General features: G+C 71.3%; 54 protein-coding genes and 5 pseudogenes (1 of these 59 cut by a window edge). 28 read left to right on the top strand and 31 right to left on the bottom strand.

Going from position 1 to position 55,064, the window contains the following annotated elements:
- A protein-coding gene (locus ACZ4YL_RS33730; RefSeq protein ID WP_468121605.1) for a DUF6243 family protein crosses the window boundary here: on the bottom strand, positions 1-128 show its 5' portion. It extends 88 nt beyond the left edge of the window; 128 of the gene's 216 nt are visible here — the first part of the coding sequence; the start codon lies at positions 126-128; its stop codon lies beyond the left edge, outside the window.
- A 1,178-nt stretch (positions 129-1,306) separates the two neighbouring features.
- On the opposite strand from ACZ4YL_RS33730, the gene ACZ4YL_RS33725 reads away from it, so the two are divergent.
- Complete coding sequence (locus ACZ4YL_RS33725; protein ID WP_468121604.1) at positions 1,307-3,067, top strand: GAF domain-containing SpoIIE family protein phosphatase; 1,761 nt, start codon at positions 1,307-1,309, stop codon at positions 3,065-3,067.
- 94 nt (positions 3,068-3,161) lie between these two features.
- Here the strand turns inward: ACZ4YL_RS33725 and ACZ4YL_RS33720 are convergent, their stop codons facing one another.
- The 6 genes from ACZ4YL_RS33720 to ACZ4YL_RS33695 form a co-directional block, all read right to left on the bottom strand.
- On the bottom strand, positions 3,162-4,202 hold the full coding sequence (locus tag ACZ4YL_RS33720) for an iron-containing redox enzyme family protein (protein ID WP_468121603.1): 1,041 nt from the start codon (positions 4,200-4,202) through the stop codon (positions 3,162-3,164).
- Positions 4,199-4,465: a CDGSH iron-sulfur domain-containing protein gene (locus tag ACZ4YL_RS33715; RefSeq protein ID WP_468121602.1), complete on the bottom strand. Its 267-nt coding sequence runs from the start codon at positions 4,463-4,465 to the stop codon at positions 4,199-4,201. Before ACZ4YL_RS33715 ends, ACZ4YL_RS33720 begins: the two co-directional genes overlap by 4 nt.
- Positions 4,449-5,090, bottom strand: coding sequence for a HemK2/MTQ2 family protein methyltransferase (locus ACZ4YL_RS33710; RefSeq protein ID WP_468121609.1), 642 nt, complete (start codon positions 5,088-5,090; stop codon positions 4,449-4,451). Before ACZ4YL_RS33710 ends, ACZ4YL_RS33715 begins: the two co-directional genes overlap by 17 nt.
- 609 nt (positions 5,091-5,699) lie before the next feature.
- On the bottom strand, positions 5,700-5,966 hold the full coding sequence (locus ACZ4YL_RS33705) for a DUF4235 domain-containing protein (protein WP_468121601.1): 267 nt from the start codon (positions 5,964-5,966) through the stop codon (positions 5,700-5,702).
- The gene (locus ACZ4YL_RS33700; RefSeq protein WP_468121600.1) at positions 5,963-6,337 is read right to left on the bottom strand and encodes a DUF3618 domain-containing protein; all 375 of its coding nucleotides are present in this window, start codon (positions 6,335-6,337) and stop codon (positions 5,963-5,965) included. The genes ACZ4YL_RS33705 and ACZ4YL_RS33700 overlap by 4 nt, the downstream gene beginning before the upstream one ends.
- 112 nt (positions 6,338-6,449) lie before the next feature.
- Positions 6,450-6,884 carry a hypothetical protein gene (locus tag ACZ4YL_RS33695; protein ID WP_468121610.1) on the bottom strand — a complete coding sequence of 145 codons (435 nt, stop codon included), beginning with the start codon at positions 6,882-6,884 and terminating at the stop codon, positions 6,450-6,452.
- On the opposite strand from ACZ4YL_RS33695, the pseudogene ACZ4YL_RS33690 reads away from it, so the two are divergent.
- The 4 genes and pseudogenes from ACZ4YL_RS33690 to ACZ4YL_RS33675 form a co-directional block, all read left to right on the top strand.
- A pseudogene (locus ACZ4YL_RS33690) lies at positions 6,835-7,143 on the top strand (hypothetical protein); the annotation flags it as partial. The gene ACZ4YL_RS33695 and the pseudogene ACZ4YL_RS33690 overlap by 50 nt on opposite strands.
- 255 nt (positions 7,144-7,398) lie before the next feature.
- Positions 7,399-7,866, top strand: coding sequence for a hemerythrin domain-containing protein (locus ACZ4YL_RS33685; RefSeq protein ID WP_389795446.1), 468 nt, complete (start codon positions 7,399-7,401; stop codon positions 7,864-7,866).
- Positions 7,867-8,002: 136 nt separating this feature from the next.
- Positions 8,003-8,584 (top strand): DUF2231 domain-containing protein, encoded by a 582-nt coding sequence (locus ACZ4YL_RS33680; RefSeq protein WP_468121599.1) that lies wholly within the window; start codon positions 8,003-8,005, stop codon positions 8,582-8,584.
- A 349-nt stretch (positions 8,585-8,933) separates the two neighbouring features.
- Positions 8,934-9,302 (top strand): PRC-barrel domain-containing protein, encoded by a 369-nt coding sequence (locus tag ACZ4YL_RS33675; RefSeq protein WP_468121598.1) that lies wholly within the window; start codon positions 8,934-8,936, stop codon positions 9,300-9,302.
- Between the two features lie 136 nt (positions 9,303-9,438).
- Here ACZ4YL_RS33675 and ACZ4YL_RS33670 read toward each other — a convergent pair whose 3' ends face one another.
- Positions 9,439-10,317: a helix-turn-helix domain-containing protein gene (locus tag ACZ4YL_RS33670; RefSeq protein WP_468121597.1), complete on the bottom strand. Its 879-nt coding sequence runs from the start codon at positions 10,315-10,317 to the stop codon at positions 9,439-9,441.
- Between the two features lie 381 nt (positions 10,318-10,698).
- Here ACZ4YL_RS33670 and ACZ4YL_RS33665 point away from each other — a divergent pair, with 381 nt between their 5' ends.
- From ACZ4YL_RS33665 to ACZ4YL_RS33645, 5 genes are all read left to right on the top strand, one after another.
- The gene (locus ACZ4YL_RS33665; protein ID WP_468121596.1) at positions 10,699-11,055 is read left to right on the top strand and encodes a PRC-barrel domain-containing protein; all 357 of its coding nucleotides are present in this window, start codon (positions 10,699-10,701) and stop codon (positions 11,053-11,055) included.
- A gap of 28 nt (positions 11,056-11,083) precedes the next feature.
- Entirely contained in the window at positions 11,084-11,257 is a 174-nt protein-coding gene (locus ACZ4YL_RS33660; protein ID WP_314250792.1) for a hypothetical protein, read from the top strand.
- Between the two features lie 642 nt (positions 11,258-11,899).
- The gene (locus ACZ4YL_RS33655) at positions 11,900-13,201 is read left to right on the top strand and encodes an ice-binding family protein (protein ID WP_468121595.1); all 1,302 of its coding nucleotides are present in this window, start codon (positions 11,900-11,902) and stop codon (positions 13,199-13,201) included.
- A 163-nt stretch (positions 13,202-13,364) separates the two neighbouring features.
- Entirely contained in the window at positions 13,365-14,057 is a 693-nt protein-coding gene (locus ACZ4YL_RS33650; protein ID WP_468121594.1) for a DUF5819 family protein, read from the top strand.
- A complete protein-coding gene (locus tag ACZ4YL_RS33645) occupies positions 14,047-15,225 on the top strand; it encodes an HTTM domain-containing protein (RefSeq protein WP_468121593.1) in 1,179 nt (392 codons plus the stop codon). Before ACZ4YL_RS33650 ends, ACZ4YL_RS33645 begins: the two co-directional genes overlap by 11 nt.
- A gap of 67 nt (positions 15,226-15,292) precedes the next feature.
- On the opposite strand, the gene ACZ4YL_RS33640 is transcribed toward ACZ4YL_RS33645, so the two are convergent.
- The 4 genes and pseudogenes from ACZ4YL_RS33640 to ACZ4YL_RS33625 all read right to left on the bottom strand — a co-directional run.
- On the bottom strand, positions 15,293-16,024 hold the full coding sequence (locus ACZ4YL_RS33640) for a hypothetical protein (protein ID WP_468121592.1): 732 nt from the start codon (positions 16,022-16,024) through the stop codon (positions 15,293-15,295).
- A complete protein-coding gene (locus ACZ4YL_RS33635; RefSeq protein ID WP_468121591.1) occupies positions 16,021-16,548 on the bottom strand; it encodes a SigE family RNA polymerase sigma factor in 528 nt (175 codons plus the stop codon). The genes ACZ4YL_RS33640 and ACZ4YL_RS33635 overlap by 4 nt, the downstream gene beginning before the upstream one ends.
- Positions 16,549-16,673: 125 nt before the next feature.
- Positions 16,674-17,606: pseudogene (locus ACZ4YL_RS33630) on the bottom strand (pectinesterase family protein); the annotation flags it as partial.
- A 120-nt stretch (positions 17,607-17,726) separates the two neighbouring features.
- A pseudogene (locus ACZ4YL_RS33625) lies at positions 17,727-19,052 on the bottom strand (pectate lyase family protein); the annotation flags it as partial.
- A 157-nt stretch (positions 19,053-19,209) separates the two neighbouring features.
- On the opposite strand from ACZ4YL_RS33625, the pseudogene ACZ4YL_RS33620 reads away from it, so the two are divergent.
- The 5 genes and pseudogenes from ACZ4YL_RS33620 to ACZ4YL_RS33600 all read left to right on the top strand — a co-directional run.
- Positions 19,210-19,554: pseudogene (locus ACZ4YL_RS33620) on the top strand (phospholipase D-like domain-containing protein); the annotation flags it as partial.
- Between the two features lie 97 nt (positions 19,555-19,651).
- Positions 19,652-20,632 carry a GlxA family transcriptional regulator gene (locus tag ACZ4YL_RS33615; RefSeq protein WP_468121590.1) on the top strand — a complete coding sequence of 327 codons (981 nt, stop codon included), beginning with the start codon at positions 19,652-19,654 and terminating at the stop codon, positions 20,630-20,632.
- A gap of 104 nt (positions 20,633-20,736) precedes the next feature.
- On the top strand, positions 20,737-21,486 hold the full coding sequence (locus ACZ4YL_RS33610; RefSeq protein ID WP_468121589.1) for an MBL fold metallo-hydrolase: 750 nt from the start codon (positions 20,737-20,739) through the stop codon (positions 21,484-21,486).
- Between the two features lie 218 nt (positions 21,487-21,704).
- A complete protein-coding gene (locus ACZ4YL_RS33605; RefSeq protein WP_468121588.1) occupies positions 21,705-21,968 on the top strand; it encodes a hypothetical protein in 264 nt (87 codons plus the stop codon).
- 16 nt (positions 21,969-21,984) lie between these two features.
- Positions 21,985-22,737, top strand: coding sequence for a class I SAM-dependent methyltransferase (locus ACZ4YL_RS33600; protein WP_468121587.1), 753 nt, complete (start codon positions 21,985-21,987; stop codon positions 22,735-22,737).
- A 66-nt stretch (positions 22,738-22,803) separates the two neighbouring features.
- Here ACZ4YL_RS33600 and ACZ4YL_RS33595 read toward each other — a convergent pair whose 3' ends face one another.
- The 3 genes from ACZ4YL_RS33595 to ACZ4YL_RS33585 form a co-directional block, all read right to left on the bottom strand.
- Positions 22,804-23,538, bottom strand: coding sequence for a translation initiation factor IF-2 (locus tag ACZ4YL_RS33595; protein WP_468121586.1), 735 nt, complete (start codon positions 23,536-23,538; stop codon positions 22,804-22,806).
- 286 nt (positions 23,539-23,824) lie between these two features.
- On the bottom strand, positions 23,825-25,552 hold the full coding sequence (locus ACZ4YL_RS33590) for a thiamine pyrophosphate-dependent enzyme (RefSeq protein ID WP_468121585.1): 1,728 nt from the start codon (positions 25,550-25,552) through the stop codon (positions 23,825-23,827).
- A 35-nt stretch (positions 25,553-25,587) separates the two neighbouring features.
- Positions 25,588-27,225 (bottom strand): FMN-binding glutamate synthase family protein, encoded by a 1,638-nt coding sequence (locus tag ACZ4YL_RS33585; protein ID WP_468121584.1) that lies wholly within the window; start codon positions 27,223-27,225, stop codon positions 25,588-25,590.
- A gap of 194 nt (positions 27,226-27,419) precedes the next feature.
- Here ACZ4YL_RS33585 and ACZ4YL_RS33580 point away from each other — a divergent pair, with 194 nt between their 5' ends.
- The gene (locus ACZ4YL_RS33580) at positions 27,420-27,614 is read left to right on the top strand and encodes a hypothetical protein (RefSeq protein ID WP_468121583.1); all 195 of its coding nucleotides are present in this window, start codon (positions 27,420-27,422) and stop codon (positions 27,612-27,614) included.
- A gap of 258 nt (positions 27,615-27,872) precedes the next feature.
- Here ACZ4YL_RS33580 and ACZ4YL_RS33575 read toward each other — a convergent pair whose 3' ends face one another.
- Complete coding sequence (locus ACZ4YL_RS33575; protein ID WP_468121582.1) at positions 27,873-29,573, bottom strand: SulP family inorganic anion transporter; 1,701 nt, start codon at positions 29,571-29,573, stop codon at positions 27,873-27,875.
- A 54-nt stretch (positions 29,574-29,627) separates the two neighbouring features.
- Complete coding sequence (gene ppk2 / locus ACZ4YL_RS33570; RefSeq protein ID WP_468121581.1) at positions 29,628-30,422, bottom strand: polyphosphate kinase 2; 795 nt, start codon at positions 30,420-30,422, stop codon at positions 29,628-29,630.
- A 150-nt stretch (positions 30,423-30,572) separates the two neighbouring features.
- On the opposite strand from ppk2, the gene ACZ4YL_RS33565 reads away from it, so the two are divergent.
- Positions 30,573-32,285, top strand: a complete 1,713-nt coding sequence (locus ACZ4YL_RS33565) for a sensor histidine kinase (RefSeq protein WP_468121580.1) — start codon at positions 30,573-30,575, stop codon at positions 32,283-32,285.
- Positions 32,286-32,302: 17 nt separating this feature from the next.
- On the opposite strand, the gene ACZ4YL_RS33560 is transcribed toward ACZ4YL_RS33565, so the two are convergent.
- The gene (locus tag ACZ4YL_RS33560) at positions 32,303-32,797 is read right to left on the bottom strand and encodes a pyridoxamine 5'-phosphate oxidase family protein (protein ID WP_468121579.1); all 495 of its coding nucleotides are present in this window, start codon (positions 32,795-32,797) and stop codon (positions 32,303-32,305) included.
- A gap of 10 nt (positions 32,798-32,807) precedes the next feature.
- Positions 32,808-33,134, bottom strand: coding sequence for an STAS domain-containing protein (locus tag ACZ4YL_RS33555; RefSeq protein WP_468121578.1), 327 nt, complete (start codon positions 33,132-33,134; stop codon positions 32,808-32,810).
- A 279-nt stretch (positions 33,135-33,413) separates the two neighbouring features.
- Here ACZ4YL_RS33555 and ACZ4YL_RS33550 point away from each other — a divergent pair, with 279 nt between their 5' ends.
- A complete protein-coding gene (locus tag ACZ4YL_RS33550; RefSeq protein WP_468121577.1) occupies positions 33,414-34,121 on the top strand; it encodes a response regulator in 708 nt (235 codons plus the stop codon).
- Between the two features lie 79 nt (positions 34,122-34,200).
- Here the strand turns inward: ACZ4YL_RS33550 and ACZ4YL_RS33545 are convergent, their stop codons facing one another.
- Complete coding sequence (locus ACZ4YL_RS33545; protein WP_468121576.1) at positions 34,201-35,076, bottom strand: universal stress protein; 876 nt, start codon at positions 35,074-35,076, stop codon at positions 34,201-34,203.
- Positions 35,077-35,273: 197 nt separating this feature from the next.
- Between ACZ4YL_RS33545 and ACZ4YL_RS33540 the strand changes: the two genes are divergently transcribed.
- The 3 genes from ACZ4YL_RS33540 (at position 35,274) to ACZ4YL_RS33530 (ending at position 39,172) form a co-directional block, all read left to right on the top strand.
- Positions 35,274-37,691 (top strand): phosphoketolase family protein, encoded by a 2,418-nt coding sequence (locus tag ACZ4YL_RS33540; protein WP_468121608.1) that lies wholly within the window; start codon positions 35,274-35,276, stop codon positions 37,689-37,691.
- 303 nt (positions 37,692-37,994) lie between these two features.
- Positions 37,995-38,387, top strand: a complete 393-nt coding sequence (locus ACZ4YL_RS33535) for a CBS domain-containing protein (protein WP_468121575.1) — start codon at positions 37,995-37,997, stop codon at positions 38,385-38,387.
- 74 nt (positions 38,388-38,461) lie between these two features.
- Positions 38,462-39,172 carry a response regulator gene (locus ACZ4YL_RS33530; RefSeq protein ID WP_468121574.1) on the top strand — a complete coding sequence of 237 codons (711 nt, stop codon included), beginning with the start codon at positions 38,462-38,464 and terminating at the stop codon, positions 39,170-39,172.
- A 205-nt stretch (positions 39,173-39,377) separates the two neighbouring features.
- Here ACZ4YL_RS33530 and ACZ4YL_RS33525 read toward each other — a convergent pair whose 3' ends face one another.
- From ACZ4YL_RS33525 to ACZ4YL_RS33515, 3 genes are all read right to left on the bottom strand, one after another.
- Complete coding sequence (locus tag ACZ4YL_RS33525) at positions 39,378-41,108, bottom strand: sensor histidine kinase (protein WP_468121573.1); 1,731 nt, start codon at positions 41,106-41,108, stop codon at positions 39,378-39,380.
- A gap of 426 nt (positions 41,109-41,534) precedes the next feature.
- Positions 41,535-42,392 carry a universal stress protein gene (locus tag ACZ4YL_RS33520; RefSeq protein WP_468121572.1) on the bottom strand — a complete coding sequence of 286 codons (858 nt, stop codon included), beginning with the start codon at positions 42,390-42,392 and terminating at the stop codon, positions 41,535-41,537.
- On the bottom strand, positions 42,389-43,297 hold the full coding sequence (locus ACZ4YL_RS33515; protein WP_468121571.1) for a universal stress protein: 909 nt from the start codon (positions 43,295-43,297) through the stop codon (positions 42,389-42,391). The genes ACZ4YL_RS33520 and ACZ4YL_RS33515 overlap by 4 nt, the downstream gene beginning before the upstream one ends.
- 282 nt (positions 43,298-43,579) lie before the next feature.
- On the opposite strand from ACZ4YL_RS33515, the gene ACZ4YL_RS33510 reads away from it, so the two are divergent.
- The 4 genes from ACZ4YL_RS33510 to ACZ4YL_RS33495 all read left to right on the top strand — a co-directional run bounded on the left by ACZ4YL_RS33510 (position 43,580) and on the right by ACZ4YL_RS33495 (position 46,890).
- Complete coding sequence (locus tag ACZ4YL_RS33510) at positions 43,580-44,248, top strand: CBS domain-containing protein (protein WP_468121570.1); 669 nt, start codon at positions 43,580-43,582, stop codon at positions 44,246-44,248.
- A gap of 34 nt (positions 44,249-44,282) precedes the next feature.
- Complete coding sequence (locus tag ACZ4YL_RS33505) at positions 44,283-45,152, top strand: universal stress protein (RefSeq protein ID WP_468121569.1); 870 nt, start codon at positions 44,283-44,285, stop codon at positions 45,150-45,152.
- A gap of 310 nt (positions 45,153-45,462) precedes the next feature.
- A complete protein-coding gene (locus tag ACZ4YL_RS33500; protein WP_468121568.1) occupies positions 45,463-45,864 on the top strand; it encodes a universal stress protein in 402 nt (133 codons plus the stop codon).
- A 24-nt stretch (positions 45,865-45,888) separates the two neighbouring features.
- Entirely contained in the window at positions 45,889-46,890 is a 1,002-nt protein-coding gene (locus tag ACZ4YL_RS33495) for an Acg family FMN-binding oxidoreductase (RefSeq protein WP_468121567.1), read from the top strand.
- A gap of 5 nt (positions 46,891-46,895) precedes the next feature.
- On the opposite strand, the gene ACZ4YL_RS33490 is transcribed toward ACZ4YL_RS33495, so the two are convergent.
- The 7 genes and pseudogenes from ACZ4YL_RS33490 to ACZ4YL_RS33460 form a co-directional block, all read right to left on the bottom strand.
- Positions 46,896-47,246, bottom strand: a complete 351-nt coding sequence (locus tag ACZ4YL_RS33490; protein ID WP_468121566.1) for a hypothetical protein — start codon at positions 47,244-47,246, stop codon at positions 46,896-46,898.
- Between the two features lie 38 nt (positions 47,247-47,284).
- On the bottom strand, positions 47,285-47,587 hold the full coding sequence (locus ACZ4YL_RS33485; RefSeq protein WP_468121565.1) for a DUF1876 domain-containing protein: 303 nt from the start codon (positions 47,585-47,587) through the stop codon (positions 47,285-47,287).
- 148 nt (positions 47,588-47,735) lie between these two features.
- Entirely contained in the window at positions 47,736-48,332 is a 597-nt protein-coding gene (locus tag ACZ4YL_RS33480; protein WP_468121564.1) for an Rv1733c family protein, read from the bottom strand.
- Between the two features lie 38 nt (positions 48,333-48,370).
- Positions 48,371-48,868 carry a flavodoxin domain-containing protein gene (locus ACZ4YL_RS33475; protein WP_468121563.1) on the bottom strand — a complete coding sequence of 166 codons (498 nt, stop codon included), beginning with the start codon at positions 48,866-48,868 and terminating at the stop codon, positions 48,371-48,373.
- A gap of 259 nt (positions 48,869-49,127) precedes the next feature.
- Positions 49,128-49,274 (bottom strand): annotated as a pseudogene (locus ACZ4YL_RS33470) (universal stress protein); the annotation flags it as partial.
- A gap of 21 nt (positions 49,275-49,295) precedes the next feature.
- Complete coding sequence (locus ACZ4YL_RS33465; protein WP_468121562.1) at positions 49,296-49,979, bottom strand: helix-turn-helix domain-containing protein; 684 nt, start codon at positions 49,977-49,979, stop codon at positions 49,296-49,298.
- A gap of 8 nt (positions 49,980-49,987) precedes the next feature.
- Positions 49,988-51,064, bottom strand: a complete 1,077-nt coding sequence (locus ACZ4YL_RS33460; protein ID WP_468121561.1) for a zinc-dependent alcohol dehydrogenase family protein — start codon at positions 51,062-51,064, stop codon at positions 49,988-49,990.
- A gap of 397 nt (positions 51,065-51,461) precedes the next feature.
- Here ACZ4YL_RS33460 and ACZ4YL_RS33455 point away from each other — a divergent pair, with 397 nt between their 5' ends.
- Positions 51,462-51,875 carry an MBL fold metallo-hydrolase RNA specificity domain-containing protein gene (locus ACZ4YL_RS33455; protein WP_468121607.1) on the top strand — a complete coding sequence of 138 codons (414 nt, stop codon included), beginning with the start codon at positions 51,462-51,464 and terminating at the stop codon, positions 51,873-51,875.
- 157 nt (positions 51,876-52,032) lie between these two features.
- Here the strand turns inward: ACZ4YL_RS33455 and ACZ4YL_RS33450 are convergent, their stop codons facing one another.
- On the bottom strand, positions 52,033-52,983 hold the full coding sequence (locus ACZ4YL_RS33450) for an SDR family NAD(P)-dependent oxidoreductase (protein WP_468121560.1): 951 nt from the start codon (positions 52,981-52,983) through the stop codon (positions 52,033-52,035).
- A 273-nt stretch (positions 52,984-53,256) separates the two neighbouring features.
- Here ACZ4YL_RS33450 and ACZ4YL_RS33445 point away from each other — a divergent pair, with 273 nt between their 5' ends.
- Both ACZ4YL_RS33445 and ACZ4YL_RS33440 read left to right on the top strand, forming a co-directional pair.
- Entirely contained in the window at positions 53,257-53,442 is a 186-nt protein-coding gene (locus tag ACZ4YL_RS33445) for a hypothetical protein (RefSeq protein WP_468121559.1), read from the top strand.
- 107 nt (positions 53,443-53,549) lie between these two features.
- On the top strand, positions 53,550-54,917 hold the full coding sequence (locus ACZ4YL_RS33440) for a mycothione reductase (protein WP_468121558.1): 1,368 nt from the start codon (positions 53,550-53,552) through the stop codon (positions 54,915-54,917).
- Positions 54,918-55,064 lie beyond the last annotated feature (147 nt).

Genomic DNA, 55,064 nt, shown 5'->3' with positions numbered 1-55,064 from the left:
TGGTCGGCCGCGCCCCGGCGGTCGAGGTTGCGGTGCGGACCGTTGTTCTGCCGTTCGGCGCGGGACAGCCTCTTGCGCTGGCCGCCACCCTGGCCCACGGGGTTGTTGATGTTCTTGCTCACGGTCACGGGTTCTCCCGGTAATGATGTGAAGTGATCTACGGATTCATCGGTGGGGGACGGGCGGCGACGTCGAAGGACGTCAGCAGTGGCCCATCACGCCCTCACTCGTAAATCGGCCTCTGGAAGAACATGACAAAGACGGTACCCGGTTCCGCCGGCCCCGCACACCAACCCTTTCGCCGCCCAGGCGCCGGCCGGGCCCTCGGGACGACTTAGACCCTTGCCGTGGGCGGGCTGGGACGGCTTCGGCTGCTTCGCCGTCGGCCTGGCCTGCTGTCCGTCTCGGGATGGGCGCACGGGTACAAGCGCCTCTGCCGCTGTCTTGCCATCGTCGCACCGTTCGCCGAAGTGGTCGCATCGGCTCCGGAGGGCTCAGCTCACTCCTCGGACCGGGGCACGGCCTTGGAATCCGGCGGAGTGCCGGCGGCTGAGGGCCAGGGTCATGCGCATCGGGCGAAGACCGAGCAGGAGTACGGCAGGGGAAGCGGAACCGGGATCACCAGGTGGTCTGCGAGGCGCTCGTAGCCGACTTCGTCGGGGAGAAGGGCGAGTTGGCGGCGGGGGCCTGAGGCGTCCGTAGCCAGGGGCGCATGTGGTCGGCCGACGCGAGGACTTGACCGCGCCCGTTCACCCCGACGGGGTGCGGCAGCCGGGGAGGGCCACCGGGCGGCCATCCGCGCGCATCGCTCTCCCGGGGTCACGGTCGGCGGACTCCCTGGTGGGATCGGGCATCCCTCGCCGGCTGCTACGTCGCCCATGACCGTGGGCGGCAGGGCCAGTTCGGACGTCGGCTCCGCCAGATCCGCCGTCGGCGGGTGCACGCCTGGACCTGCGCGCCGAAAGACTCCGCCTGGACCTGTTCACCCAGGAGCGCGGTCGCGGCATTCACCGCACGCGGACGTCCGACGGGTGGGAGCCGGAGCCGGCTCTCCCGCAGCACCTCGGGCCTGCCCCGCCGCCCGGCCGCAGTCGCTGCCGGGAGCCGCGCCTTCGACGCACGCGCCCTTGCCGCCGTAGACCGGCGAAGCGGCCCTCCGCTGGCCTACCATGCCTATGAGGGCTTCGGGAACAGCGCGGCCGGAGGACAGATGCCGAAACAGGGCCAGGAATCCGGAGCGGACCCGGGCAGCGCACAGCGGCGGGCCGTGAGGCTGGCCGGCCTTTCGGCAGCCTCCGATACCGGGATGGACCGGTTCGCTCGCCTGGTCTCACGACTGCTCCGCGTGCCGGTGGCCTTCGTTTCGCTGGTCGAGGAGGATCGGCAGATCCTGCCCGGACTGTTCGGTCTGCCGGAGCCCTGGGCGGGGAGACGCGCGCTCCCGCTGTCGCATGCGCCCTGCCGGTACGTGATGGCCTCCGGGCAGCCCCTGGTCGTGCCCGATGCCCGCGCCGACGACCGGCTCCGTACCGACCCGGCCATCGGGGATCTCGGGCTCATCGCGTACGCAGGGATGCCGCTGACCGACACCGACGGGCTGGTCCTGGGCTCCTTGTGCGCCATCGACCACGAGTCGCGGACGTGGAGTGACGGCGAGCTGGCCGACCTGAAGGATCTGGCCGCGGCCTGCTCCGCCGAGCTGCGCCTGCGCATCCTGTCGGCCCAGCGGCGGTCCGCACAGAAGGTACTGGAGACCGCTCGGGCCGCCGCCGAGCGGGCCCGGAGCCACGCGGAGCGCCTGGAACAGGAGGCCCAGGCCGGCATGGACCATGCCGAGCTGCTGCTGAGGGCATCGGAGGAACTGGCCCAGACGTCCGGGCTGGAAGACGTGCGGCGCCGGCTGCGGGACCTTTTCGTCGGTGCCGGCAAGCCCACCTACGTCGGCCTGCTGGTCTCCGAACAGGATGAGCTGCACCGGATTGCCGACCCGGACATCGAGCACTCGGTGGAACGGGAGGTTCTCACGCTGCCCGTGAGCGCGGCGTTCCCGAGCACCCGGGCCATGCGGGAACGGCGGCCGGTTTTCGTACCCGACCGTGAGGCGCTCGTCGCCGGCTACAGCCCCGAGGCGGTCGGCTACTTCGACCGCATGGGCTTCACCACCGTGCTGTGCCTGCCGCTCTGGGGCAGCCGCGCCCTGCTGGGTGTACTCGCCGTCTGCTGGGCCAAGCGGCACGAGGTGGGCGTCACGGAGCGGGCCATGCTCACGGCCGCTTCCGGTTACATCGCGCAGGCGGTGGAGCGCGCCCTGCACCTCGACGAACGCATCTCCGTGGCCCGGCAGCTCCAGGAAGCCATGCTCACCGATCTTCCCGTTGCGGACCCCGTCGAGATCAGCGCCCTGTACGAGCCGGCTGCGGTCGGCGACATGATCGGTGGGGACTGGTACGACGCCTACCACCTGCCGCCCGCCTCACCCGGCGGCGAGCCCGGAGCCCTCATGGTGACGGTGGGTGACATCACTGGCCACGACATGCACGCAGCCACGATCATGGGCCAGATCCGCAGCATGCTGCGGCAGGCCACCCTCGACCACCCGCCGTACAGCCCGGCCACGGCGCTGACCGCCCTCGATGCCGCTTGTTCGGTCCTGCCCATCGAGGCCGGGGGCACGCTGGTCCATGCACGCCTCGACCTCGCCGACGGCGGCCCCGACTGGATGCTGACCTGGTCGAACGCCGGCCACCCGCCGCCCCTGCTCCGCACCCCCGACGGCCGGGTAACCCTTCTGGAGGAGCACGACGTCCTCCTCCACAGGGACCTCGGGCCGTTCCACCGCACCGAGGCCCGGCGCAGCCTTCCCCCTGGCTCGACGCTGTTGTTCTACACCGACGGACTCATCGAACGCCGCGGCCACGACATCGATGCGTCCCTCGCACAGCTCGTCGTCCTGCTCGCGCGCCACGGTGACCGTCCGCTGCCCGAACTGCTCCACCGGATCAGCGACAGGCCGGCGGACCCCGCTCCCGGAGACGACGTCGTCGTACTGGCGCTGCGCGTTCCCTGACGGCGTGAACCGGCCGCTCCCTGGATCCAGCGAGCGCTACGATCTGATCAAGCAGCGCGACCGACGCGCCGCCCCCATGGTGGAGAGCCCGCCCTCACGGCCCCGGCAAGGGCGAACGCAGAGCGCTGCGCCCCTGGTCCCAGGCCTTGCGGAGGTGGGCCGCGAGGCGGTCCTCCAGCAGGACGGTCGCCGCGCACCCGAACGCGATGTCCGCCTCCAGGTCCGGCTCGTCGGCCAGCAGACCTCCGATCACCTCGTGGCGCACCACCTGTTCGTGGACGGCGTCGGCTTCGACGTGCTCCGCATAGAAGTGTTCGGCCGAAGGTCCCGCTCCGCAGCGCCGCATGGCCTTGGCCAGGCGCCTGGACCCTGGCGACGAGGTGACCTCGACGCAGGCAAAGTGGCCGACGAGTGCGCCGCGCAAGGCGCGGTGGAGCCCGAAGAGGGACATCAGGTTCACGGTCGCAAGCAGCGGCGCCGGCGCGCGGTCCACGTAACTGCCGTAGGCGGAATCCAGTCCCAGGTCGGCCATGAGGTCCGCGAAGAGCCGGGCGTGGATGCGGTCGGCGCGGCCGGCGCCGAACTCGTCGTACTCGATGGCCACCATGGCGGCCTTGGCCCGTCCGGTGAGCCGCGGGATGACCCAGGCGTGCGGGTCCGCCTCTTTGAGGTGGTACAGGGAGCGAAGGGCCGCGTACTCGCGCAACTGCCAGAGCTCGCCCCCGGTTTCCAGGTGGTGGCTGAGACTGCCGGAGAGGTCCACGGGCTCGACGAGGAGCGGGGCGAAGGCTTCCTCGACCGTTCGGGGCGCGTCGGACAGCTCGGTGCGCAGGGCGTGCAGGACGCGGGTCTCCATCGACCGGCGCAGCCGCAGCAGCTCCGGGTCCCATTCGCGCTCGTCGTCCACACCGGAGAAGCCGCGGTAGTGCAGCTCGTACAGCAGGTAGAGGGCGAGCTGGAGGTCCTCACCCCAGGGGTCCGCCTTCAGCACGGCCGCCGTGGCGTACACCGGCGGGCCGCCGGATCGCAAGGCCTGCGTCACGGCACGGGACAGCCCGCCCCGCCCTTCGACCAGACGAGGGACGGCGGCCGGCGGCGCTGTGCTCAAACTCAGGCTCAGGCTCGGAGGGGTCATCGCGGATTCCTGTCCTCAGGAGGCGGGCCGCCCCGCGCACGACAGCGGTGGCTGGTGTCGCACCAGGGGTGGGTACGGCTGCGACGGCAGGTGCACACCGCGACCATGAAGCGGTCGGACCGGGCGACCGTCCCGTCGTCCAGGACGATCTCGACCGGCCCCTCGATCAGGACCGGGCCCTGCGGTTCCACCGATACCCTGCGAGCCGGTGTCCGTACGGGGGCCCGGACGGGAGCCGGGGAGCTGTCAGAGGGACTGGGCACGGATGATCACCAGCTCTTCCCACTCGTCGGTTGCTGCCGCCAGACCCCGCTGCTCCAGCCAGGCCCGTCGTGAACGCAGTACGGGGCCCCACGGCACCGAGGCACTCGCAGTGACCTCCGCGGCCAGCCCCACCCCGGTCAGGCGGTCGAGGGTCTCCTCGGCCCCGCACATCGCCGAGTGCACCATGAGCAGGACACCCCCGGAACGCAGCAGGGCCGGGGCGCCGGCGCAGATCCGGTCGATGACGCCGCGCCCGTCGGGACCGGCGTCCCAGGCCCGCTCCGGCCCGCGCGACGGCAGCCGGACCCCCGGGGCCGGGACGTACGGCGGATTGGTGACCACCAGGTCGAAGCGACACCCCGCGGTGCGCGCCGCGAAGTCACCGTGCAGGACGCGCAGCGGCAGCCGTCGGCGCAAGGAGTTCAGCCGCGCCGTCAGCACGGCGGGCCAGGAGACGTCGACCGCCGTGACCCGGGCTCCCCTGCCCGCTGCGTGCAGTGCCAGTGCACCGGTGCCCGTTCCGATCTCCAGCGCGTCGGTTCTCGGCCCGAGTTCCTCCTGGGCGAGCGCCTCCGCGAGGAGAAGGGTGTCCGCCTGCGGCGGGTAGACGCCCGGAAGGGCCATCAGGGCGACCGGGAGCGGGGGCAAGGACAGAGCCGTGGCGGGCACCGCGTACCTCCCGGATTCGAATGCGGCCCGCGGAGCGGACCGCGGAATTTGACCGACATCCTGCGGCTGCCCCGAACTGAGCGGCCCATCCGAATTCTCGTCGATCTTCAGAGGTTCAGACGGATATCGGCCTTTCCCGTTATTTCCACGGGCGGTCACTCGGTGCTTCGCGTCCCGGGCGCACCGGGCCGGCTCACACGCGGGGCCCCTGGTCGCCGGCGTTGCCGCCCGGCGTCTGCCACGAATCCTCGCGCCCCCGCCGCGCCACGGGATTCTGCTCGGCCGGCCGGACAGGGGCCCGGCGCCGCGCGCTGCGTCGGCTGCCGTACCAGAACGCCGACCGAAATTCCGGTAGGCATCATGGCTCGCGCCTACCCACAATCGGCGGGCATACGGGAAATCTCCCTGACCGGCTCTCTCCCGGAATCCCTCCCGGAATTCCCGGCAGGGAACGGGCGGCGGTCGTCGGAGCGGGCGCGCCCCTCATCGGAAGCTGCGCCTCCCCGTCACCGAGGCGCCGCACGGCCCTGCCCGGTGGTGTGGACGTGCAGGTCGGCGCGGGGGTCAGCCCGGCCAGGTGCCCGTCACTCGTCGTGTGGCCACGGCGCCCGAGCGGTCGACAGCGGCCTTGACTACGGCGAAGATCGCGCCCTGGATGGCGGCGGCGATCAGGATCTGCTTCCAGGAGCGGTATTCGTCGGTGGCGCTGGGAGCGTCGCCTTCTCCTTCGACGATCTTCCAGACCTGTTTGAACGCCGCCCCCGCGATCATGCCGCTGACAGCTCCCAGGGCCAGACCCACCGGCCTGTAAGCGACCTCGGACGCTTTCATCGGCTTCGGCGGCCGCGCCGCACCAGCAGGAGGACGACCAGAGCCGCGCCGGCCACGAGCAGCGGCTTGCGGTTGGCGCGTGCCACGCTCGCGGCCCGGCCCGCCTTGTCCAGAACCGGCTCGGGCGTCGTGTCCTTGACCAGCTGCGCCGCATGCTGGGTCTTCGTACGGATCCGGTCGGCGACCACGCCGGCCTTTTCGGCGGCCTGTTCCTTCATGGCGGCCGTCTTCTCTTTCGCCTGCGCTGTGATGCCGGCCTTGTCCGCCGGCGCCTCGATGGTCTGCCCGAGTCCGTCGCGGGTGCGCTCGACCTGCTCGCGCAGCTCGTCGGGGGTGGGTGTGCCGATATCGGTTCGGGGTTCGTTCGTCATCGGAACGCTTTCTCCTTGATCTCGGCCGGATCGGCCTTGACGCTGTCGATGGTCTGCTCCGGGAAGGGGTGCCCCGGCCTCGGGGACCCCTCTTACGATGCGTACGCCGTTGTCATGGCGCGCCTACCCGGTAAACGAACGAGCACCCACGCCACGAGCAGTTGCTTCTGCGCAGGCGGCGCGGTTGTGCGATCACCGCTCCATGCGGCGGCGGTCCAGCCGGTTGAACGCGGCGCGCACCGTCTCTGCGGCCTCGCTGCTCCCTCTTCGGCCGCCGGCGCGCCTGGACCGCGTCCTCGATCGCCAGGCGGTGCAGGCCCAGTTGCTCGGCCGGCTGCCCGAGCTCGCCCTCGGCCGGGTCGACCAGTCGTACCCAGCCGAACTCGCCGTCGCCCAGCCCGCGCAACCGCTTCAGCACCCGTCGGCAGGCCTCGTCGGCCAGGCCGCACTCGACGGTCTCCGACCGGCCCGACCGCTCCTCGTACACCACGCATTCCATGCGCCGGAACCCTGATTTCATGCGCGGCCACGGACCGCTGGCGGTCATGCCTCCGGTGGATGCTGCAGGCGGGATGAGACCGGCGTCGCCCTACTGGCCGGAGTGCCCCAGGCCGACGCGGACGCGTACGGGGCCCGCGACGCCGAGGCCGGCACTGCCCAGACCCCCGAAGCGCGTCCTGCTGCTCCTCACCGAGGCGTACCGGCACGGCAACGCCATCGGCGGCTGGAACGGCGCGGAGCGGCTCCTCGAAACCGTCGGCATCACGGCAGGCGAACCGGGCATCGCCGTCGCCGACAGCGGCAGCGCGGTCGTGGCCGCCCCCGCGACGGCGCTGGGCGAGCACCGGGCCTGGGACCGGTTCCCCGCCGCCCTCTGCCCCGTGCCGGGGCCGGGGTCTCCCGAGGGTCCCCCGGCAGCCTGGAGAGGCGTCAGCGTTCGGCGTAGGGAAGGTCGCCTGTACGGGGCATCCCGCCCGGCGAACAGTGTCACCACCACCCCACCGGGTACACGGGGTCAGGGCGGTCGGCCGCGCCCCCGATGGACGATCGAAGGAGACCTGGTGGACGGGATCGTACTGCTCAAGGAAGACCACAAGACGGTCGAGAAGCTGTTCAAGCAGTTCGAGAAGGCCGGCGACAACGCGCACGCCACGAAGCGGAAGATCGCCGACCAGGTGATCGAGGAACTCACCACGCACACCTGGATCGAGGAGAAGATCTTCTACCCCGCTGCCCGCGAGGCCGACCCCGACACCAAGGACCACGTCCTCGAAAGCATCGAGGAGCACCACGTCGTGCTGTGGATGCTCTCCGAACTCAAGGGTCTCGACGCGAGCGACGAGCGGTTCGACGCCAAGATGACGGTCCTCATGGAAAACGTCCGCCACCACGTCGAGGAAGAGGAGAAGGAGTGGTTCCCCGAGGTCCGCAAGGCGATGGGCCGCAACCGCCTCACCGAACTCGGCGAACAGATGGAAGCGGCGAAGAAGACCGCCCCGTCCGATCCCTTGGCCGTCCCCAGCGCATGACCTCTCCAGCCGTCCGGACAGCCGGGATCCGAGGACATGGACACGCCCGCGCGACCGCCCCGGCGGGAGGCTGGTCGTTCGGGTGCCAGTGGGGACCGGGCCGAGATCCCGGCGTGACACCGGGTAGGGGTCGAGTATGAACTCACACACCCACGACGCCTCGGCCGTGACCGGGCGGACCGCAGTACCCGGCACTGCCTCGACCCGGTGGCTGACCGCGCTGGACCGGCTCGAACGGACCACGGTGGCCGATCCGGCGATCAGGGTGCTCCAGCGGGGCATCCGCGCGCTACCCCTGGGCGGGATGCGTGATCTGCTGCGCGGCAGGCCGCTCGGGCACCCTCTGCATCCCGTACTGGTGCAGGTACCCATCGGATGCTGGCTCTCGTCCGCCGTGCTGGACGTCGTACCCGGGACGCAGCGTGCGAGCAAGACCCTCACCGCCGTCGGACTGGCCGGGATCGCCCCGGCAGCGGTGGCCGGCTGGGTCGACTGGGCGGACCTGCCTCCCGAACAGGCCCGGGTCGGCCTGGCCCACGCGGCCTCGAACGCGGCCGCGGTGGCCTGCTACGCCGTGTCCCTGACGTCGCGGCTGCGCGGCCGCCCGGCGAAGGGCCGGCTGTGGTCCCTCGGCGGGCTGGCCGCCGTCGCGGTCACCGGCGCCCTGGGCGGGCACGTGGCCCATCGCCGGACGGTCGGGGGGTACCCGGCAACGTGAGTGACACCGGCCGTGCGCGCACGACCGGCTCCGGCCCTGCGCCCATGAGCCCCGGGGCGGCAGCTGCGCCCAGGGGGCGGGGCCGCCCCCTGCCCCCGGGCTCCCGCCCGACGGCGGTGGCGGCCGCCGGTATCGCTGGTAGCCGGTCGACGACCGCGCAGCCCAGGCACTGCATGGCGGTGACCGTCCCGGTCCCGCATTCGATCCGGGTGCGTGAAGCGGTGAAAGCAGGGCAGGCGAAGTCCAGGCGGCACGCAGTACATCCGCCGAGCTCGACGTACGGAACAAGGAGGATCGGCGGAGAAGCATTTCCCCGCCGTCCCCCATTGACCGGAGGAGTTGTTTTCGCGTGACTGAACATGTGTGGAGTTACCAGCCGACCGCGGGCCACCTGGCCGGTACGGACCTGACCGGCTACAAGGTCGAGGCGACCGACGGGAACATCGGCAAGGTCGACAAGCACTCCGACGAGGTCGGTGACGCCTACCTGGTCGTGGACACCGGCGTATGGATCTTCGGCAAGGAGGTCCTGCTGCCGGCGAGCACGGTCGTCAGGATCGACCCCGAGGACAGGAAGGTCTTCGTCGCCGGCACCAGGGAACAGATCAAGGCCGCCCCCGAGTTCCACCGGGACAAGCACCTCGGCGACGCCGGCTACCGGGAAGAGCTGGGCACCTACTACGGTGCCGGCGCCCCCTTCGGCGGCCGCCCCGCCTGATCCCGGCGGCCCGAATCCGAGCGAGCCCGCACCCCCGGACGGGGGTGCGGGCTCGCTGAGTCACAGGGGTCTCGATTCTCCGGAGCACCGGAACCGTCTCGTGTGTGGGGTTCTGAGTCTGCGGCCGGTGCGGCGATCACGGCCGGGCGGGCAGCGCTGCGGCGGGCGGCAGCGCCTCGGCGGCGCGGGTGATGAAGCGGCGGGTGTCCTCCGGGTTCAGGGCCTGAGTCTGAAGGTGGTCGAACATGGCGCTGTAGTGCCGCACGTCGGATCGTTTCTCCAGGTAGAGGTCGCTGGTGAACCGCTCCAGATACACCGTCCCCGTGGCGGTGTCCGGGAAGTCGAGGATGGAGAACTGTCCAGAGATTCCGGGATGGGCTCCCGCGCTGTGCGGGAGGACCTGCACGGTGATGTGCGGCTGCTCGCCGAGGAGGTTCAGGTACTCGAGTTGTTCGCGCATGATCTCGGGGCTGCCGACCACACGGCGCAGTGCCGATTCGTCCAGCACGACCCTTAAGAGGAAGGGCCGGGCCGGGTGGTGGGCGCGCGACTGACGGCGCAGCCGCACCTCAAGGCGCACGGCGATCTGTTCCTCCGTGGCCAGAGGGATCGTTTCCGCGGTGACTGCCGCCACGTAGCCGGGTGTCTGCAGCAGGCCGGGGATCACCAGGGGTTCGTAGGAGCGGACGGACGCGGCTGCCGTCTCCAGGCCGATGTAGACGGCGTACGGGACTTCCCCGCAGGCGACCCACCAGCCCTGCCGGTTCGACTCCCTGGCCATCTCCATCAAGGCGTCGACGACTTGCTGGTCTGTGACCCCGTAGAGGCCGCACAGGTCCCGCACATCGCGCGGGCTGATCCCGCGCCGGCCGGTCTCCAAGTGGCTGACCTTGGGCTGGGAGATCAACAGGTGCTCGGCCACCTGCGTACTGGTCAGGCCACGCGCCAGACGGAGCCGGCGCAGCTCCGCGCCCAGCCGGCGTCGTCTGACGGTCGGGTTTCCGCTCACATCCACGGGCGGTCTACCTCCGGCTCGGGACTGACTACCAGCCACAGAACTTGCCGCGGCCGGGCCCGGGTGAACGCATGCGCCGCGGAATGATGATCAACGGGCCCCGCTGTCGAGTGTCACGCGGCGCGAGCGCAGCCGCGTGCACAGCCCGAGCAGAATTCACCCGAATACCACGGCCCTCCACCCATCCGCCGGAATCGAGTGCTTATCTGCCAAATACCGTGCGTGGGGACGTCGCCAGGGGTCCGGCGGCCGTGCGGCTCACGCGGTCGTCCTCGCCGTATGACGTTGCGGGGTGTCCGGGCTGGTGCGGGCGGGCTTTGCAGGGCAGGCTGACAAGTACAACGTCTGCCGGCGCATCGTTGCGGGAAAGGGGCGCTCGGGATGATCGGGATCGCGGATATCCGGGAGTGGCGTACCCACGATGTTGTCGATGCCGCAGGCCACAAGATCGGAGTGCTGGAGGCGGTCTACGTGGACACCAGCACCGACGAGCCGGCCATGGCCACCGTCCTGGTCGGGCTGCCCACCCGCCGCCACCTGGTCTTCGTCCCGCTGGCCGGCGCGGTCGTAGGGCCCGGCTACGTCAAGGTCGATCACGACAGGTCGCTGGTGAAGAAGTGCCCGGCGATCGGGACGGACGACGTCCTGCCTGCCGAGGACGAGGCTGCGGTCTTCGCGCACTACGGCCTGCCCTATCAGCCCGGCGTGAACGGCGAGCGGCAGCTCGCCCGCCGCTGACCGGCTCTTCGAGGAGGTGCCCTGCGTCATGACGCTCTTCCTGATTCTCGTCATCGTCGCGATCGTGCTGGGCCTCATCGGCGCCGTCGCCGAAGGGCTGTTCTATCTGCTGATCATCGGCATCGTGGTGTTCATCGGCGCCCTGGTGTACCTGGTCCTGCACATCCGGCGTTCCGGCCGGCACCACCGCACGCTCCGCTGAGAGCCCTCCGGGGATTCGGGTACCGGCCTCTGCCGGGCAGCGGCGGGGCGGCGGGGACGATGGTCCTCTTCTCCCTCTCGACGTATGGGGTGAGGGCTTGGATGCCGCGTCGGGCGGTGCGCGAGCTGGACCACCGGGTGTGCCGGGGATGAAAAGCCGTCGGAAGTCACCTGCGGATGAACTCGCACTCGATCCGACGGAAACCGACATCGCTCACCGATTCGACAAGGCCGGTGTTCGGGCCCGCGCAAGAAAGGGAGCGTAAACGCTCCCGATCAGAGCCATTTGGAATGACGGAAGATCGATCGGCGCGCCCACCCTCCGGCAAGCTCGTGAAATCACCCTCCTGGCGGCACCTCTCACGCGTGGCGGGTTTGAATGCATTTCCATATGAGCGACTCCGCCTCGTGTGAGTTAATTCGGACCCATGCGGCAGGGGAACTATCACATGATAGACGCGGCGAGTTCTGATATTTTCATCGCGCTTCACGGTGCTGAATATGTTTGTAATTCCCCCCCTTCCCCTTGCCTGTTTTTGACAGGTGATTGTTGCTGCGTAATATGCGGCGACAACGAAAAGGCTTCCCGGGCGATCGGTAGGAGCCCGGTATGCCACGGCCCCCATAGGAAGTGGCCCCCTCGATGAAGCTGAAAATCCGTGCGGCTCAGCGCCGCCCCTTTTCCGGCTGGCTGGCCTCGGCCGTCGCCGCAACGGTTGCCGGTGTCATGGTTGCCGGCTTGCCGACGCAGGCCCTGGCCATCGCGACAGCCGTGCCGCTGGGTACCACCGCCAGCTATTCTGTTCTGGCAGGTCAGGGAGTCACCAACACCGGTCCCACGGTGATCGACCACGACCTCGGGACGCACCCGAACCCGGCCATCACCGGGTTCCCGCCCGGCCTCGTGCTCGGTGCCGTGCACCCTGCGGATGCCCAGGCCCTCCAGGCCAAGAGCGATCTGATCATCGCGTACAACAACGCGGCCGGCCAGGCCGAGGACTTCGACCTTCCGGCGGCCATCGGCTCGGGAACGTCCGGCCCCACAGAGCTGATTCCGGGCGTCTACACGAGAGACCCCGCCGGCAGTGTCGGACTCACCGGCGACCTGGTCCTGAATGCCGGGGGGAACCCCAACGCGGTCTGGGTGTTCCAGATTCCTGCAGCCCTGACGACGGCGACCTCCAGTCGCATCCTCCTCACGAACGGCGCTTCGCCGTGCAACGTGTTCTGGCAGATCGGGAGTTCGGCGGAGCTCAACACCAACACCACCTTCGTGGGCACCATCATGGCGCTGACCTCGATCTTCCTGCGAACGGGAACGAACATCGAGGGCCGGGCGCTGGCGCGTAACGGCGAGGTGACGATGGACAGCAACAGGATCTTCCTGGGCGGGTGCTCCACCGGCGGCACGACCACCGGAACGACCACCGGAACGACGACCGGGACCACCACCGGCACGACGACCGGCACGACCACCGGCACGACCACCGGCACGACCGCCGGAACGCCGACCCCCGGATCGACGACCGGTACGACCGTGGGTCTGATCAGTGGCGGCCTCCTGGGCGGACCGATCGTCGAACTCGTATCCGGCGGCACCTCGGGGAACATCGCCGGCAACACCTCCGGAAACACCGCGGGCAACACGGCCGGGAACACGACCGGCGGCAACACGACCGGCGGGAACGTCACCGGCGGGCACGGCGGTCAGCCCGGCGGACCGGAACACGGCGGACCGGGCGGACCGGACCACGGCGGCCTGGAGCACCACGGGCCGGAGCACGGCGGGCCGGGCAACGGGCACGACGAGGGACCCGGTAAGCCGGACCACGGCCACGGCCACGACCACGGCGGGAAGCCCGGCGACCACTACGGCTACGGCGACAAGCCTGCGGGCCACGAGAGTCACGAGGGGCACGAGGGGCACCAAGGCCACGAGGGCTAGGCAGCAGGCTGCACGAAGCCCGTTCATCGGATGACGGCGCGCGGCGGGATCCTCATCGAATCCGCCGCGCGCCGTAGGTGAGAGTCGCAGAGACCTCAGGCGAACAGCAGACACGAGAAAGACCGGGTGGGCCGCGGTGTCGAGCGGAATTGAATGTACGGGCGTGAAGGAACTTCATCAGTCCGATTCCGGTCCGGTCCCCCAACAACATCATGACGAAGCCGCCACGCCGGGCAAGCCGCCCATAAGAGTGCGCGCAATGAAAGCAGGGCTGCGCACCGCCGTAGCCCTCTGCCTGGTGACGACACTGGTCCATGTCGTCCTGGTGTTCCTTCATGTGGCCCCCGCCAACCCTGTATCGAAGCGCTACGGCTCGCAGGTCAACGGGTGGGTATACCCGCTCTTCGAACAGAACTGGCGGCTCTTCGCCCCGGACCCCGACTCCTGCAACCGGAAAATCCTGGCGAGAACCGCACACACCGACTCCAAAGGATCGGTGCAGGTGACCCCCTGGTTCGACCTGGCTGCCGTGGACCATTCCGCAGTCGACCACAATGTATTTCCGAGCCATACGTCCCAGAACCTTCTGCGCCGCGCCTGGACCTCTTATGTCGAGACACATGGAGGAAGCGACACGGCACGCTCGGAACGCGCCGTGATGCTGCAGACGTACCTGCGCAACATCGCCGCGGACCGCGTCGGCGCCCACAACGACGGCGGCACTTTCGACTTCATTCAGCTCCGGGTCGTCACACTGCCCGTCGCTGCGCCCGGCACAGCGGCCGGGAACCGCCCGCCGGCACCCACCGAGGACCGGCTCCTGCCCTGGTGGAAGGTGACCTCCCATGGGAAATGAACAGATTCCCCAGCCCCCTTCCACGGCAGCCACGCCGCACCGGCCTGCGGCCCAGGAGACTTCGGTCGCCGGCACGGCCCACCGGTGGCTCCTCGACCGGATCGGCGCGCTGTGGGCGCTTCTCACCGACCGGCCCGTCTCCCTGTACGCCGCGTCGGTTCTGCGCATCGGCTACGGGCTGCTCTACCTGGTCTTCCTGCTGCGCGAGTTCCCGCACCGTGACGAGATCTGGGGCCCCGGCTCCCCCTGGACACCGGCGCTGGCACAGCAGCTCTTCGACCAGACGGGCTGGAACAGCATCCTGATCCTGTCCGACAGCCGCGCCTACTTCGAACTCTGCTACGTGATGGCCCTCGTCACGTCCGCGCTGTTCATGCTGGGCTGGCGGACCCGCGCCGTGTCCGTCCTCTTCGCCGTCGTAGTGAGCTCGTTCCATGCCAGATCGATCTTCATGACGGACGGGGGCGACAATCTGATCCTGCTGATGGCCCTCTACCTCGTCCTCACCGCGTGCGGTCGGCGCTGGTCCCTGGACGCACGCAGGAACCGGCTCAAGGCAGCCCGTACGGGGGACGCGCCGGAGCCGGTGAGGAGCTTCTCCGCACAGCAGTTCCACGATGCCCGCACCACCTTGACGACGGTGGTGCACAACTGCGGCATCCTCGTCATCGCGGCACAGGTCTGCTTCCTCTACGGATCGGCCGGCCTGTACAAGGTCCAGGGCCCGACCTGGGGCGGCGGCACCGCTCTCCACTACGCGCTGAACCTCGAACTCTTCCAGCCCTGGCCCGCGCTCTCCCACCTCGTGGACGAGTACCCGATGGTGATCGCGATCGCCGGCTACGTGACGGTGCTCTTGCAGGTCGCCTTCCCGTTCGTGCTCTTCGGCAGGCTCAAGTACCCCGTTCTGACCGTGCTGCTGGGCATGCACATCGGCATCGCAGTGCTCCTGGGACTGCCTCTCTTCTCCGGCGCGATGATCGTTGCGGACGCCGTGTTCCTTCCCGACCGCTTCTACTCCCTCCTGCCTCGCCTGTGGCGACGCGCAGCACGGCGTACAGGGGTGTGGCGGCCGGCACCCGGCCAAGCGGCGGGATCCGCATCGGTACCTCCGCAGGGCAGGCCGGGCGAAACCAGCCGGGTGTGGAGCGGGCAGGCTCAGCGGTGATCGTCCGCTGCTGCTCGGCGCCCGCCCGCACCCCCACCTGCCCGCAACGGCGGGGCGTGGACGCGGCCTACGCGAACCCGCCCCATACGGCGGCGCCGCTCTGCGCGGCACCGGCAGTGGCGTCGATCCGGTACCTGTCGTCCTTCGCATCGCGTCCGCCGGTGGCGTGGTCGTACTGGCCGGCGAAGACGTGCTCGCCGGGCGGGACGGTCCTGCCGGGTTTGAGGGTCCACCGGTAGACGAGGAAGCCACCTTCCCGGCGGGTGGAGAGGTCGAAGTCCGCGGCGGGGCGGGTCCGCCAGCTACCGGTGTCCTTCACCCCCTCGGTGAGGGCGATGCGCAGCTCGACGACGAGCGCGGTGAGCGGTGTCCCCGCCTTGAGGGTGACGTTGCTCTGTGCCCAGTAGGCGTTGCTGTGGGGGTCGACGGAGCCGTCGGCCCACAGTGGACCGTCCTCGGTCCGGCTGCCCGCGGCCGTCGGTGGCACCGCGCGGCCGACGGCGGACGGGCCGGCTGACGGGCCGGCTGACGGGGCGGCGGCGGACGGGTTCCGAGGCGGGTCCGGGTATTGCACGGCGGCCACCACCATGAGGGCGCTCGCCGTCAGGGTTCCCGCGGTGGCCAGGGTCGCGAGGACGATCTTCGGCCAGGACAGGGCGCGGATGCGCTCGCGGTCCCGCGATCGGCGGGCGGTGCCGGGACGTGCCATGCCGCGCTCGACCCGGGCCAGCATGCGGGCCCGGTCGGGCAGGTGGGCTTCGGTGCTCTCGCGCAGCAGGCCGCGCAGTTCGTCGGTCACCGGCTTCCCCTTCCCACCAGCTCGCCGGCCGCCCGCGTACCGAGCAACCGCTGCAGTTCCGCCGTCCCCTTCGAGGTCTGGCTCTTCACCGTACCCACCGATATCCCGAGCGCCGCCGCGGTGTCCTTCTCCGAGAGGTCGAAGGCGTACCGCAGTACCACGCAGGCGCGTTTGCGGAACGGCAGGGTGTCCAGCGCGGCCCGTACGTCCATGACGGCGGCCAGGTCCGGGCCGTCGGTCCGCTCCGGGCGGTGCGACCAGAACAGCAGGACGCGCCGCCGCTCGCGTACCGTGCTCCGGATCCGGCTGCGGGCAAGGTTGGCGACGATTCCGCGGGCGTAGGCAGCCGCGGAGTCGGCACGGCGAGCCCTGTCCCAGCGGTGCCAGAGCGCGACCATCGCGTCCGCGGCAAGGTCGTCGGCGGCGTCCGCCTCCCCGGTCAGCAGGTACGCCAGGCGGGAGAGTTCGGCGTGATGGCGTTCGAAGAATGCGTGGAACTCCGCGGCCGCCTCATCTTGGGTCATGGCCTCGGTACGGCCTCTCGGTGCGACGGCGGCGTTCTCAGGCAGGTGCCGGAGCGTAGCAGTCCGTTCGAGCGTTCGTTCGGACGCTTCGGTTCGCCCGGGCCTGGTCCGCACGGTGACGCCCATCAGTCCGTCGGGTTCCAGCCGTCGGTGCCGGCCAGGTAGGTGCGGGCGGTGTGGGCTGCGGCCCGGTCCGGGCCGAGCTGGGGCCGGTTCGCTCCGGTTCCGGCGCCGGGGCCGGTGTTGGCGTACTCGGCGAACCGGGCGGACTTCCAGGAGAAGCCCCCCATGTCGGTCCACGGCCCCTCGGTCTTCACGGCTGCGGGCAGGCTCGTGTTGCGGATGACCAGCTGGCCGACCGCGCTCGCGCCCGGGTGCCAGGGGCGGCCGAGGTAGTAGGTCCCGGGCCGGGCGGGGCTGCTGATCGTGCTGTCGGTGATGAGGATGCCGTACGGCTTGGCCGCATCGGTGTTCGGCGCGGCGAGGTATCCGCCCGGTCCGCCGGCCGCGGCGCCCCGGTCGCGCAGGGTGAAGTTGACGTGGTCGTAGACGGCGGTGGCGTTGCCGAAGACGAAGTCGACGTCCCCCGCGACGAAGCAGTGACGGAAGTACTGCCTGTACTGGCCGGTGGCGGAGGGAGCCCAGTTGAGAACGGTGTCCTGGTGGCCGATGAAGCGCGAGTTGAGGTACCTCTGGCGGTCGCCGGCCGCGTTGACCGCCACGGCCTGCGTGTCCCTGACGTCCGGGTGGGCCGACCTCTCCCACGTGTTCTCGACCGTCACGCCTGTGACGGTGATGTCGTTCGCCGAGAAGGTCGCGGTGGCACTGCCCGCGGTTCCGTACGTACCGCCTCCGGGCTTGGGCGTGCCGGAGGCGTTGTCGTAGGTGATGACGACGTCCTCGGCGTTGCCGGTGACACCCTTGAGGGTCAGTCCGTGCTTGGAGGCGGGAACGTTCACCATCTCCCGGTAGGTGCCGCGGGCGACGAGGACGGTGTCGCCCGCGGTGGCGGCGTCGACGGCGGCCTGCACGGAGCGGTGGGCCGCGGAGCCGTCGGCGGCGACCGTCAGCGTACGGCCGCCGGCCGGACCGGACGGGGTGGGAGCGGACGGGGCGGGACCCTTGCCACCGGTCTCGGTGAGGACTCCGGCGCCCGCTTTCCCCGCTTTCCCCGCTTTCCCCGCCGTCCCCGTCAGCTTCGCCGGCAGTCCGGCGGCGGGTTCCAGTCCGGCGGTGAGGGTGGGCCGCCAGCCGACGGTGGCCTTGATCTTCTTCCCGGGATTGGCCGAGTTGTGGGCGGCGACCAGGTCCACGGGGGCGCCGCCGACGAGGTTGCCGCTGCCCGCGATGGCTCCGGTGCCGTCGCCGCTGAGCAGCTGGGAGGTCTTCCGGTCGGAGGAGAGCTTCCAGTAGTTGTTCTGCGCGACGACCTGGGCGCCGGCACGGGAGTTGACGCTGTAGCTGTGCGCGTAGCCCTCCGAGGCCGTGGTGTCGTAGTAGTTGTCGTACAGGTGGATCTGGCCCACGCGGGCGAGGGGGGCGCGCTGGACGATGCCCCGGAAGACGTTGTGGTGGAGCGTCACCCGCAGTTTGGTGTCCTTGTCGCTGCTGCCGATCAGCATCGTCTTGTCGTGGTTGCTGAACGTGTTGTATCCGACGGTGACCAGGTCGGAGGCGTTGGTGATGTCGAGGGCGCCGTCATGGACCTGGTACTCGCGGCCGAAGCGGACCGGGTTGGCGGAGTCCGGGTGCGGGGCGTCGGAGAAGCTGTTGTGGTCGACCCAGACATGGGTGGCGCCGCGCAGGCTGACGGCGTCGTAGGCGGAGTTCCAGTTGCCGGTGGAGCCGTCGGTCGGGTCCCACTGCGGGAAGCAGTCCCGGACGTCGGTGAGCGACAGGTTGCGGATGATCACGTTGTCGGCGTTCTTCACCACGAGGCTGCCGCCGGTGATGCCCGCTCCGGTGCCGGGCACGCCTATGACCGTGGTCCGCGCCGGCACGGTGAACACCATGCGGGCGGCCTGCCTGGCCTGGGCCGCGCGGCGGGCGTCCTCCTGGGCGCCGGACGGCACCTTGGCACGGCCCCAGACGGCGGGATCGTAGGCCTTGAGGTAGGAGTCGAGCGAATAGCCGGTGCCCGCGGCGTGGTCGGCGCAGCTCTGCGGCTTCCCGCTGTCGTCGGTGTCGGCGTCGATCAGGCCCTTGACCCGGACGATCCGCGGGGCGTCGGCCGGGCCCGCGGCCAGGGCTCTCACCAGTTCGGCGCGGGTGGAGACGGTGAAGACGTGAGCTGCGTCCGCGGCACGGCCGCCGGTGGTGCCCGAGCCGCTCGCGGCCCAGCCGTCCCGGGCGGGCAGCACGCCGTGGGCGAGGTCGGCGGGTGCCACGGCGTCGGCCTTCACGACGAGCGGCACGGCGCCGAGACCGGCGGCGACCAGGGTGGCCGCTCCGGCCAGGGCGAGCCTTCGACGTCCGGTGGGGCGGCGGTGTGGGGAAGCGGACATGGGCGGTGGCTCCTTGGGGTGAGGTGCACTGTTCACCCCTCAGTTGCCACCGGAGCCCGAAAGGTTGCCGGGCACCCGCCGAAATCCTCTCCATGACGTTGGCCTCCGGTCACACCTCCCGAACGGGCACCTCCTACGGCACCCGCGCCGTCAGGGACGCCAGTTCGCCCAGGCGTTGGCGGACCGGGCTCCGCGCGGGCGTCCGGGTGCGGCTGCCTCTGGACGGCTTCGGCAGCCGGCTCGTCGAGCAGGACCTGCTCGATCTGATGGACCGAGGAATGGTGCGGCAACGCCCGCAACGAGAACGAGTGGCGCGACCGCCCACGTCCGGCTGCGCGGCCCCGCCGTGGACGGCGTTGCCGCCGCCTTCGCACAGAACTGGGCCGAGTGCCACGACGCCCTCTTCGACGACCGCGACCGCTTCACCGAGCACGCACCGCAGGGCGGGGCAGTGGTGCAGGTGGTCCGGGGGGCGGCCGGTATCGGCTGGCAGGAGTTGAGGCCGGCTCGTGGCGCCCCCGCGCCCGGACGGCCCGATGGCCGGATCTGAGACAACCTCGTCATTGCGGACGCCAGGGCAGGGGCGCGAGGATCGGTGCATGCCCGCACCCCACCGCGTCGTCATCGTCGCCTTCCCCGGCGTGGAGCTCCTGGACATCACAGGTCCCGCCGAGGTGTTCTCGGTCGCGTCCCGGGTCTCCCAGGGAGGGTTCCCCGGCTACTCCGTCCAGGTCGCCACGGAGGACGGCGGTCCGGTGGCCACCTCCAGCGGCCTGCGGGTCCACTCCGACCTGCGGCTGGACGAGGTGACCGGCCGCGTCGACACCCTCCTGGTGTCCGGGGCGGTCGCCCACCCCGAGGGGGGTGGAGTCCGGGCCGTCGTCGATCCGGTGGTCACCGGCTGGCTCCGTACGGCGGCACCGCGGGCGGGGCGTACCGGATCGGTGTGCGCCGGCGCCCATCTGCTGGCCGCGGCCGGCCTGCTGGACGGCCGGACCGCCACCACCCACTGGCTCACGGCGGCGCAACTGGCCGCCGCGCATCCCGAGGTCGACGTGGACCCCGATCCGATCTTCATCCGGTCCGGTTCGGTGTGGACCTGTGCCGGGATCACCTCGGGGATGGACATGGCACTGGCGATGGTGGCCGAGGACCACGGTCAGGCCCTCGCGCTCGCCACCGCGCGCATGATGGTCATGTACGTCAAACGCTCAGGCGGCCAGAGCCAGTTCAGCGTGCCCCTCTCCGTCCCGGCGCCCACTGACGACCGCATCGGCGAGCTCCGTCAGTGGATCACCGAACACCCCGGCGCGGACCTCTCCGCCGAGGCTCTCGCCCAGCGCCTCAGCCTCAGCACGCGGCACTTCTCACGGCTCTTCGCGCAGCGCACCGGCACCACGCCCGCCGCCTACGTGGAGTCGGCCCGGCTGGAGGCCGCGCGGCGCCTCCTCGAGGAGAGCGACGCCGGTCTGCCGCAGGTGGCCGCCGCCAGCGGCCTCGGCTCCCTGCAGACCCTCCACCGGTGCTTCCAACGGCACCTGGGGACAACCCCCGCCGCATACCGCCGCCGCTTCCGCTGAAGCCGGCGCGCCCCTTACCGCCCACCCTCACTGCCCGCCGGCCCTGTCCGCGGCCGGCGGAAGCCGGGGCATGCCCGCGCCCGGCCCGTACACGAAAGGCCATCATGTCCGGCACGAAGATCATTCCGATTCCGGTGCTCGGCAAGCACGCGGTCAACGCCTACCTGCTGCTGGGCCGACGCCCCGTCCTCGTCGACGCCGGTACGCCGGGCAGCGGACGCCTCGTTCACGACCGGATCGCCGCTCACGGAGTGGACCCCGCCGACCTCGCCCTGATCGTCATCACCCATGGCCACATCGACCACTTCGGCTCCGCAGCGGAACTGCACCGCCTCACGGGCGCACCCGTCGCCGGGCACATCGCCGACCTCGAACCCTTCCGTACCGGCCGGCCTCTGATGCCGTACCTCCCGACGGGGCCCATGGGTCGCCTGATGAACAGGAACAGGAAGCTCCACGTCGCGGCGGACCCGTTCGAACCCGGGATCCTGATCAGCGGCGAAACCGATCTGTCGGACTTCGGGCTGGCGGGACGGATCATGCCCACCCCGGGCCACACCGCGGGTTCCGTCTCCGTTCTCACCGATGACGGGGACCTCGTCGCCGGTGACCTCGTGGCCAACTCGTTCATGGGCCTCATCCCCGGCAAGCCGGCGAACCCGCCCTTCCATGACGACCCCCTGGGCAACCTCACGAGTCTGCGCGCCATGCTCGAACTCGGCCCCAGCCGCCTCCATGTCGGCCACGGCACTGCGCTGGACCCCGAGCGCGTCCGTCGGTGGGCGGGGCGGGAGCAACGACGGCTGTCCCGCCTCGACTCCCGGGGGCGCCTCCGAAGGCGTACGAAGAGCTGACACGGGGATGCTCGCCGGCGGCCCGGCTCCTCGGGGCCCCCGGCCGGGCAGGCGGAAGGCCATCCGGTGGGATCCGCGCCGGCGCAACATCCTCTGCGGGCGTCGCACGAGGAAGAGACCATGGATGCGGACGCCTACGGCATCCCCGGCATCCACCAGCGCGCACTCGGCCGGTACCCGCCGGTGCGAACGGCGACCGAGCGAAACCCGGAGGCGGCATGACGGTCACCCTGCTCACCCTCTCGATCGTCGTGGCCGCCTTGGTGATCAGGACCGCGGTCGCGGAGCTCCGCGTACCCGGGAGCGGACGAAGGCAGTGGGCCTTCCTGACCGACCGGCGCGCATGGGCGATCGGAACCGGAACAGCCGCGGCGCTCGGCATCTTCGGGTGGGCCACAGCGGGCCCCACCGCTGCGGTCTGGGCAGTAGTCGCAGGTCTCCTCGTCGCCTCGCTCACCCGTGCCGGAGAGGGGGACGACTGAACGGCGGGCCCCGGACGTGTGCGCGCTGGGCCCCTACCGCACACACCTCCTCGCCGCGGCCGGCGTATCCGCCGCCGACCATGTGATGGACATCGGCTGCGGCACCGGCGAGATCACCCGCGACGTCGCGCGGCAGGCGAGCAACGGCCTCGCACTGGGCGTGGACCTGTCGGCCGCGATGCTGCGGGTCGCCCGGCAGCGAGCGGCGGACGAGGGGCTGCACCACGCCGACTTCATGCAGGCGGACGCCCAGGTCCATGCGTTCTCCCCCGCAACGTTCGACGTGGCCGTCAGCCGCACGGGGACCATGTTCTTCGCCGACCCGGTCGCCGCGTTCCGCAACATCGGCGGGGCGCTGCGCCCGGGCGGACGCCTCGTGCAGCTGGTCTGGCAACCGCCGACGGGCAACGAGTGGCTCCTCTCCTTCGCTCGGGCCCTGGCCGCCGGACGGCCGTTGCCCGCTCCCCCGCCCGACGCGCCCGGGCCGTTCTCGCTGGCCGATCCCGCACGCGTACGGACCGTTCTCGGCGCCGCGGGTTTCACGGAGATCCTGCTGGAGCCGCACGGCGAGGCGATGTGGTTCGGCCAGGACGCGGCCGACGCGGAGCGGTTCGTGCTCGGGCTGCACGGCTGGATGCTCGACGGCCTCGATGCCGAAGGCCGGCGTCGTGCTGTCGACGACCTGAGAACCACCCTCACCGCCCACGAGACCGACGACGGCGTCCTGTACGCCTCGGCAGCCTGGATCATCCGGGCGACCCGCCCGTGACGCACCCGGCGGGCGGACGCGGCGGGGAAGGTGCGGGCGGTTGTCCGCCGGAGCCGGGCACCCCGTTCAGTGCGGTGACGGTTTCGGGTCCAGGGCGTTGCCGACGGTGCAGCCGCCTTCCCCGGGCATCCGGTGGATCCGGGGCGGCACCCACACATCGGTCGCGCCGGGACGCACTCGGGCCAAAAGGCAATCCTGCGCATCGAAGCCGTTGCCCTTCACCGACAGGAGAACGCCGACCCGGCCGCCGTCCGCCTTCACCTCGGTACGGATCGCCGGATCCAGGTCCAGGGAGGCGAGCGCACTGCGTACGTCGGCCTCGTCCACCCGGCCGCCCTCCGGCACCCGGGGAAGTTCCGCGCGGAGCTCCTCGTACGGCAGCCGGGGCGGTTCGGGTGGCGGGACGAAGGTCAGCGGAGGACCATCCGGGCAGTCCACGTCACGGGGATCCTCACTCCACTCCGACTCGGGCGAGACCCGCAACGCGAAACAGCGCCGCACGACGATTTCCTCAGGGGCGAGCCATCCCTTGCGCCCCGGGCCGGACGTGCGGACGACCACGTCGACGCCGTCCCCGTCGTGTGTCGAGGTACCCGTCACCCGCATCACTTCCACCCCGTCGATGCGGGAAGCGGAGAGCCCGACCTCCTCCGCCGTGCGCGGACGCTGCCCGTAGAGCCGCTGGCCCGCCTTCCTGGCCACCTCCCGTGCGGCGTCCGTCGCCTCGCCTTCGGCGGACGGCACCACTGCGCAGCCAACGGTGAACAGCAACAGCGGGGCGAGCAGCAGCAGTCGGCGCATGCGTCCACCCTTCCGGCGCCATGCGCGGCGGCCAACCGCTCGCGTACTCAGACCGGCTTAGGTGTTCGTACTCAGACGGTGCGGCGCTCAGGGTCCGAGCCTGCTGACAGGCACGGGACTCCTGGTCGCCGGGCACGGGGAGCGGCCCGGACTCGTCGAGTCGGGCCCGTCCCGCATGGCGCGTCAGGCGAACGGGCCGCCGAACGGGCCGACGGGGCCGTAGTAGAGGGCCAGCTGCTCGCGGATCGCGGGCGTTCCGTGGTCGGCCGGCGTCCTGCTGTGGCCGTCAGCCTTCACGGCCCGGCAGGAGCTCCTTGGCCTTGGCCACGGCGAAACCCCAACCCTGCGCCACGGTCGGTTTGCCGGGCACGGCCACTTCCTCCGGGTTGGTGAGGACGTCCAGCAGGACCGGCCCCGGCGTCTCGAAGGCCCGGCGCACGCCCTCGTGGAGCTCGGCCGGGTCGGTGACCCGGATCCCCGTCAGGCCGAGGGCCGTGGCGACCGCGGCGAAGTCGGGATTGTCGAGTTCCGTGCCGAATTCCGGCAGGCCCGCCTGCTCCTGTTCCAGCTTGACCATGCCCAGGCGGCGGTTGTCGAAGACGACGAGCTTCACCGGCAGCCGGTACGTCTTGATGGTCATGAGGTCGCCTAGCAGCATGCTCAGCCCGCCGTCCCCGCAGAGCGCGACGATCTGCCGGTCTGGCGCCCACAGCTGGGCACCGAGGGCCTGGGGCATGGCGTTGGCCATCGAGCCGAGGTTGTACGAGCCGATCAGGCGGCGGTCGCCGCGCATGGTGACGAAGCGGGAGAGCCAGACGGTGGCCATGCCGGTGTCGGAGGTGAAGACGGCGTCGGCGTCGGCGTAGGCGTCCACCGCCGCGGCCAGCGCCTCCGGGCGGATGGCGTGCTCGCGGTTGTCCAGGACGGCCCGCAGCTTCCCGGTCCAGCGATGCTCGTGCGCGGGGTCGGCCAGCCGCTGCTGTCCCTCCTGCCACTGGAGGAAACGCTCCCGGGCGTCGTCGAGGTGCGCACGGTCGGGGACCGCCTTCAACAGCGGCAGCAGGGCCCGCAGCGTGGCGCCGACGTCGCCGGCCAGACCCACGTCCACGGGGGTGCGGCGTCCCAGGTGGTCCTCGCGGGAGTCGACCTGGATCACCTTGACGTCCTTCGGGTACCACTCCCGGTAAGGGAAGTCGGTCCCCAGCATGAAGAGCACGTCCCCGCTGTCGAGCGCGTGGGCGGCGGCGGGGTTGCCGATGAGGCCGGTCTGGCCCACCTGGAAGGCGTTGTCGTCCTCGAAGCCCTCTTTCGCCTTCAGTGTGAGCACCATGGGCGCCGCCAGCAGTTCGGCGGTCCGCAGGACCTCGGTACGGGCCTCGCGGGCGCCCTGGCCGACGAGGAGGGTCACCCGGGACGCGGCGTTCAGCAGCTCGGCGGCCCGGGCGAGGGCCGGGTCGTCGGGCCGGGTGACGGCGCGGTCCAGGGCGAACCGCGTGGGCCTGTCGTCGCTCAGCTCCTGATCGCCCAGGTCGCCGGGGACGGTCAGGACGGCCACTCCGCCCTGGGTCACGGCGGCGCGTACGGCCGATTCGAGCAGGCGCGGCATCTGGTCCGGGGAGGTGACGGTGGCCCGGTGGACGGCGACGTCGCGGAAGAGCAGGTCGTTGTCGACCTCCTGGAAGTAGTCGCTGCCGATCTCGGCGAGGGGGACCTGGCCGCAGATGGCCAGGACGGGCGTGCGGCTCTTGGCGGCGTCGTAGAGGCCGTTGAGCAGGTGCACGGATCCAGGTCCCACCGTGCCCATGCACACCCCGAGGGTCCCGGAGAGCTGGGACTGCGCCGAGGCGGCGAAGGCCGCGGCCTCCTCGTGCCGGCAGCCGACCCAGTTCAGGCCGGCGGATGTGCGGATGGCGTCGGTCAGCGGGTTCAGGGCGTCTCCGACGACGCCGAAGACGTGCTGGACGCCGAGTTCCTCGAGTGCGTCGACGATGACGTGGGCGACGGTGCGTGCCACGGGCCTGCCCTTCGTTTGCCGGTTCAGCGGGTGGTTCAGCGGGTGGAGTGGGTGAAGTCGGTGAAGCGGTCGGGGTCGGCCGCCTTCCAGTCGGCTGCCCAGCTTTCGGGCGGCGAAGCGAGCAGTTCTCCGGGGGCGAGCCAGGCGTACAGTTCGGCGTACGAGCGGACGGTGTGCGGGTCCACCCGCTGGAGCAGCATGTGGGGGCGCAGCCCGCGCGCGTCGTCGACGCCCATGGCCGCCATGATCTGCAGCGCGCTCTTGACGGTCGCCTCCTGGTAGCGCCGTACGCGCTGCGCCTTGTCACCGACGTCCAGGGCCCGGGCGCGCCGCTCGTCCTGGGTGGCGACCCCGACGGGGCAGGTGTTGGTGTGGCAGCGCTGGGCCTGGATGCAGCCGATCGCGAACATCATGGCGCGGGCCGAGTTGGTGTAGTCGGCGCCTTGGACCAGGCGTTTGACGAGGTCGCTTCCCGTGGCGATCTTTCCGGAGGCTCCGATCCGGATGCGGTCGCGCAGCCCGGAGCCGACGAGGGCGTTGTGGACGGTCATCAGGCCGTCCCCGAGCGGCAGGCCGACGTGATCGGCGAACTCCAGGGGTGCCGCGCCCGTTCCGCCCTCCGCCCCGTCGACGACGATGAAGTCGGGGGTGACGTCCGCCTCCCGCATGGCCTTGCACACCGCGAGGAACTCTCGGCGCGAGCCGACGCACAGCTTGAACCCCACGGGCTTGCCGCCGGCGAGCTCCCGCATGCGGGCCAGGAAGCGCACCAGCTCGCGCGGGGTGGAGTACACGCGGTGGAACGGCGGCGAGACGACGGTCTCCCCCTGCGGCACCCCGCGCACCTGCGCGATCTCCGCGTTCACCTTGGCACCGGGCAGGACACCGCCGATGCCCGGCTTGGCGCCCTGACTGATCTTCAGCGACACGCATTTGACCTGCGGGTACGCAGCCTTCTCGGCGAACTGCCGCTCGTCGAAGCCCCCGTCGCCGGTTCGGCACCCGAAGTATCCGGTGCCGATCTCCCATATGAGGTCTCCGCCGGGGCGCCGGTGGTACTCGGACACGCCGCCTTCGCCGGTGTCGTGGGCGAAACCGCCCAGCTGCGCCCCGGTGTTGAGGGCGAGGACGGCGTTGGCGGACAGGGAGCCGAAGCTCATCGCCGAGACGTTGAGCAGGGACATGTCGTACGGCTCGGTGCAGTCGGGTCCGCCGACCCGGACCCGGGGCGGATCGGCCCGTACCGGGTGCGGGGCCATGGTCGGCGTGAGGTATTCGCTGCCGGGCCGGAGGAGGTCGAGCTCGGTGCCGAACGGCTCCTCTGCGTCGGTGCCCTTGGCCCGCCCGTAGACGATGCTGCGGGTGTCACGGTCGAAGGGGCTGCCGTCGATGTTCCGCTCGATGAAGTACTGCTGGATCTCCGGCCGCAGCGCCTCCAGAGCGAACCGGAGATGACCGAGCAGGGGGTAGTTCCGCAGGACGGAATGCCGGCGTTGCAGGAGGTCGTACGAGGCCACCAGGACGAGCAGCAGTAACGGACCGGCCAGGGCCCACCACCAGGGCGAGAGGAGGACGGCGCCGACCGCGGCGAGCGCCGCTGCGGCGCCGGGCAGGATCAGGGTAAGTGTCTTCAGCACGCCCCGCTTGTGTCCCGAAGACCGCGCGCCAAGCATTCCCGGGGGTGCCGGGGTCGCGCCCGCGCGTGGGAGGCGTGGACGTTCCCGCCCCTGCCCGCGGGGAGGAGCTGACACAGGAGGTCCGGGTTCCCGCCGTTGCTCCGCGGCGCAGCGAAATCCTGCCGGAGCAGCCACTCATGATCCGGCCCGCACGGGGAACACGGCCGTCACCGACCGAAAGGGGCATGGACATGCTCGGCATCACCGCCGCAGTGCTGTTCTTCATGGCGTTCCTCATCAATGCCGCCACCATCAGCACCAACGAAGTGTTCAGCTCCACCAACTTCATGCTGATCGGTCTCGCCGCGCTCGCGCTCCACGTCGCCGGCGTCGGCCACGGGTGGGCGGCCCGCGAACGGGGCCGGGGCCGGGGCCGTAGGCGCTGACCCCATGGCACCGCCCACCCGGCCGTGCGCTCCGCGACGGGCGTGCTGCACGCGAAGGATCCGCCCTCGGCGAAGTCGTACACGTACGAGCCCATGCCTGCCACCGGCCTCTTCGGCGATACCCCCGGTCACGGGGCACCGATCGCGTACCAGGACCGACGTTGCAGCTGCCGCGCGGCCCCTCTCCTCCCACGCTGCGCTCCCCGGCTCGGTCACCAGCAGGGCCGGACGGCCCTTTTCGGGGACGGCAAGTCCTGCTCATTCCGCCTCGAACCCTGCCCCGCGGCTCCAGGCCCGATAGGCCTCAAGAGCCGTGGGCAGGGTCGGATAGATGCGGTCGGCGCCCACCGAGGCGGTCAGGCCGTAGGCATCCAGGTCCTCGCGGAGTTCCTGTTTGACCCTGGCCAGGGCGAGGACGATGCCCCGGTCCTTGAGTTCCTGACGGAGTGCGTCCACGGCGTCCAGCGCCGTGATGTCCACCTCCACGTTCGCCTCGGTGTTGAGGACGAACCATCGCGTCGGAGAGCCCTGCCCGTCGACCGTTGTCAGGGCACGACTGCGGAAGTTCTCCGCGTTGGCGAAGAACAGCGGCGAGTCGTAGCGGTAGATCACCAGCCCCGGAACCGTCTGCGCCGTCGGGTAGTCGTCCACGTCGTGCATGCCGGCGAGCCCGGGCACCATGCCTTCCACGGCGTCGTGCGGGCGGGCCACCCGGGCCAACAGCTCGACGACGGACAGAGCCACGGCGACGAGGACTCCGTACAGGATGTCGAGGGCCAGAACGCCCAGGAGGCAGCCGAGTGCCAGAAGCAGTTCGCGTCGCCGGAAGGCCGCGAGGCGCCGGAACTCGCCCACTTCGACGAGGCGGACGGCGGCGTAGACGACGATGGCGCCGAGAACGGCGCTCGGGGTGTGGGCCAGGAGTGGCCCCAGGAAGAGGAGGACCATCAGTACCGCGAGTGCGGCGACCAGCGAGTAGGCCTGGCTCCGCGCCTTCGCGGACCGGGCCAGGGCGGTGCGGCTTGCGCTGCTGCTGACGGGGAACCCGTGCATGAGCCCCGCCCCCAGGTTCGCCGCCCCCAGGCCCAGCAGCTCACGATTGGAGTCGAGCGGGAGCGGGTCACCCCGGTCGGCGAAGGCCCGGGCGGTGAGGATCACGTCCGAGTAGCCGACGAGGAGGACGCCCAGCGCCGGGATCACCAGCTGCGGAAGGTCACCGGGGGACGGCAGCGCGGGCACCGGCAGCCCGGAGGGTACGGAGCCGATCACGGCGATCCCGTAGCGGTCGTCCAGCCCGGATGCCGCCACCAGGGCTGTGGCAACGACAAGGACGAGCAGGGGGCGCGGAACCAGCCGCCAGTATCTCGGTGCCACCAGGAGCAGGACGAGGACAGCGGCGGCCAGCACGGCGGTCGGCCGGTGAACGTGCGAGACGTTGAGGGCGAAGGTGTACAGCTGTGAGAAGAAGCCGGAGCCGGTGGCTCGCACTCCGGTGAGCCGGGGCAGCTGGTCGACGATCATGATCAGTGCGACACCGGCGAGGTAGCCGACGAGCACGGGCCGTGAGAGCAGGTCGGCGAGGAACCCGAGGCGTACGGCCCAGGCGGCCAGCGACACCAGGCCGACGACCACGGCGAGGCCCGCCGCGAGCACCGCGTACCGGCCCGGGTCCCCTCCTGCGAGCGGCCCCACGGCGACGGCCGTCATCAGCGCGGTGGTCGACTCGGGTCCCACCGACAGCAGCCGCGAGGACCCGGTCAAGGCGTAGAGCACCATGGCCGGCAGCACGGCCCAGAGCCCCGCGACCGGCGGCAGCCCGGCCACCCCCGCATAGGCCATGACCTGGGGCACCAGATATGCGGCAACGGTGATTCCGGCCAGTGCGTCCCGGCCGAGCCACGACCGGCGGTACCCCTGGAGACCGAGAGGCAGCGGGGACGGCTTTCCACGTGCGGACATCGCGCTCCTCGCTGACGGTGCACTCGGCAACTCCACGTCGGCATCCGCCGCCCTTCAGTCCTTCCCGAGCGTGGACGCATGGTCGGGGACGGCGTTCTGGAGGTCCTTGGGCGGACGCCGGTATCCCGTGGAAGGAGGACGGGGCGGCAGGGTGAGCGAAGGCAGGGCCACGTCCGCGTAGGGAAGCGAGGAGAGCAGATGGGCGATCATGTTGAGCCTCGCCCTGCGCTTGTCGTCGCTCTCGACCACGTACCAGGGGGCGTCCACCGTGTCGGTGTGGACGAGCATCTCGTCCTTGGCCCGCGAGTACGCCTCCCAGCGCGTGAGTGACTCCAGGTCCATCGGGGAGAACTTCCAGCGCCGCAGCGGGTCCTCCGCCCGGGCGCGGAACCGCTCCTCCTGCACCGCATCGCTGACGGAGAACCAGTACTTGCGGAGCAGGATCCCGTCTTCGACGAGCATGCGCTCGAAGACCGGACACTGGCGCAGGAAGAGCCGGTGTTCCGCAGGTGTGCAGAAGCCCATGACGTGCTCGACTCCGGCGCGGTTGTACCAGCTGCGGTCGAACAGGACGATCTCGCCGGCGGCGGGCAGGTACTCGACGTAGCGCTGGAAGTACCACTGGGTGCGCTGGCGCTCCGTCGGCGTGGGCAGCGCCGCGATGCGTGCGACCCGGGGGTTGAGGTGCTCCGCGACACGCTTGATCGTGCCTCCCTTGCCCGCTGCGTCGCGGCCCTCGAAGACGACGACGAGCCGGGCGCCTTCCACACGCACCCACTCCTGGAGTTTGATCAGCTCCGTCTGGAGCCGCAGCAGCTCGTCCTCGTAGACCGCCCTCTTCAGACCCATGGCGTGTCCTCCCCGTCGTCGTCCGGCGCCTCGATCAAGTCAGTCACGGCGGGCATCCGCGCGCAACGACGCCCATCGGGCCCGGGCGTGTCGATACGCTGACCGTGGACCGGGCAACCGAGCGGGCCGTCGGAGGGGAAGCGCGTGGGTATGGGGGATCCGTTGACCCGGGTACCGCGGATGCGGCTGGACGAGCTGCTGGACGAGGTCCAGCTGCGCATCGACGAAGTGCGCGGTACCCGGGACCGGGTGCACAGCCTCCTGGAGGCTGTGGTGTCGGTGGGGCGGGAGCTGGATCTCGCCCAGGTGCTGCGGCGGATCGTGGAGGCGGCCGCACTGCTCGTCGACGCAGAATACGGCGCACTGGGAGTGATCGGCCCCGACGGCCGTACGCTCTCACAGTTCCTGACCGTGGGACTCACCGATGAGGAGATCGCCGAGATCGGTCCCCTGCCGGCCGGCCACGGCCTGCTCGGCGAGGTCATCCACCACCCGGAGCCCCTGCGCATGACCGATCTCGGCGCGCACTCCTCCTCCTACGGCTTTCCGGCCCATCATCCGCCCATGCGTACCTTCCTCGGTGTGCCGATCCGGGTCCGCGACGAGGTGTTCGGCAACCTCTACCTGACCGACAAGCGGGGCGGGATCGACTTCGACACCGAGGACGAGACGGTGATCGCCACCCTCTCGGTGGCGGCGGGTGTCGCGATCGACAACGCGCGGCTCTACGAGGGCTCGCAGCGCCAGCAGCGATGGCTCAAGGCCTATGCGGAGATCACCGAGAGCCTGCTGTCCGGCAGTTCCCGCCCGGAGGTGCTGGAGCTCATCGCGCGCCGCGCACAAGAGATCACCGCGGCAAGCCTCGCGGACATCGCCATGCCCGTGCCCGGTATCGACGGCCTGGTCGTGGAGTTCGCGGCCGGTACGGACGCAGGCGCGCGGCAAGGCCTCGTCGTCCCCTTCGCCGGCACGCTCTCGGGAGCGGCGCACCGGGCCGGCAAGCCCGTGACGGCCGTGCCGGCCTCGGCCGACGGACGCTACCCGGCCGAGGCCCAGGTCCAGGACGGCCCTGGGCCCGCCGTGGCCGTCCCGTTGGGCACTGCGGGTGGCGAGAGCAGGGGCGTCCTGCTGCTTGCGCGTGCGGCGGGAGAGCCGGCGTTCGGCGAGGGCGAGCTGGAGCCCCTCGTCGCCTTCGCAGGTCAGGCCGCACTTGCCCTGGAGCTGGCGGAGCGGCGCCGGGACGCCGAGCAGATAGCGCTGCTGGAGGAGCGCGACCGGATCGCCCGTGACCTGCACGACCTGGCCATCCAGCGGCTCTTCGCCACCGGCATGACCTTGCAGAGCGCCGCTCGGCTCGTCGAGCACGAAGAGGCCGCCGAACGGGTCGGCCGCGCGGTCGACGACCTGGACGAAACCATCAAGATCATCCGGTCGACGATCTTCGGGCTGCGTACCAAGGACCGCGAGAGCGGCCCTGGTCTGCGGGCGCGCGCCGCCCGTGCCGTCGGCGACGCGGCCACCACCCTCGGCCACCCGCCACGTCTGAGCATGGAGGGCCTGCTCGACACCGACGTACCGCCGCAGATCGCCGACCACGTGATGGCCGTACTGGGCGAGCTCCTCAGCAACGCCGCCCGCCACGCGGAGGCGACCCGGGTCGGCGTGACCCTCAAGGCCGGGCAGGGCGAGATCATGCTGACCGTCTCGGACAACGGGAAGGGCATTCCGGCCCAGGGGCGCAGAAGCGGCCTGCGCAACCTCGACGAACGGGCGCGGAGCGTGGGCGGTTCGTTCACCCACGAGGCTCCCGACGAGGGCGGCACCAGGCTCGTCTGGCGGGCGCCCCTCCCCACCGGGAGCTGAGGACCGGGGCAAGGGCGTCAGTTCCGGACCCTCGGCAGGGGCCGCGTCGGGTCCGCCTCCAGCCGGAACCCGGTGACAAGATCAGGGTGGATCCGCACGGCGCTGGTCATCGGTTGTGCCACCCAGGGGCGCAGCAGGTGCGCGTACCGGTCCACCTCATCGGTGTCGGCCACCACCCTCGCGAAGCCGGTGACGACGACGCTCCAGCCGAGGTGCGTGACGGGATCGATGACGTCCGCTTCGTAGGCGACCACTACGCCGGGAGCGTAAGCGGGTGCCACCAGAGAGCCCAGTGCCCCGTCCTCATGGATCCGGACGATGATGTCCTCGCCCACGACGAGATGGTTCACCGGACGGACGGCGGGCAGCGCGTGCCGTGTGAAGACGATGCGCCCCAGTGACACCGTCGAGAGCAGCCGCAGGGCCTCGGCCCTGTCCAGCTCCCGCATGTGCCGGGCAGCCGTCGTGTCACCGAGCCGGCCGCCGGGTCGCCGTACGGCTCCCTGATCCATGGTGTGTACCTCACGAAACGACGAGCTGCAGGTCACGGTCCGCGGCGAGCACTCTCATGGACTTGGCCACCAGGGGCGGCACGTCGCAGAGCAGAAGCCGCGTTCCCTCCGCACGACAGCGGCGGTGCAGGCGGATGAAGAGGTCGATGCCCGCGCTGTCGCAGAAGGAGAGGCCGCACAGGTCCAGGATGATGTTCCGGTGGCCGGATCCGGCGAGTTCGCGCAGGCGCGGCCCCACTTGCTCCGCCGTGCAGAAGTCGAGCTCTCCGGCCAGGGCGATTCTCAGGCCGCGGTCGTCACGTGCCACGGTCTTCAGATCGATCAAGGCGGTCGTCATGACGTCCTCCGCGTTGCGTGCGGCTCCGTCGAGTCGCGCCGTTCCCCCGTGCGCCATCAGTTCATCCGGTGCTGCGGGCACCCGGGAAGGCCCGGCAGGCCCTCCGGACAGGGCCGAAGGTCCCTTTCCGAGAAAGGTCCCTTTCCGAAGGACCCGACCGGCGCCTGCCGCACGGTGCCGCAGGCCGATGAGGGCCGAACGGCCCTGTCCGTCCAGCCCGCAGGGAGGGCAGGATGCCGGTGTTCGTGCGCCCAGGACGAACCCAGGCGAAGGAGCGTCATGACCGGCAGCAGTGCCCCCTCCCCCGCGACGGAGCCCATCAGCGTCTTCCTGCTCGACGACCACGAAGTCGTGCGCCGGGGGGTGCACGACCTGCTGGACGCCGAGCCCGACCTGACCGTGGTCGGTGAGGCGGGCACGGCGGAGCAGGCGCTGATCCGCATCCCGGCGCTGCGCCCCCGGGTCGCGATCCTGGACGTACGGCTGCAGGACGGCGACGGGGTGAGCGTGTGCCGTGAGCTGCGTTCGCGGATGCCCGAGCTGGCCTGCCTGATGCTCACGTCGTTCGACGACGAGGAGGCACTGCTGGACGCCGTGATGGCCGGGGCCTCCGGCTACGTCCTGAAGCAGATCACCGGCACCGACCTGGTGACAGCGGTCCGGACGGTGGCCTCCGGGCAGTCGATGCTCGACCCGGGCGCCACGACGCGGCTGATGGCCCGCATGCGCGGCGACGTGCCCGAGGAGGAGCAGGTCCCGGGGCTGCCCGGCTTCACGGACCGGGAGAAGGAGATCCTCCTCATGGTCAGTGAGGGTCTCACCAACCGGGAGATCGGAAAGCGGCTGTACCTCGCGGAGAAGACCGTCAAGAACATCATCTCGCGGCTCTTCGTCAAGCTCGGCGTGGAGCGGCGTGTGCAGGCCGCGGTGATCGCCAGTCACGCGCTGACCCCGCCCGGCCGGCGCCCGGTCCCGGCCGCGGAGTAGGCGCCGTCCGTGGGAAGGGCCGGGCACGCCGTACGGTCGCGTGCCCGGCTTCACCGTCGGCCCGCCGCCGGCTCGTTGGTCAGTGGTGCGGGACGACGGCGACGGGGCAGGCAGCGTGGTGGAGCACGGCGTGGGCCGCCGACCCGATACGCACGCCCACCGCCGGCTCGCGGACCCTGCGGCCGACGACGACCAGCTGGGCGTCCGACGCTTCGGACAGCAGGACGTGGCCGGCGCCGCCCCGCTCCACGTGCGCGACGACCTCCACCTCGGGGAACCTCAGCCGCCACGGCTCCAGGGCCTGATCCAGCGCGGCTGTCTCGAACGGCTCCAGCCCGCCGAACTGCTCGGCGATCCACATCGAGCCGGGGCTGTATCCGTAGACCGGGGGCAGGCTCCAGGCCCGGACCGCACGGAGCGGGACCTTGCGCGCTGCGGCCGCCTCGAAGCCAAAGCGCAGTACGTCGGCGGATTCCTCCACGCCGCCCTGCTGCCCGACGACGACCTCGCCCTCGGCGCCCCCGAGCACCGGCTTGCCGTTCCTGGCCCGGACGGAGACGACGGGGCACGCGGCGGAGGCGATCAGCTGCTGCCCGTAGGAGCCCAGCAGGAAACCTGCGAGCGCGCCGTGTCCGCGGGTCCCGAGCACCAGCATCTCCGCGTCCTTGGCGGCGCGCAGCAGGGCCGGCACGGGCGCGTCCGGCACCACCTCCGCGGAGAGGGAGAGCCGCGGGTGTCGATGGGTGAGCTCGGCCTGCGCCTCCTCCAGGATCTCCTTGGCCCGGCGGGCCTCGGTGCCGCGGTCCTGGACGACCGGGACGGCGAGCAGCTGCCACAGCCAGGCGTGGACCACGTGCACGTGCAGGTCGCGGCGCAGGGCTTCCCGCGCGGTCCAGTCGGCAGCGGCCCGGCTCTCGGGGGAACCGTCCACTCCGACGACGAGGGTGCGCTTCACAGGTCTGTCCTCCGTACTGATGCCCGAGGCATCGGGGCCGGCCGGCAAGGATGGGTGGCGCCGGCCGGGGGAAGGACCGGGCGCCACCGGGATTCACCCTCCCCGTGACGGGCAGGAGCGGAGAAGGGCCAAGGGTCCCTCCCTGAGGGCCGGACCTCCTCTGCCGGCCGCGCCTCGGCAGGGTGCAGGGTGTCGGCATCGGCTCAGTCGACGAACGTCCCGGACCTTCACACGCAGGAGCGGACATGACCGCGTTGACCGCGTACTCGATCACGGAGCTCGACGCCCACTGGCGCGCCGCCAACTACCTGACGGTCGGCCAGATCTACCTCATGGACAACCCCCTGCCGGCCGATTCCCTCCGGCCCGAGCACATCAAGCCGCGGCTGCTCGGCCACTGGGGCACCTCACCCGGCCTCAACCTCGTCCACACCCATCTCAACCGCGTGGTCAAGGAGCGTTCCCTGGACGCCCTGTGCGTCTGGGGCCCGGGCCACGGCGGCCCCGCCGTCCTGGCCAACTCCTGGCTGGAAGGGACGTACAGCGAGACCTACCCGGACGTGAGCCGCGACGCCGAGGGCATGGCCAAGCTGTTCAGGCAGTTCTCCTTCCCCGGTGGCGTGCCGAGCCACGTGGCGCCCGAGACTCCCGGTTCCATCCATGAGGGCGGCGAGCTCGGTTACTCCCTCGCCCACGCCTACGGAGCCGCCTTCGACCACCCCGGCCTGCTGGTCGCCTGTGTCATCGGCGACGGCGAGGCCGAGACGGGGCCGCTGGCGGCGTCCTGGCACTCGAACAAGTTCCTCAACCCGGTCCACGACGGAGCGGTCCTGCCGATCCTGCACCTGAACGGCTACAAGATCGCCAACCCGACGGTGCTGTCCCGGATCCCCGAGGACGAGCTCGACGCGCTGCTGCGCGGCTACGGGCACGACCCGCTGTACGTGACCGGCAGCGACCCCGCCCAGGTGCATCACGCCATGGCCCGCGCGCTGGACCACGCCCTGGACCGCATCGCCCTCATCCAGCAGGAGGCACGGACGGCGGGCACCGACCCGGGACGGGAGTACGCGCGCTGGCCGATGATCGTCCTGCGCACGCCCAAGGGCTGGACCGGCCCGGCGACCGTCGACGGCGACCCGGTCGAGGGCACGTGGCGTGCTCACCAGGTCCCGCTCGCCGGGGTACGGGAGAACCCCGCGCACCTGAGGCAGCTGGAGGACTGGCTGCGGTCGTACCGGCCGGAGGAGCTCTTCGACGCCGACGGCCGCCCCACCCCGCAGGTCCTCGCCCGTGTCCCCGAGGGCGACCGCCGCCTGGGCGCCGTCCCGTACGCGAACGGAGGCCGCCTGCTGCGGCCGCTCCCGCTGCCCGCGCCCGACGCGCACGCCGTCCCCGTCGACAAGCCCGGCCGCACCCTCCACGAACCGACCCGTGTCCTGGGCCGCTTCCTCACCCAGGTCATGCGGGAGACGGCCGGGCGGCGGGACTTCAGGGTCGTCGGACCGGACGAGACCGCCTCCAACCGGCTGGACGACCTGTACCAGGCCACCGGCAAGGCCTGGCAGGGCATCACGGAGGCCACGGACCGGAACCTGTCCCGCGACGGCCGGGTCATGGAGATCCTGTCCGAACACGTCTGCCAGGGCTGGCTGGAGGGATACCTGCTCACCGGCCGCCACGGCCTCTTCTCCACGTACGAGGCCTTCGCGCACATCGTCGACTCCATGGTCGCCCAGCACATCAAGTGGCTGAAGACCTCGCGCGAGCTGTCCTGGCGGTTGCCGGTCGCCTCCCTCAACTACCTGCTCACCTCGCACGTCTGGCGTCAGGACAACAACGGCTTCTCCCACCAGGACCCGGGCTTCGTCGACCACGTCCTCAACAAGAGCCCCGACGTCGTACGGGTCTACCTGCCGCCGGACGCCAACACCCTGCTCGCCGTGGCCGATCACGCGCTGCGCAGCCGCGATCAGGTCAACGTGATCGTCGCCGGAAAGCAGCCCTGCTTCGACTGGCTGCCGATCGACGAGGCCCGCACCCACGTGACGCGCGGCGCCGGCGTCTGGGAGTGGGCCGGCACCGACCACGGGACCCGCGAACCGGACGTCGTACTCGCCTGCGCCGGCGACGTGCCCACCATGGAGGTGCTGGCCGCAGCGGCCCTGCTCCGCGAACACCTCCCCTCGCTGGCCGTCCGCGTCGTCAACGTCGTCGACATCGCCCGGCTCATGCCCCACGAGGAACACCCGCACGGCATGACGAATGCCGAGTACGACGCCCTCTTCACCACCGACCGGCCGGTGATCTTCGCCTACCACGGCTACCCGTGGCTCATCCACCGCCTCGCCTACCGCCGCACCGGCCACCCCCAGCTGCACGTCCGCGGCTACAAGGAATCCGGCACCACGACCACCCCCTTCGACATGGTCGTGCGCAACGACATGGACCGCTACCGGCTCGTCATGGACGTCATCGACCGCGTCCCCGGCCTCGCAGGCCGCGCCGAGGGACTGCGCCAGGCGATGGCCGACCAGCGCATCCGCCACCACGACTGGATCCGCGAGCACGGCACCGACCTACCGGAAGTCGCGGACTGGTCCTGGCCGCACTGAGCAGGCGCTGGACGGCGCCGAACGGTCCGCCCGGCGCCGGTGGGGCCACGAACCCCGCGATCCCCCCAGGCATGGGCCGGTCGGTCCGCGCCTTGGCCCACAGGGTCCCTGCCGGCGCGCATGCCTGGATCCCGACACTGGAAGCGTCGAGACCCCGATCTGTGCCCGCTCGTCCCCGGCAACAGCAGCATCCTGACCGACCACGGCGAAGGAGCCGGCCATGCCCGCCTCTCACACCACCGTCAGTGACGCGAGGAGCCCGTCCTGCCGGACCAGCCGGACGAGGCATCCAAGGCGGCCGGCGTGCTCGCCGAGGACCTGATGTCGAGCCCCGCGGTCACCGTCCAGGCCGATGCCACCGTCGCCGAGGCCGCCCGCATCATGGCCCGCAAGGGCGTCAAGCGCCTGCCGGTGGTGAACGAGGTCGGCATGCTGCAGGGCGCGGTCAGCCGCAGCGACCTCCTGAAGGTGTTCCTGCGTCCCGACGAGGAGCTGGAGGAGGAGACCCGAGTGGCCGTGCTGGCCGAGCTCGCACCGGGAGTGGCCGTGGACTTCTCCATGGAGGACGGCGTCGTCGCCCTCCGGGGACCGGTCCGGGACCGGGCTCTGGTCCCCCTCCTGGCCTGGGCGATCCGCAGAGTCGCGGGGGACGTCGACGTCCGGATGGAGCTCGACGGGGCCGCCTCACCGGCCTAGTGGGTACATATAAGCGCATCCTTAGACAATCCGGGTGGAAGCATGCGCAGCGTCATCCTGATCAGGCGGCGAACATGTCCGATGTACCGAGTGCCTCCGCGGAGGCCCCCATCAAGGTGTTCCTCCTCGACGATCACGAGGTGGTCCGGCGGGGGTTGCGGGACCTGCTCGATGCCGAAGCGGACATCACCGTGGTGGGCGAGGCGGGCACAGCTGAGCAGGCCCTGGCCCGCGGGCCGGCGCTGCGCCCGGACGTCGCCGTCCTCGACGTCCGGCTGCCCGACAGTGACGGAATCACGGTCTGCCGGGACCTGCGCTCCCGGATGCCGGACCTGGCCTGCCTGATGCTGACGTCGTTCGACGACGAGGACGCCCTGCTGGACGCGATCATGGCAGGGGCCGCCGGGTACGTGCTGAAGCAGATCAAGGGGTCCGACCTGGTCTCCGCCATTCGTACGGTCGCAACCGGGCAGTCCATGCTCGACCCGGCCACGACCGCCCGCCTGATGCACTCTCTGCGCGACCCCGAACCGGCCAAAGCGCCCGAGGACACCCGCCTGGCCACCCTCTCCGAGCGGGAGCGCGCCGTACTCGCACTGATCGGCGACGGCCTCACCAACCGCCAGATCGCCAAACAGCTCTACCTGTCGGAGAAGACCGTCAAGAACCACATCTCCCGGCTGCTGGGCAAACTGGGAGTCGAACGGCGGGTCCAGGCAGCCGTCATCGCCGCCCAGGTCCACGGTCAAGGACACGCAGGTGACGGGCCGCCCCCGAAGCGCTAGCCGCGTCGGATCACCCCGCAGTTGGACTGCGCAGCCGTCTCCTGCCGGGTGGCAGACCTCCCCGGTCCCGTCGCCTGGAGCGTGCTCGAAGAACCTCCGGGTCCTCGGGACACCGTCCGGCCGCCGCCCCGGTGAATCCGTTCTGCCGCGAACGCAGCCTCGGTTCCCGCGGCGCGTGCCGGCACCGTGCTCACGACTCGGTCCTTCACACCGATGGTGAGACGAGCGGCACCCACCACTCAAGGCGGGTGCCCGACTCACCCGCCGCCCGTGAGCCGACCTTCGCGCTGCCGCCGAGCCTGTCGGCGCGTTCCGCGAGATTGCGCAGGCCGCTGCGGCGCCCGCCTTCTGCCAGGCCGACGCCGTTGTCGGCCACGGTCACGGTGAGGACGCCGTCGGCCGCGACCATCGAAACCTCCGCACGGGTGGCCTCGGCGTGGCGGGCGACGTTCGTCAGGGCCTCCCCGAGTACGGCGAGCACCTCGTCGGCGACCGCGGACGGTACGTCGGTGTCGATGAGCCCCTCCATGCGCAGGGCCGGGGCGAATCCGAGGGCCGCTGCGGCTTCGTCCACGGCCTGGACCGTGCGGGAGCGCAGCTTGGGTGTCGCGCCGGGCGCCTCGTGATCGCGGAGCCCGAAGATGGTCGAACGGATGATCTTGATGGTGGCGTCCAGGTCGTCGATGGCGCGGGCCAGGCGTTCGGATGCCTGGGGGTGGTCGACGAAGCGCTGGGCGCTCTGGAGGGTCATTCCGGTGGCGAAGAGGCGCTGGATGGCCAGGTCGTGGAGGTCGCGGGCGATGCGGTCGTGGTCTTCGAGCAGGCTCATCTGCTCGGCGTCGCGGCGCCGCTCCGCCAGTTCGAGGGCGAGGGCTGCCTGGCTTGCGAATCCGGGGAGGGCGGCGACTTGGGCGGTGGCGAACGCTGCGCGGCCGTGGCGCCGGGCCAGGACCAGGATTCCGCTGAGTTTTTCCTTGGTGCCGACGGTGACGGCGACGGCCGGGCCGAACCCCGTCCACCGCTCCGGCTGAACGGTGACGCGCGGGTCGGTCGCCACGTCCGCGACCGTGATCAGCCCGTCCCTCGCCACCGCGGCCTCGGCCAGGGTCCCGGCGGTGCTCGGCAGGACGATGCCGCGGTGTGCTTCGGCGCCGTCCCCCAGAGCCAGGGAGCCGCGCAGTTCTCCGGATGGTCCGAGCAGGTAGAAGACACCCATGTCCGCTCTGGTGATGTCCCTGGCCCGCTCCAGCATGCCTTCGAGGACCTCGTCCCGGGGGGCGCCGGAGAGCAGGGCGCTGGTGATGTCAGAACTGGCGGCCAGCCAGCGCTCGCGCAGGCGGACTTCTTCGAAGAGGCGGGCGTTCTCGATGGCGATGCCGGCGGCGACGGCGAGGGTGACCAGGACCGCTTCGTCCTCCTCGTCGAAGGCGACGCCGCCGCGCTTTTCGGTGAGGTAGAGGTTGCCGAAGACGTCCTCGCGCACACGGACGGGGACGCCGAGGAAGGAGTGCATCGGCGGGTGGTGGGCCGGGAAGCCGTAGGAGGCGGGGTGCTCGGACAGCTCGGACAGTCGCAGGGTTTCCGGGTGCCGGATCAGCTCGCCGAGGATGCCGTGGCCCGAGGGCAGGTCGCCGATCTGCGCACGGACGTCGTCCGTGATGCCGACGGGCAGGAACTCCGCCAGCTTCCGGTCGTCGCTGATGACGCCGAGGGCGCCGTACTCGGCGTCGACGAGGACGACGGCCGCCTCGACGATGCCGCGCAGGACCTGGGGCAGGTCCAGTTCGCGGCCGACCGACATGACGGCCTCGAGCAGGCCGTTCAGCCGGTCACGGGTGCCGCGGACCTCCTCCATGCGCACCTGGAGCTCGTCGAGCAGCTCGTCCAGCCGCAGCCGTGGCACGCCGCCCCGGGCGGGCCGGCCGTCTGCGCACATGTCCCACCTCCGGCCGACAGGAACGATGGAGAGCCACCTCCTTCACCGTAGTCCCGGCGGGTGCGGAGTTCCCTCCCGGCAAGGTACTGCTGCTGCATACGGTGGGACAGGTGCGACTCGGCGTGGAAGGTGTGTCCGGGTGCGTACCTCTCCATGATCAGGAGGGCAGCCCGGCGGCGGGCCCGGTCCAGGAGTTCCGCAGGCTCGGCGAGCACCGCGGACGTCAGGACCGCCTCCGGCGCCCCTTTGAGGCACACGAGCACGTTCCCGTCCGGAAGGTGGTGCAGGGAGGTCATCCGCTTGCGCAGGCTGTCGAAATGCGACCGTACCGGGCCAGCCGACGTCCGGCTTCGGCCTGCGTCAGCCCCGGCCCCGCCAGGGAGCCGGCGGGCGGCGCGTCGGCCGTGCGACCGCTCATGGCGGCCTTCACTCCGCCGGTACGGTGATCACCGGGCAGTGCGCCCGGTGCAGGAGGCCGTGGACGACGGACCCGAGGCGCATGCCGGTGTATCCGCCTCGGCCGCGGCGGCCGACGACGACGGCCAGGGCGTGCTCGGCCGCGCCTGCCAGCTCGTCGACGGGGTGGCCGGTCAGGACCTCATGGGTGACGTGCACGTCCGGGTACTTGTCCGACAGGCCGGCGGTGGCCTCGGAGAGCAAGGCGCGCTGAGCCCGCAGAGCCACCTCTTCGTCGTCCAGCATGAACACCGGCCGCTGCCGGACGCACACGGCCCGGAGCGCGGCCCCGCGCAGATCGGCTTCGTCGAAGGCGAACGCCAGCGCGGCCGTGGCGGACGCGCTGCCGTCGATCCCCACGACGACGTACGGCGGCTGCTGGCTGATGTGCTCCGCGTCGCCCACGACGACGACGGGGCAACGGGCCTGGGCGCTCACGGGGACCACGATGGATCCGGCGCTGAAGAACTCGGCGGTGCGGCTCAGATGCCGGGAGCCCAGCACGACCAAGCGGGCTTCCTTGGCCACGCCGCCCAGGACGGGGGCGGGGAGCCCTCCCAGGAGGTCGCCCGTGACGTCCACCTCGGGGTGCCGGTCGCGTACCCAGCTGCAGGCCTGTTCGAGCCTGTCGGCTCCCGCGCGCCGCAGGGCTGTCCGGCCGGGCGTGTCGTCGACGTGGTGAGTGTCCTGCCCGGGCGGCACCGCAAGCGCCAGACGCAGGGGGAGCCTGCGGCGTTGCGCCTCGTCCGCCGCCCAGGCCAGGGCCAGGTGCCATTCCCTGACCGGATCGATTCCGGCGACGATGCCACGGCCTCGGTGGCCGGTCATGACGGGCCACCGAAGTCGCCGCCGGTTCGGGGAATGAGCAGGACGGGGCAGTGTGCGTGGTGCAGCACGCTGTGCGTGGCCCTGCCCAGATTGCGAGCGAGTCCAAGGGCGCTGGGGACGCGTCGGCCGCCCATGACGAGCAGGTCGGCGTGGCGGGAAGCTTCGACCAGGACGCCGGCGACGGAAACGCTCTTCTCGGCCTCAGCACGCACTTCAAGATCGGGGAACTCGTCGCGGACCGCGTCCGTGACGGCCCGGAGGGCGTCTGCGTGCGCACCTGCGATCGCGTCGACGCCGTCGAGCATGCTGACCACTTCGCCGACGGACTCCATCACGTTCCACACGTGCAGGAGCCGGAGGGATCCCTTGCGCAGTTCGGCCTCGCGCGCGGCGTACCGGGCGTGCAGCAGGTCGTGCTCGTCACGGACGGCGGCGAGCACGGTGCCGGTCTCCTCCGCCCCGTCGATGCCGCGGACGACGATGACCGGGGTCATGGCGGCAGCGGCGACGTCCAGGCCGACCGAGCCCAGCATGAGGGAGTTGAACCCGCCCAGGCCGCGGTTGCCCACCACGATCGTGCCGTGCAGGGCTCCGGCCTGGTGCAGGCTGTGGGCGGCGTCCGCGCGGCTGAACTCCGTACTCACCCGCAGACCGGGGTACTCGTCCGTCACAGCCTTCGCCGTGCCGTCCAAGAGTTGCCGGCCGTTGTCGCGGACCCGATCGATGGTCTCCGCCGACAGGTACAGCGCCCTGCCCTCGGTGTCGGCCCCGTAGACGATGTGGAGGGGACGGTCGCGGCGCACGGCCTCGCCCGCTGCCCACATGGCGGCGGCGCGGGCCGTTTCCGAGCCGTCCACGCCTACGACCACCGTGCTTGTATCCGGGGTGCGGAATGTGCTTTCCACGGTTCCTCCCAACCGAGAAGCCGATGCGGACACCACTCACACTGGCACCGAGAGCGCCCGGGGCAGAGGGCCGCACGGGCCACGATCGGGACCAAAGGTCCCCATCACGCCGGCGCCCGCTTTCCCCGCCGGCGCCGCCCGCTTTCCCCCCTGCCGCATGACCCTTACGGCCCCGGAACGGGACCGTTCGGCCCTCGAATCATCGGCCCGCATCGGCGGATGGTGGGGGCACACCCCACTCGGACAGAGGCCTCGCGTGAAACGGCGGAGCAGGAGGACGTCATGAAGCACATCAAGGTGGCGGATCTGATGACCGACGAAGTCGTCTCCGTGGCCCCGGACACCGCCTTCAAGGACGTCGCCAAGCTCCTCGCCCAGTACGGCGTCTCGGGGCTGCCCGTGCTGGACGACGAGGACCGTGTGGTGGGTGTCGTATCGCAGACGGACATCCTGGCCCACGCGGCGCCGGACCCGCACCCGGATCGGCGGACCGTTCCCCCGGCGGGGCCGCCCACTGCCGGAGACGTCATGTCCACGCCCGCGGTCACCGTCCACGCCGAGGAGACAGCCGCCGACGCGGCCCGGCTGATGACCCGCCGGGGCATCGAGCGGCTGCCCGTCGTGGACGAGGAGGACCGGCTGGTCGGCATCGTCACCCGCAGGGACCTGCTGCGCCTGTTCGTCCGCCCCGACTCCGAGATACGCCGGCGAGTCACCGACGAGGTCCTCACGGAGATACTCGGCGTGCCGGCCGGCGACATCGACGTCCACGTGGTGGACGGCTTCGTCACGCTGAACGGCCGCGTCGAACGCCGGAGTCAGCTGCCTGCGCTCCTCAGCCTCGTCGAACAACTCGACGGAGTCGTCGCCGTGGCATCGCACGTCGGAGCCCGAACCGACGACACACTGGCCACGCGCGCCGGCCACGCACGCGATGCGCAGCCGTGGTGAAGAGGTGCCGACCGGGACGGGAGAGGTTGCAGCCATGAAACACCACGTGACCGTCGGAGTCGACGGCTCACCCGAGAGCCGGGCGGCCGCGCGCTGGGCAGCACAGGAAGCTGTTCTGAGGCAGGTACCCCTGCGTCTCGTCCACGCCGTCGACTGGCCCTTGGACCCGGTGTTTCCGGGCCTGGGCCGCCAGGACGTGGATCGCTGGGCCGACCAGGCTCTGACGGAGGTGGCGGAGGAACTGCACCGACGCCATCCCCAGCTGGAGATCACGACTCGCTGTCCGGCGGCCCGGCCTGCAGCGGCCCTCGCGGCCGAGGCCACCGACGCCGGACTGTTGGTCCTGGGCTCGCGGGGCCTGGGCGGGCTGGTCGGGTTCCTCGTCGGCTCAGTGGCGCTGTCCACCCTGGTGGCCACTGACACCCCGGTCGTCATGGTCCGGATCGCCGACGACCCGGACATGCCTCGGACCGGTTCCGGCTCCGAAGTCGTCGTGGGGGTCGACATCCACGAGTCGTGCGACCGTGTGCTCGCCTTCGCCTTCGAAGAGGCGGCCCGGCGGGGCTGTGCGCTGCGGGCCGTGCACGGCTGGAAGATGCCGGCCGCGTACACGTACGTCCCGTTCTTCGACCCGGACGACGAGCGGGACATCGGCAGGAGCATCGCGCACATGGTGGACGACATGCTGCTGACCTGGCGGCACAAGTTCCCGGACGTGGAGGTCAACCACAGCGTCTTCATGGGATCCGCGGGCGACCATCTCGTCCGTGCGTCCCAGGGCGCCGGACTCGTCGTCGTCGGACGCCACCTGCGCCGCTCCCCGCTCGGAACGCACCTGGGCTCCGTCGCCCACGCCCTGCTGCACCATGCCGCCGCTCCGGTGGCCGTCGTCGCCCACGAGTAGACGGCTGGGGCAGCCCTCACACCGAAGCCGCGGCCACACCCTTACGGAGCAGAGGCCATGAAGCACCTTCGAACCGTTGACGACGTCATGACCCACGCCGCGGTCTCCATCGACCGTGGGACGGCGTTCAAGGACATCCTTCACCGACCTCGTATCCGCAGGGTGAGGACGGCGGCATGAGACACCGCAGTGTCGCCGGCCCGACCGGGACCGAAGGGCCGTTCGGTCCCCGGTAGGGCCGCTCGGGCCCTATCCGGAGCGCGGCGAACGGCGGAGCCTGGAAGAGCCGATCAGCCACAGGAGGTACGCCATGTCGAACCGGATCACGGTGGGTCTGGACGGATCGGGCGCCGCTGGCGCCGCAGCCGACCGGGCCGCGCGGGAGGCCGGACTGCGCGGGGCTGATCCGGAGCTGGTCCACGCAGAGGACTGGGCACCGTACGGGCCCTTCGCCGCTCCCGCCCCGGAACCGCGTCATCAGTGCGCGGAGGGCCTCCTCGCGCTCACCCGGGAGCGACTGCTGCGCGAACGCGGCACGCGCACCGTCATCGGACAGCCCGCCGTTCAGGTCCTGGACGCGGCCGCCGGCGCGGCACTCGTCGTGGTCGGCAGGCGCATCCGGCGCTCCGCGCTCGGCACCCGCACAGGCCCCGTCACCCACGCGGTGATGCACCACGCCCTCTCGCCGGTCGCCGTCGTGGCAATCGACTGAGGCCGCACAGACAGGAACAGTCCCGTGACCGCAACCATCCTCGCCCCCGGCACCGTCGCCGAGCTCGTCGGCGACGCCGTCACCGCACCGTCCATGCACAACGCGCAACCGTGGAAATTCGTGTTCAGCCCCGAAGGCAATGTCGTCGAGCTGTACGGCGATCCGGACCGGGCCATGACACGGACCGATCCCCATCACCGGGCTCTCCACCTCGGTTGCGCGGCTGCCCTGTTCAACCTGCGCGTGTCCGCGGTCCACCACGGACTCCGGGCCCGCGTGCGGTTGCTGCCCGACGGCTCCCGGCCGTGGCTGCTGGCGACGGCGGCCCTCGACGGGCCCTCCGACGACGACCACGAGCTCGCCGCCCTGCACACCGCTCTCCGGCGCCGGCACACCAGCCGCTTCCCGTTCGATGACGAGCCAGTGCCGGGCGCCCTCTTGGACGGGTTGAAGAGCGCCGCCCGCCTGGAGGGTTGCCGGCTGACCGTCCCGGGCGACTGGCACATCGAGACCGTGCTCGGGCTGGTGCGAGACGCGGAGCACCGGGAGGACATCGATCCGCTCGTCCGGGCCGAGACCGCTGCCTGGGCCTCCGATGCACATGCCCCGACCGGAACATCCGGAACACGCCGTGACGGCATTCCCGCCGCCGCGTTCGGCCCGCGCAGTTCCCGAGGCCCCTCCCCCGTACGCGACTTCGGCCGGGACCACCCTGCGGCGGATCGCGGCTGGGCCGTGTTCGAGAAGCAGCCGCAGCTGGCCCTGCTGGGCACGCCTGCAGACACACGTGCCGACTGGATGCGGGCCGGACAGGCACTGGAGCGTGTCCTCCTCCAGGCCACTGCCGACGGCCTGGCCACCTCGATGACCTCACAGCCTCTCGAATGGCCAGAACTGCGGTGGACGGTCCGCGACCCGCTGGAGGTCATCGGCCACGTCCAGATGGTCCTGCGCCTCGGCTACGGGCCCCACGGGCCCGGAACACCCCGCCGCCCTGTCGCAGACGTTCTGCGGATCCAGGAGTAGCCCCCTCAGGGCGCGAGATCTCGGCGCTGCATCACCAGATGAGCGCATACGAGGCCCAGGACCCCGGCACCGACCAGAATGCCGAGCCGGGGCCAGAGCACACCGCCTTGGGCCAGTGCGTCGCCCGGCGTGTCGTAGTGGAACGGGCTCAGGAACCTCAAGGGTGCCGCGGGTGACCATGCCAGAGCGATGAAATTGACGGCGAACCCGACCGCTCCGATCGCGATGGTCGCCCCGATCACCTGGGCCCGCCGTCGTCCCGCTGCCGACACGGCCATCGCCGGGCGCTGCACCTCCGGCAGAATGTGGCTGGAGAGCAGGACGGTGCGGCCGGCGGCCGCCGCCTCCCGGAGCAAGGCGAAGAACGTCTCCTGCCCGGGCGACCGTCTGCTTGCTATCCGACCGCACCGTTCATCCAGCCGCTGTAGGGCGTGAGTGACACCTCCTGCGGCGCGGCCCCGACCCTCACCATGTCGCCGTAGGCGATGCGCTTGAGCTGAGCAGCAAGATCTTCCAGCGCCCGGGCTGCGGCGAATTCGTCGCCGACCTCGGGAACGTCCTCGTCCGCGGGGTTGCAGCGGGCGGTGCCGTGCCCGGTGAGCCGGTTGGTTCCGGTGTCGAGTTCGACGCGGACCTTGGTGGTGCGGTCCTCCTCGAACAGATAGACGCGGGTCTTCCATTCGATCGTGTGCGACATGGCGTTCCTCCATGGGCTCAGGAGCGGTGGCGGCGTCGCCGGGCCGGCGGTCTGGACATGACTCCTGCTTCGGCGCGCTCGCGGCCCGGGGAAGCGCTCCGGCCGGTCGGGCGCGGCATCCGGTGTGAGGTCCTGGTCGGCTTCGGTCTCAGTCATCGCCGCTTCCCTGTCCGGGTCGCAGACGGCCGGACCATCGGGGCTCGACGCTCTCCCATTCGCTTTCCCATGCTTGTCCGCTGCGTGCGTCGAGGATCCGCAGGCGCGCGTGGACGGCGGCTCCGGCTGCGAGCGCGATTCCGGCCGAGGCCGCGGTGCCGAGGCTGATGGCGTTCAGAGCGGTGTGGGCCGTGCCGGGCGGGGCGGTGGCCGCATTGCCCTGGTCGTCGACCCAGAGGCGGACGGTTTCCCCGTTTCGGGTCGCTGCCGGCACCGGCACGGATTCCGTATGGACGCGGTGGGAGGCATCGCGCCAGGTCGCGGGAGCCACCGGGACGGGGCGGGTGCTCGGCCCCGGCCCGGCCCGGTAGGTGGTTTCGCCGACGGTCACTGCCGTGACGGAATGCCGGTGGCGTGCGATCTCCGCCGCGGCGCGGCCGGCGTCCGTCCAGGCGTTTCGTCCGACCGCGACACCGCATATCACGGCCAACAGGCAGGCCACCATGAAGGTGGCACGCAGGCGGGCGCGGGTACGGTCGGCGTCGCGCCTGAGCGGATTGCTCGCCGTCCCCGGCCTGCGGTGGTGCATGACGCGCCTCCGTGCTGTGTCCGTGCCGAGCCGCCGGCTCAGGCGGCGAGCTCGGCGCTGATGTGGTGGGCCCAGGTCTGGATCCGCTCGGGGTTGCGGAAGTCCCCGCCCTTGCCTGGGCGGACCACGGGCTTGGCGAGGAACCCGGGCGGCCCGGCCGTGATGCTGCCGCCGAAGGTCATGTGCTCGCGTGCCCCGATGAGCTGCATCTGCCGGGCGACAGCGGCGACCGGAGGGACGTCCTGTTCCTCGGCGGAACGGTCGAGGGGGCCGCTGCTGAACAGCCACACCGGCCGGTGCCCGAGGGAGTCCGCGTTGCGCTCCGCGCAGTGCTTGGCCTTGTTGCTCCAGTGCCCGGCGTACAGGGAACCTCCGAGAACGACGGCGTCGTAGGCGCGGACGTCCCGGACATCGTCGGCGGGCAGCACTACGGCGTCCAGACCGTCCTCGCGGACGGTCTTGCCGATCTGCTCGGCGATGCCTGCGGTGGCGCCGTGCTTGGTGCCGTAAGCGACCAGAACTCGCTTGGTGCTCATGACGGGTACTCCTCGGCTGCGTGATGGGGTTCTGCTGCCTCTGTCACGCAGCCGGCAGCCGTACCGCATGGGCCGGACGGATCCCCCGGCGGGGGCCATTCGGTCCTCCCCGTGACGGCTCTCCTCGGTGCCGGTCACGTGCTCAGCGGGGTTGGCCCGCGCATCTGCGTCAACCGCCGGAGACTCGACCGGACCGGAGCGCGACTGCGCGCCTCGCGCTTGACACAGCGGGCCGACGCACCCGGAGCCCGGCCGGGAACTACTCGGCGGGTCCGTCCGGTCGGATGATCGTGACCGGGCAGGGAGCATGGAGTGCCACCTGCTGGCTCACCGAGCCGAGCAGGGCCCGGCGGAAGCCACCATGGCCGCGACAGCCCACGACCAGCATGTCGGCACCCACTGCCTGAGACGACCTCGTCCACCTGGTTCATGACTCGTGCACCACGCGGCGGCCGGTGAGGCGGACGGGAGTGAGTTTCATCCAGTGGGTGCGCGGCCCGCCGGCCCAGGGCTGGGACCGGGCCGTAGCCGTCAGGTGCTTGATCTCCTCGGGGTCCGTGACGGTTTCCAGCTCGCCCACGGCCAGGACGCTCCAGCCACCGGCGGTGACGTCGTCGATGTTGTCGATCTCGAAGGCTGCCTCTGTGCCTGCCGCTCTGGCCGCGACGGCCTCCACGGCGGTGCGGAACGCGATGTCGGGGCCTGCGATCAGGTAGTTGACCGGGAGGACGGCCGGGCCTTCGGGGGTGAAGACGGCGATGCGTCCCACCCCGTGGGTGCCCAGCAGCCGTCGGCACGCGTCCTCGTCCAGCGGCACCAGTGCGGTGTCGCGGCGGGCGGTGGAACGGCCGCGGACGCGGTCGGCGCTCGCGCCGGTCAGGTCGTCGACCGTGACGCCGAGTACGTCCGCCATGCGGACGAGGGTGCCGATGGCCGGAGAGGCTGCGTGCTCCTCCAGATAGGTGATGTAGTTGCCTTCGGCTCCGCACTTCCGGCCCAGTTCTTCGCGGCTGAGACCGAGGGCGGTGCGGCGGGCTGCGATGCGGCGGCCAAGGTCGGTGCGTCCGGCCGTCTCGCCGGCGTCCTGCGGGTGGGTACTCGGCGTGCTCATCACTGCACTCACTGCTCCTGGGGCGGCACGGCGACCGCGTCGTGCTGCGGTCCGCCGAGCACGACCTTGAGGGCGCCGGTTTCGCCGGCGCGGGAGAAGACGTCGTACGCCTCTTCCATCTGGTCCAGCTCGAAGCGGTGGGTGACCATCGCGGCCCCGGGGAGACGGCCTGCGGCCATCATGCGCAGCAGCATGGGGGTGGAGTGGGTGTCGACGAGACCGGTGGTGATGGTGACGTCCTTGATCCAGAGGTCTTCGAGGTGCAGGGTGGCGGGCTTCCCGTGGACGCCGATGTTGGCGACGCGTCCGCCGGGGCGGACCATGCGGGTGCACATCTCGAACGCCTCGGGCACGCCCACGGCCTCGATGACCACGTCCGCCCCGAGTCCGTCGGTCAGGTCCTCGACCAGCCGCTCGGGCTCCTCGTCCGCGTTCGCGGTGGCGTCGGCACCGAGGTCCCGCGCGGCGCTGAGCCGGGATGCGGCGAGGTCGACGGCGATGATCCGCCCGGGGCTGTAGAGCCCCGCGGTGGCGATGGCGGCCAGACCGATGGGTCCGGCACCGACCACGACGACCGTGTCGCCGGGGCGCACGTTCCCGTTGAGCACGCCCACCTCGTAGGAGGTCGGGAAGATATCGGCGAGCAGTACGGCATCGTGGCTGCTCACGGCGCTGGGGAGCGGGTGCACGGAGAGGTCGGCGAACGGCACGCGTACGTATTCGGCCTGGGTGCCGTCGATGGTGTGGCCCAGGACCCAGCCACCGCCCCCGCGGCACTGGCCGTAGTGGCTCTCGCGGCAGAACCGGCAGCGGCCGCAGGAAGAGATGCACGAGATCAGCACGCGATCGCCGGGACGGACGTTGCGCACGTCGCCGCCGGTTTCGACGACGGTTCCGACGGCCTCGTGGCCGAGGATCCGCCCGGGTGTCACCTCGGGTACGTCGCCCTTGATGATGTGCAGGTCGGTGCCACAGATGGTGACGGCGTCGACCCGGACGATCGCGTCGGCAGCGTCCTTGACCGCGGGGTCCGGGACGTCCTGCCACGAGGTCTGCCCAGGGCCTTGGAAGACGAGTGCCTTCATGACTGAGGCCTCTCTGTGCTGCGCGGGAAGGGGTCACCGCCAGGCTGTGCCCACGGGCCTCCGCCCCGCATGGGCCGGTCGGTCCCTCCGAGGGGACCAGTGGGCTCTCTCCGTCCCATCGTGGCGGATGCGACGGTGGAATCCGGCACCCGTCCGCGAAAGGAGGGCCGCTGCCATGTCCCGGCCGGCCCCGCCTCGCGTCCGGCGCTGCTGAGGTTCCTCGGCGGTGTCCGGACGGTCACCGGCAGCAAGTTCCTGATCGAGAGCGACCACGCCCGGATCCTCGTCGACTGCTGGCTCTTCCAGGGTGTCGCGGACCTGCGCCGCCGCAACTGGGACAAGCTGCCCTGCGACGCCTCCGACATCCACGCCGTCGTCGTGACGCACGCCCACCGACATCAACGACACCACCGGGTCGGCGATCATCGTGTCCTCCGCGGGCATGGCCAGCGGAGGCCGCGTCCTGCACCACCTCCACCGGGTCCTGCCCGACCCCCGCAACGCCGTTGTGATCGTCGGCTTCGCGGCCGCCGGGACGCGCTCCCGCGACCTCGTGGACGGCGCCCGCGCCCTGAAGATCTTCGGCGAGTACGTCCCCGTCCGCGCCGAGGTGGCCGACGTACCGCACTTCTCGGCACACGCGGACGCCGACCAGATCATCGACTGGCTGCGCGCCGCCCCGCCCCCACACACCACCTACCTCGTCCACGGCGAGGAGACCGCGGCCGAGACCCTGCGGGACCGCATCGACCACGAGTTGGGATGGACGGCCGTCCTACCCAAATCCGGCGAGGCCGTCCTGGTCCGCTGACCGGGGCCGCCTCCTCGACCTGTTCGCCCCTTACGGAAGCGGCGTCCCCGCTCGCCTCCGCACACTGAGGACTCGCCATGACCTCCACCCCGTACACCGTCGCAGACGTGATGACCATCAGGGTCATCACGGTCACCCCCTCCGGGGACGTCCGGGGCTATCCGGGGATGGCAGCGGGGTCGACGCCGGTCAGGTCGCAGCTCATGTCCCACAGCCGCGCCGCGGCGGACGGGTCGGCAAGGTGGTCCCACACCGGTTCACGTCGTGGCTCGCCGCGCAGGCCGAAGACGCGCGGTACCCACAGCTGTCCTCCACGCACAGCCGGGTCGAGCACCGCCCGGACCGCGGGCCACGCGCCGGCGTGCTTGCCTTGGACGAAGAGGGCCGCAGGTGCCGCGCTCAGCCGGGCGCCGGTGGTTCGCACATGAACCGGCGGCCGTGACGGGGTGAGGGAGTCCAGCGCGCCGCCGGGATGGACCACCACGCTCGTCACCGTGCTGCCGGCAGCGCCCAGGCGGCGGTCGAGTTCGACGCCGAAGTACATCTGCGCCAATTTGGAGCGTCCGTAGGTGCGCTTGGGCTGGTAGGCCTTCCGGGACTGCAGGTCGTCGAGGTCGAGCCGCTCGGACTTGGCCGCGAAGCTGCCCATGGTCACGACGCGGGCCGCCGGCGCGGCCGACAGCAGCGGCATCAGCCACCGGGTCAAGGCGAAGTGCCCGAGGTGGTTGGTGCCGAACATGAGCTCGTGGCCGTCCTCGGTCTCCTTGCGCGGCGGGTCGTCGAGCGCGACTCCCGCGTTGTGCACTACCGCGTCGAGGCGTTCCACCTCTACTGATTCCACGGCTGTTCCGAGCGACGAGAGGTCGGCGAGGTCCAGCCGTACGGTCCGCACCCGTGCGCCGGGGACGCGTGCACGGATCGAGGCCGTGGCAGCTTCGGCCTTGGCGGGATTCCGGCTGCCGAGTACGACGGTGGCTCCGGTTGCCGACAGCTGCTCCGCGACGAAGTACCCGATGCCGGCGTTGCCGCCGGTGACCAGGAAGACGCTGCCATCGGCACGCGGCAGCCGTTGGACGTTCCAAGGCGGGGTGGAGGATGCGGACGACATGGCCTCGGGGCTCCCTTGCTCGTGAAGGCGGCGGCGACTGCTCCGCCGGCGACTCGGCACCCACGGTTCCAGCGGCCACCGACACATCGCCCATAGAGCACCGACAGTCCCGCCGGGCAGCCGACCTCCCGCCCATACGATGCCGGCCCGTCGCCGCGCCGTGCGGTTGAGCATCGCGTTGGCCGACGGGAGCACGCAAAGGCCGGCTGGGAGGTTCTGAGCGCCCACGAGAAGTCCAGGCAGCACGCGCGGCGGACCCCGCCGTCCGAGGCCGTGGGCGAGAGCGGTGACCGTGAGGCCCGGCAGCAGGCGGACGATGCCGTTCTCCAGCGTTCGGGCACGGCCGAGGACAACGCGGATGCCGGGGGTCATGGTGCCAGGCGACAGCGTCCGGGCATCGGCTGTGAGGAGCAGATCCACCCCGCTGACGAGCTGCCGGCGGACGCCGAGGAGCGCTGACTCGGCGTGAACCGTTCCACCCCGGCGCAGGGATCTGCCGCGCCGTCGGCCGATGCAACCAGCGCGCCGGCGCGCCGGCTTGGCATGGGGCCTCGTAGGCTGCCCGGATGCGTCACCACGATCTTGTCGTCATCGGTGCAGGATCCGGGAACGCCGTCGTCGTCGACTCGTTCGCCGATCTGGACGTGGCCATCGTCGAGGAGCGCTGGTTCGGCGGAACCTGCCTGAACGCCGGATGCATCCCGAGCAAGATGCTCGCCTACACCGCGCACGTCGCCCGCACCGTCCGGGAAGCGGGGACGTACGACGTGGACGCCGAGCTGCGGGCGGTGCGCTGGCGCGAGGTGCGCGACCGGGTCTTCGCGCGGCTGGACGCCGAGCGGGACGAAGGCCGCACGGGCCGTGAGCAGCAGGACTCGGTCACCGTGTACGAGGGCAGGGCACGGTTCACCGGACCCAGGACGCTCCGCATCGACCGGACGGACGGGGCCGTCGACGTCAGCGCCGGGCAGATCGTCGTCGCGGCGGGCGGGCGGCCCCTGGTCCCGGGGCCTGTGCTGGACGCGGGCCTGCCGTACGAGACGTCCGACACCATCATGCGCATCGACGCTCCGCCCCGGCACCTGGCGATCCTCGGCGGCGGTTACATCGCCGCGGAACTGGCCGATGTGTTCTCCGAAACCGGGAGCTCCGTCACCATCATCGAAAAGGACGAGCACCTGCTCGGCCCGCAGGACGAGACGGTGCGGGAACGGTTCACCGACCTGGTCCGCTCCCGTTACGGTCTCAGGCTCGGCCGGGAGCTCACGGCGGTCGGCGGTCGGCCGGGCGCGCTACGGCTGACCCTTGACGACGGATCGACGGTCGAGGCGGACATGCTGCTCGTCGCGGTGGGCCGGGTCCCGAACAGCGACCGGCTCGACGTCGAAGCGGCCGGCATCGCCTCCCACGACGACGGTCGTGTGATCGTCGACACACACCAGCGCACCACTGCGGAAGGCGTGTTCGCGCTCGGTGACATCTGCTCGCCGGTGCCCCTCAAGCACGTGGCCAACCGGGAGGCGGAGGTGGTCGCGCACAACCTCCGCAACCCGGAGGACCTGATCGCCGCCGACCACGGGCTGGTGCCGGCGGCGGTCTTCACCCGCCCGCAGATCGCCTCCGTCGGCGCCACCGAACAGGAGTGCCGCGACAGAGGGCTGGACTACCGGGTGGGCATGGCCGGTTACGGCGACATCGCCTACGGCTGGGCGATGGAGGACACCACCGGCTTCTGCAAAGTGCTGGCCGAGCCCGGTACGGGGCGGCTCCTCGGCGCCCACCTGATGGGCGAGCAGGCCCCGACCCTCATCCAGCCCCTCGTCCTGGCGGCGACCCTCGGCATCGACGCCACGACCCTCGCCAAGTCCCCGTACTGGATCCACCCCGCGCTCACCGAGGTCGTGGAGAACGCCCTCCTCGACCTGGGGCCGTGAGCCCCGCCGGCGAGCGATGTCAGCGGCCGGGCCGAGCACGGCCTGGCTGGCCCCCCCCCCACCAGCCAGGGGGAGGTAGCACCAGGGGGTGGTTGATCCCCAACCCAGAGCGGCACCACCCGACCACCCCCAGAAAAAAAGAGGGGA

The organism is Streptomyces sp. NPDC030021 (assembly GCF_055574035.1).
This window is presented reverse-complemented; position numbering and strand designations above follow the sequence as displayed.

Bases quoted from the DNA above. Each gene is read 5' to 3' on its own strand.
- ACZ4YL_RS33725 (WP_468121604.1), top strand. From the start codon at position 1,307: ATGGACCGGTTCGCTCGCCTGGTCTCACGACTGCTCCGCGTGCCGGTG.
- ACZ4YL_RS33720 (WP_468121603.1), bottom strand. From the start codon at position 4,202: ATGACCCCTCCGAGCCTGAGCCTGAGTTTGAGCACAGCGCCGCCGGCC.
- ACZ4YL_RS33710 (WP_468121609.1), bottom strand. From the start codon at position 5,090: ATGGCCCTTCCGGGCGTCTACCCGCCGCAGGCGGACACCCTTCTCCTC.
- ACZ4YL_RS33705 (WP_468121601.1), bottom strand. From the start codon at position 5,966: ATGAAAGCGTCCGAGGTCGCTTACAGGCCGGTGGGTCTGGCCCTGGGA.
- ACZ4YL_RS33700 (WP_468121600.1), bottom strand. From the start codon at position 6,337: ATGACGAACGAACCCCGAACCGATATCGGCACACCCACCCCCGACGAG.
- ACZ4YL_RS33695 (WP_468121610.1), bottom strand. From the start codon at position 6,884: ATGACCGCCAGCGGTCCGTGGCCGCGCATGAAATCAGGGTTCCGGCGC.
- ACZ4YL_RS33680 (WP_468121599.1), top strand. From the start codon at position 8,003: ATGAACTCACACACCCACGACGCCTCGGCCGTGACCGGGCGGACCGCA.
- ACZ4YL_RS33665 (WP_468121596.1), top strand. From the start codon at position 10,699: ATGATCGGGATCGCGGATATCCGGGAGTGGCGTACCCACGATGTTGTC.
- ACZ4YL_RS33660 (WP_314250792.1), top strand. From the start codon at position 11,084: ATGACGCTCTTCCTGATTCTCGTCATCGTCGCGATCGTGCTGGGCCTC.
- ACZ4YL_RS33655 (WP_468121595.1), top strand. From the start codon at position 11,900: ATGAAGCTGAAAATCCGTGCGGCTCAGCGCCGCCCCTTTTCCGGCTGG.
- ACZ4YL_RS33645 (WP_468121593.1), top strand. From the start codon at position 14,047: ATGGGAAATGAACAGATTCCCCAGCCCCCTTCCACGGCAGCCACGCCG.
- ACZ4YL_RS33635 (WP_468121591.1), bottom strand. From the start codon at position 16,548: ATGACCCAAGATGAGGCGGCCGCGGAGTTCCACGCATTCTTCGAACGC.
- ACZ4YL_RS33615 (WP_468121590.1), top strand. From the start codon at position 19,652: ATGCCCGCACCCCACCGCGTCGTCATCGTCGCCTTCCCCGGCGTGGAG.
- ACZ4YL_RS33610 (WP_468121589.1), top strand. From the start codon at position 20,737: ATGTCCGGCACGAAGATCATTCCGATTCCGGTGCTCGGCAAGCACGCG.
- ACZ4YL_RS33605 (WP_468121588.1), top strand. From the start codon at position 21,705: ATGACGGTCACCCTGCTCACCCTCTCGATCGTCGTGGCCGCCTTGGTG.
- ACZ4YL_RS33595 (WP_468121586.1), bottom strand. From the start codon at position 23,538: ATGCGCCGACTGCTGCTGCTCGCCCCGCTGTTGCTGTTCACCGTTGGC.
- ACZ4YL_RS33585 (WP_468121584.1), bottom strand. From the start codon at position 27,225: ATGCTTGGCGCGCGGTCTTCGGGACACAAGCGGGGCGTGCTGAAGACA.
- ACZ4YL_RS33580 (WP_468121583.1), top strand. From the start codon at position 27,420: ATGCTCGGCATCACCGCCGCAGTGCTGTTCTTCATGGCGTTCCTCATC.
- ACZ4YL_RS33575 (WP_468121582.1), bottom strand. From the start codon at position 29,573: ATGTCCGCACGTGGAAAGCCGTCCCCGCTGCCTCTCGGTCTCCAGGGG.
- ppk2 (WP_468121581.1), bottom strand. From the start codon at position 30,422: ATGGGTCTGAAGAGGGCGGTCTACGAGGACGAGCTGCTGCGGCTCCAG.
- ACZ4YL_RS33565 (WP_468121580.1), top strand. From the start codon at position 30,573: ATGGGGGATCCGTTGACCCGGGTACCGCGGATGCGGCTGGACGAGCTG.
- ACZ4YL_RS33560 (WP_468121579.1), bottom strand. From the start codon at position 32,797: ATGGATCAGGGAGCCGTACGGCGACCCGGCGGCCGGCTCGGTGACACG.
- ACZ4YL_RS33555 (WP_468121578.1), bottom strand. From the start codon at position 33,134: ATGACGACCGCCTTGATCGATCTGAAGACCGTGGCACGTGACGACCGC.
- ACZ4YL_RS33550 (WP_468121577.1), top strand. From the start codon at position 33,414: ATGACCGGCAGCAGTGCCCCCTCCCCCGCGACGGAGCCCATCAGCGTC.
- ACZ4YL_RS33530 (WP_468121574.1), top strand. From the start codon at position 38,462: ATGTCCGATGTACCGAGTGCCTCCGCGGAGGCCCCCATCAAGGTGTTC.
- ACZ4YL_RS33525 (WP_468121573.1), bottom strand. From the start codon at position 41,108: ATGTGCGCAGACGGCCGGCCCGCCCGGGGCGGCGTGCCACGGCTGCGG.
- ACZ4YL_RS33520 (WP_468121572.1), bottom strand. From the start codon at position 42,392: ATGACCGGCCACCGAGGCCGTGGCATCGTCGCCGGAATCGATCCGGTC.
- ACZ4YL_RS33510 (WP_468121570.1), top strand. From the start codon at position 43,580: ATGAAGCACATCAAGGTGGCGGATCTGATGACCGACGAAGTCGTCTCC.
- ACZ4YL_RS33505 (WP_468121569.1), top strand. From the start codon at position 44,283: ATGAAACACCACGTGACCGTCGGAGTCGACGGCTCACCCGAGAGCCGG.
- ACZ4YL_RS33500 (WP_468121568.1), top strand. From the start codon at position 45,463: ATGTCGAACCGGATCACGGTGGGTCTGGACGGATCGGGCGCCGCTGGC.
- ACZ4YL_RS33485 (WP_468121565.1), bottom strand. From the start codon at position 47,587: ATGTCGCACACGATCGAATGGAAGACCCGCGTCTATCTGTTCGAGGAG.
- ACZ4YL_RS33480 (WP_468121564.1), bottom strand. From the start codon at position 48,332: ATGCACCACCGCAGGCCGGGGACGGCGAGCAATCCGCTCAGGCGCGAC.
- ACZ4YL_RS33475 (WP_468121563.1), bottom strand. From the start codon at position 48,868: ATGAGCACCAAGCGAGTTCTGGTCGCTTACGGCACCAAGCACGGCGCC.
- ACZ4YL_RS33465 (WP_468121562.1), bottom strand. From the start codon at position 49,979: ATGAGCACGCCGAGTACCCACCCGCAGGACGCCGGCGAGACGGCCGGA.
- ACZ4YL_RS33460 (WP_468121561.1), bottom strand. From the start codon at position 51,064: ATGAAGGCACTCGTCTTCCAAGGCCCTGGGCAGACCTCGTGGCAGGAC.
- ACZ4YL_RS33450 (WP_468121560.1), bottom strand. From the start codon at position 52,983: ATGTCGTCCGCATCCTCCACCCCGCCTTGGAACGTCCAACGGCTGCCG.
- ACZ4YL_RS33440 (WP_468121558.1), top strand. From the start codon at position 53,550: ATGCGTCACCACGATCTTGTCGTCATCGGTGCAGGATCCGGGAACGCC.